Source organism: Mycobacterium venezuelense (assembly GCF_054919535.1).
In genome coordinates this window covers 229,975-286,230 of the sequence record NZ_JBONDW010000005.1, presented here as the reverse complement: position 1 = coordinate 286,230, position 56,256 = coordinate 229,975, and the positions used below count along the sequence as shown (strand labels likewise).

General features: G+C 66.2%; 56 protein-coding genes and 1 tRNA gene (2 of these 57 cut by a window edge). 22 read left to right on the top strand and 35 right to left on the bottom strand.

The features are described from left to right. The 6 genes from ACRCUN_RS10610 to ACRCUN_RS10585 all read left to right on the top strand — a co-directional run. Positions 1 to 922, top strand: partial view of an MFS transporter gene (locus ACRCUN_RS10610; protein ID WP_462141578.1) — the 3' portion only. Its footprint begins 461 nt before the window's first position; only the last 922 of its 1,383 coding nucleotides appear in the window; its start codon lies beyond the left edge, outside the window; it ends in the stop codon at positions 920 to 922. Between the two features lie 40 nt (positions 923 to 962). Further along, positions 963 to 1,373, top strand: coding sequence for a tautomerase family protein (locus tag ACRCUN_RS10605; protein ID WP_462141577.1), 411 nt, complete (start codon positions 963 to 965; stop codon positions 1,371 to 1,373). After that, entirely contained in the window at positions 1,373 to 2,107 is a 735-nt protein-coding gene (locus ACRCUN_RS10600) for a pyridoxamine 5'-phosphate oxidase family protein (protein ID WP_462141576.1), read from the top strand. The genes ACRCUN_RS10605 and ACRCUN_RS10600 overlap by 1 nt, the downstream gene beginning before the upstream one ends. Before the next feature lie 2 nt (positions 2,108 to 2,109). Further along, on the top strand, positions 2,110 to 3,039 hold the full coding sequence (locus ACRCUN_RS10595) for a LysR family transcriptional regulator (protein ID WP_462141575.1): 930 nt from the start codon (positions 2,110 to 2,112) through the stop codon (positions 3,037 to 3,039). Then, positions 3,036 to 3,893 carry an MBL fold metallo-hydrolase gene (locus ACRCUN_RS10590; RefSeq protein WP_462141574.1) on the top strand — a complete coding sequence of 286 codons (858 nt, stop codon included), beginning with the start codon at positions 3,036 to 3,038 and terminating at the stop codon, positions 3,891 to 3,893. The genes ACRCUN_RS10595 and ACRCUN_RS10590 overlap by 4 nt, the downstream gene beginning before the upstream one ends. A gap of 69 nt (positions 3,894 to 3,962) precedes the next feature. Beyond that, positions 3,963 to 4,430, top strand: coding sequence for a GtrA family protein (locus tag ACRCUN_RS10585; protein ID WP_462141573.1), 468 nt, complete (start codon positions 3,963 to 3,965; stop codon positions 4,428 to 4,430). Between the two features lie 4 nt (positions 4,431 to 4,434). On the opposite strand, the gene ACRCUN_RS10580 is transcribed toward ACRCUN_RS10585, so the two are convergent. The 9 genes from ACRCUN_RS10580 to eltD are packed head-to-tail and all read right to left on the bottom strand — an operon-like array spanning position 4,435 to position 14,395. After that, entirely contained in the window at positions 4,435 to 5,496 is a 1,062-nt protein-coding gene (locus tag ACRCUN_RS10580) for a M42 family metallopeptidase (RefSeq protein ID WP_462141572.1), read from the bottom strand. A gap of 54 nt (positions 5,497 to 5,550) precedes the next feature. Beyond that, positions 5,551 to 6,024, bottom strand: a complete 474-nt coding sequence (gene derI1 / locus ACRCUN_RS10575; RefSeq protein ID WP_462141571.1) for a D-erythrulose 4-phosphate isomerase DerI1 — start codon at positions 6,022 to 6,024, stop codon at positions 5,551 to 5,553. Further along, a complete protein-coding gene (gene derK / locus ACRCUN_RS10570) occupies positions 6,021 to 7,766 on the bottom strand; it encodes a D-erythrulose 4-kinase (protein WP_462141570.1) in 1,746 nt (581 codons plus the stop codon). The genes derI1 and derK overlap by 4 nt, the downstream gene beginning before the upstream one ends. Beyond that, positions 7,763 to 8,896: an ABC transporter ATP-binding protein gene (locus ACRCUN_RS10565; protein WP_462141569.1), complete on the bottom strand. Its 1,134-nt coding sequence runs from the start codon at positions 8,894 to 8,896 to the stop codon at positions 7,763 to 7,765. The genes derK and ACRCUN_RS10565 overlap by 4 nt, the downstream gene beginning before the upstream one ends. Next, positions 8,893 to 10,008 (bottom strand): ABC transporter ATP-binding protein, encoded by a 1,116-nt coding sequence (locus ACRCUN_RS10560; RefSeq protein WP_462141568.1) that lies wholly within the window; start codon positions 10,006 to 10,008, stop codon positions 8,893 to 8,895. The genes ACRCUN_RS10565 and ACRCUN_RS10560 overlap by 4 nt, the downstream gene beginning before the upstream one ends. After that, entirely contained in the window at positions 10,008 to 10,895 is an 888-nt protein-coding gene (locus ACRCUN_RS10555; protein WP_067845664.1) for a carbohydrate ABC transporter permease, read from the bottom strand. The genes ACRCUN_RS10560 and ACRCUN_RS10555 overlap by 1 nt, the downstream gene beginning before the upstream one ends. After that, positions 10,864 to 11,853: a carbohydrate ABC transporter permease gene (locus ACRCUN_RS10550; protein ID WP_462141567.1), complete on the bottom strand. Its 990-nt coding sequence runs from the start codon at positions 11,851 to 11,853 to the stop codon at positions 10,864 to 10,866. The genes ACRCUN_RS10555 and ACRCUN_RS10550 overlap by 32 nt, the downstream gene beginning before the upstream one ends. A gap of 11 nt (positions 11,854 to 11,864) precedes the next feature. Next, the gene (locus ACRCUN_RS10545; protein WP_462141566.1) at positions 11,865 to 13,277 is read right to left on the bottom strand and encodes an ABC transporter substrate-binding protein; all 1,413 of its coding nucleotides are present in this window, start codon (positions 13,275 to 13,277) and stop codon (positions 11,865 to 11,867) included. 29 nt (positions 13,278 to 13,306) lie between these two features. Then, positions 13,307 to 14,395, bottom strand: coding sequence for an erythritol/L-threitol dehyrogenase (gene eltD, locus ACRCUN_RS10540; RefSeq protein WP_462141565.1), 1,089 nt, complete (start codon positions 14,393 to 14,395; stop codon positions 13,307 to 13,309). Positions 14,396 to 14,514: 119 nt separating this feature from the next. Here eltD and ACRCUN_RS10535 point away from each other — a divergent pair, with 119 nt between their 5' ends. Further along, positions 14,515 to 15,537 carry a sugar-binding transcriptional regulator gene (locus tag ACRCUN_RS10535; protein WP_462141564.1) on the top strand — a complete coding sequence of 341 codons (1,023 nt, stop codon included), beginning with the start codon at positions 14,515 to 14,517 and terminating at the stop codon, positions 15,535 to 15,537. After that, positions 15,534 to 16,325, top strand: coding sequence for an SDR family NAD(P)-dependent oxidoreductase (locus tag ACRCUN_RS10530; protein WP_462141563.1), 792 nt, complete (start codon positions 15,534 to 15,536; stop codon positions 16,323 to 16,325). The genes ACRCUN_RS10535 and ACRCUN_RS10530 overlap by 4 nt, the downstream gene beginning before the upstream one ends. On the opposite strand, the gene ACRCUN_RS10525 is transcribed toward ACRCUN_RS10530, so the two are convergent. From ACRCUN_RS10525 to xylB, 4 genes are all read right to left on the bottom strand, one after another. After that, complete coding sequence (locus tag ACRCUN_RS10525) at positions 16,310 to 17,791, bottom strand: FGGY-family carbohydrate kinase (RefSeq protein ID WP_462141562.1); 1,482 nt, start codon at positions 17,789 to 17,791, stop codon at positions 16,310 to 16,312. The genes ACRCUN_RS10530 and ACRCUN_RS10525 overlap by 16 nt on opposite strands. A gap of 36 nt (positions 17,792 to 17,827) precedes the next feature. Beyond that, positions 17,828 to 18,646 (bottom strand): acyl-CoA thioesterase domain-containing protein, encoded by an 819-nt coding sequence (locus ACRCUN_RS10520; RefSeq protein ID WP_462141561.1) that lies wholly within the window; start codon positions 18,644 to 18,646, stop codon positions 17,828 to 17,830. Between the two features lie 16 nt (positions 18,647 to 18,662). Beyond that, on the bottom strand, positions 18,663 to 19,586 hold the full coding sequence (locus tag ACRCUN_RS10515) for a LysR family transcriptional regulator (RefSeq protein ID WP_462141560.1): 924 nt from the start codon (positions 19,584 to 19,586) through the stop codon (positions 18,663 to 18,665). A 338-nt stretch (positions 19,587 to 19,924) separates the two neighbouring features. Continuing rightward, complete coding sequence (gene xylB / locus ACRCUN_RS10510) at positions 19,925 to 21,322, bottom strand: xylulokinase (RefSeq protein ID WP_462141559.1); 1,398 nt, start codon at positions 21,320 to 21,322, stop codon at positions 19,925 to 19,927. Positions 21,323 to 21,379: 57 nt separating this feature from the next. On the opposite strand from xylB, the gene ACRCUN_RS10505 reads away from it, so the two are divergent. From ACRCUN_RS10505 to ACRCUN_RS10495, 3 genes are read left to right on the top strand one after another with little or no spacing between them, the layout of a single operon-like run. After that, positions 21,380 to 22,159, top strand: a complete 780-nt coding sequence (locus ACRCUN_RS10505; protein ID WP_462141702.1) for a serine hydrolase — start codon at positions 21,380 to 21,382, stop codon at positions 22,157 to 22,159. Between the two features lie 57 nt (positions 22,160 to 22,216). Next, positions 22,217 to 23,092, top strand: a complete 876-nt coding sequence (locus ACRCUN_RS10500; RefSeq protein ID WP_462141558.1) for a DoxX family protein — start codon at positions 22,217 to 22,219, stop codon at positions 23,090 to 23,092. Between the two features lie 16 nt (positions 23,093 to 23,108). Continuing rightward, entirely contained in the window at positions 23,109 to 23,621 is a 513-nt protein-coding gene (locus tag ACRCUN_RS10495; protein ID WP_462141557.1) for an RDD family protein, read from the top strand. 58 nt (positions 23,622 to 23,679) lie between these two features. Here the strand turns inward: ACRCUN_RS10495 and ACRCUN_RS10490 are convergent, their stop codons facing one another. After that, complete coding sequence (locus tag ACRCUN_RS10490; protein ID WP_462141556.1) at positions 23,680 to 25,149, bottom strand: GntT/GntP/DsdX family permease; 1,470 nt, start codon at positions 25,147 to 25,149, stop codon at positions 23,680 to 23,682. After that, the gene (locus ACRCUN_RS10485; RefSeq protein WP_462141555.1) at positions 25,146 to 25,661 is read right to left on the bottom strand and encodes a gluconokinase; all 516 of its coding nucleotides are present in this window, start codon (positions 25,659 to 25,661) and stop codon (positions 25,146 to 25,148) included. The genes ACRCUN_RS10490 and ACRCUN_RS10485 overlap by 4 nt, the downstream gene beginning before the upstream one ends. Positions 25,662 to 25,783: 122 nt before the next feature. On the opposite strand from ACRCUN_RS10485, the gene ACRCUN_RS10480 reads away from it, so the two are divergent. After that, positions 25,784 to 26,500 carry a FadR/GntR family transcriptional regulator gene (locus tag ACRCUN_RS10480; protein WP_462141554.1) on the top strand — a complete coding sequence of 239 codons (717 nt, stop codon included), beginning with the start codon at positions 25,784 to 25,786 and terminating at the stop codon, positions 26,498 to 26,500. A gap of 8 nt (positions 26,501 to 26,508) precedes the next feature. Further along, complete coding sequence (locus tag ACRCUN_RS10475; RefSeq protein ID WP_462141553.1) at positions 26,509 to 27,396, top strand: SCO6745 family protein; 888 nt, start codon at positions 26,509 to 26,511, stop codon at positions 27,394 to 27,396. A gap of 6 nt (positions 27,397 to 27,402) precedes the next feature. Here ACRCUN_RS10475 and ACRCUN_RS10470 read toward each other — a convergent pair whose 3' ends face one another. The 7 genes from ACRCUN_RS10470 to ACRCUN_RS10440 form a co-directional block, all read right to left on the bottom strand. Continuing rightward, positions 27,403 to 27,729 (bottom strand): YnfA family protein, encoded by a 327-nt coding sequence (locus tag ACRCUN_RS10470; RefSeq protein WP_462141552.1) that lies wholly within the window; start codon positions 27,727 to 27,729, stop codon positions 27,403 to 27,405. 10 nt (positions 27,730 to 27,739) lie between these two features. Next, on the bottom strand, positions 27,740 to 28,495 hold the full coding sequence (locus ACRCUN_RS10465) for an ABC transporter ATP-binding protein (protein WP_462141551.1): 756 nt from the start codon (positions 28,493 to 28,495) through the stop codon (positions 27,740 to 27,742). Then, on the bottom strand, positions 28,482 to 29,333 hold the full coding sequence (locus ACRCUN_RS10460) for an ABC transporter ATP-binding protein (RefSeq protein ID WP_462141550.1): 852 nt from the start codon (positions 29,331 to 29,333) through the stop codon (positions 28,482 to 28,484). Before ACRCUN_RS10460 ends, ACRCUN_RS10465 begins: the two co-directional genes overlap by 14 nt. Further along, positions 29,330 to 30,532 carry a branched-chain amino acid ABC transporter permease gene (locus tag ACRCUN_RS10455; protein ID WP_462141549.1) on the bottom strand — a complete coding sequence of 401 codons (1,203 nt, stop codon included), beginning with the start codon at positions 30,530 to 30,532 and terminating at the stop codon, positions 29,330 to 29,332. The genes ACRCUN_RS10460 and ACRCUN_RS10455 overlap by 4 nt, the downstream gene beginning before the upstream one ends. Further along, positions 30,529 to 31,566, bottom strand: coding sequence for a branched-chain amino acid ABC transporter permease (locus tag ACRCUN_RS10450; RefSeq protein WP_462141548.1), 1,038 nt, complete (start codon positions 31,564 to 31,566; stop codon positions 30,529 to 30,531). The genes ACRCUN_RS10455 and ACRCUN_RS10450 overlap by 4 nt, the downstream gene beginning before the upstream one ends. 84 nt (positions 31,567 to 31,650) lie before the next feature. Then, positions 31,651 to 32,862, bottom strand: a complete 1,212-nt coding sequence (locus ACRCUN_RS10445) for a branched-chain amino acid ABC transporter substrate-binding protein (protein ID WP_462141547.1) — start codon at positions 32,860 to 32,862, stop codon at positions 31,651 to 31,653. A gap of 199 nt (positions 32,863 to 33,061) precedes the next feature. After that, a complete protein-coding gene (locus ACRCUN_RS10440) occupies positions 33,062 to 33,685 on the bottom strand; it encodes a two-component system response regulator PdtaR (protein WP_462141546.1) in 624 nt (207 codons plus the stop codon). 87 nt (positions 33,686 to 33,772) lie between these two features. On the opposite strand from ACRCUN_RS10440, the gene ACRCUN_RS10435 reads away from it, so the two are divergent. Next, positions 33,773 to 33,846, top strand: a tRNA-Leu gene (locus ACRCUN_RS10435). 4 nt (positions 33,847 to 33,850) lie between these two features. Here ACRCUN_RS10435 and ACRCUN_RS10430 read toward each other — a convergent pair. After that, positions 33,851 to 34,720 carry an SDR family NAD(P)-dependent oxidoreductase gene (locus tag ACRCUN_RS10430; protein ID WP_462141545.1) on the bottom strand — a complete coding sequence of 290 codons (870 nt, stop codon included), beginning with the start codon at positions 34,718 to 34,720 and terminating at the stop codon, positions 33,851 to 33,853. A gap of 96 nt (positions 34,721 to 34,816) precedes the next feature. Between ACRCUN_RS10430 and ACRCUN_RS10425 the strand changes: the two genes are divergently transcribed. Further along, on the top strand, positions 34,817 to 35,380 hold the full coding sequence (locus ACRCUN_RS10425; RefSeq protein ID WP_462141544.1) for a TetR/AcrR family transcriptional regulator: 564 nt from the start codon (positions 34,817 to 34,819) through the stop codon (positions 35,378 to 35,380). A 7-nt stretch (positions 35,381 to 35,387) separates the two neighbouring features. On the opposite strand, the gene ACRCUN_RS10420 is transcribed toward ACRCUN_RS10425, so the two are convergent. Next, entirely contained in the window at positions 35,388 to 36,275 is an 888-nt protein-coding gene (locus ACRCUN_RS10420; RefSeq protein ID WP_462141543.1) for a hypothetical protein, read from the bottom strand. Positions 36,276 to 36,489: 214 nt separating this feature from the next. Here ACRCUN_RS10420 and ACRCUN_RS10415 point away from each other — a divergent pair, with 214 nt between their 5' ends. Further along, the gene (locus tag ACRCUN_RS10415) at positions 36,490 to 37,785 is read left to right on the top strand and encodes an adenylate/guanylate cyclase domain-containing protein (protein ID WP_462141701.1); all 1,296 of its coding nucleotides are present in this window, start codon (positions 36,490 to 36,492) and stop codon (positions 37,783 to 37,785) included. On the opposite strand, the gene ACRCUN_RS10410 is transcribed toward ACRCUN_RS10415, so the two are convergent. From ACRCUN_RS10410 to ACRCUN_RS10375, 8 genes are read right to left on the bottom strand one after another with little or no spacing between them, the layout of a single operon-like run. Further along, complete coding sequence (locus ACRCUN_RS10410; protein ID WP_462141542.1) at positions 37,782 to 38,267, bottom strand: Dps family protein; 486 nt, start codon at positions 38,265 to 38,267, stop codon at positions 37,782 to 37,784. The two genes, ACRCUN_RS10415 and ACRCUN_RS10410, sit on opposite strands and share 4 nt — an antisense overlap. Positions 38,268 to 38,326: 59 nt before the next feature. After that, a complete protein-coding gene (locus tag ACRCUN_RS10405) occupies positions 38,327 to 40,114 on the bottom strand; it encodes a DUF2339 domain-containing protein (protein ID WP_462141541.1) in 1,788 nt (595 codons plus the stop codon). 44 nt (positions 40,115 to 40,158) lie between these two features. Then, positions 40,159 to 40,851 (bottom strand): response regulator, encoded by a 693-nt coding sequence (locus ACRCUN_RS10400; RefSeq protein ID WP_462141540.1) that lies wholly within the window; start codon positions 40,849 to 40,851, stop codon positions 40,159 to 40,161. After that, positions 40,812 to 41,954 carry a MacS family sensor histidine kinase gene (macS, locus tag ACRCUN_RS10395; RefSeq protein ID WP_462141539.1) on the bottom strand — a complete coding sequence of 381 codons (1,143 nt, stop codon included), beginning with the start codon at positions 41,952 to 41,954 and terminating at the stop codon, positions 40,812 to 40,814. Before macS ends, ACRCUN_RS10400 begins: the two co-directional genes overlap by 40 nt. A gap of 55 nt (positions 41,955 to 42,009) precedes the next feature. Then, on the bottom strand, positions 42,010 to 42,867 hold the full coding sequence (locus ACRCUN_RS10390) for a sulfurtransferase (protein ID WP_462141538.1): 858 nt from the start codon (positions 42,865 to 42,867) through the stop codon (positions 42,010 to 42,012). A gap of 10 nt (positions 42,868 to 42,877) precedes the next feature. Then, complete coding sequence (locus ACRCUN_RS10385; protein ID WP_462141700.1) at positions 42,878 to 43,630, bottom strand: amino acid ABC transporter ATP-binding protein; 753 nt, start codon at positions 43,628 to 43,630, stop codon at positions 42,878 to 42,880. Between the two features lie 5 nt (positions 43,631 to 43,635). Continuing rightward, a complete protein-coding gene (locus ACRCUN_RS10380) occupies positions 43,636 to 44,541 on the bottom strand; it encodes an amino acid ABC transporter permease (RefSeq protein WP_462141537.1) in 906 nt (301 codons plus the stop codon). A gap of 7 nt (positions 44,542 to 44,548) precedes the next feature. After that, positions 44,549 to 45,433: an ABC transporter substrate-binding protein gene (locus tag ACRCUN_RS10375; protein ID WP_462141536.1), complete on the bottom strand. Its 885-nt coding sequence runs from the start codon at positions 45,431 to 45,433 to the stop codon at positions 44,549 to 44,551. A 218-nt stretch (positions 45,434 to 45,651) separates the two neighbouring features. On the opposite strand from ACRCUN_RS10375, the gene ACRCUN_RS10370 reads away from it, so the two are divergent. The 6 genes from ACRCUN_RS10370 (at position 45,652) to ACRCUN_RS10345 (ending at position 52,574) form a co-directional block, all read left to right on the top strand. Further along, on the top strand, positions 45,652 to 46,254 hold the full coding sequence (locus tag ACRCUN_RS10370; protein WP_462141535.1) for an HdeD family acid-resistance protein: 603 nt from the start codon (positions 45,652 to 45,654) through the stop codon (positions 46,252 to 46,254). Positions 46,255 to 46,349: 95 nt separating this feature from the next. Next, entirely contained in the window at positions 46,350 to 47,813 is a 1,464-nt protein-coding gene (locus ACRCUN_RS10365; RefSeq protein WP_462141534.1) for a cytochrome ubiquinol oxidase subunit I, read from the top strand. 11 nt (positions 47,814 to 47,824) lie between these two features. Further along, positions 47,825 to 48,874: a cytochrome d ubiquinol oxidase subunit II gene (gene cydB / locus ACRCUN_RS10360; RefSeq protein ID WP_462141533.1), complete on the top strand. Its 1,050-nt coding sequence runs from the start codon at positions 47,825 to 47,827 to the stop codon at positions 48,872 to 48,874. Between the two features lie 50 nt (positions 48,875 to 48,924). Further along, on the top strand, positions 48,925 to 50,478 hold the full coding sequence (cydD, locus tag ACRCUN_RS10355) for a thiol reductant ABC exporter subunit CydD (protein ID WP_462141699.1): 1,554 nt from the start codon (positions 48,925 to 48,927) through the stop codon (positions 50,476 to 50,478). Continuing rightward, positions 50,465 to 51,997 carry an ATP-binding cassette domain-containing protein gene (locus ACRCUN_RS10350; protein WP_462141532.1) on the top strand — a complete coding sequence of 511 codons (1,533 nt, stop codon included), beginning with the start codon at positions 50,465 to 50,467 and terminating at the stop codon, positions 51,995 to 51,997. Before cydD ends, ACRCUN_RS10350 begins: the two co-directional genes overlap by 14 nt. A gap of 10 nt (positions 51,998 to 52,007) precedes the next feature. After that, positions 52,008 to 52,574 carry a DUF4190 domain-containing protein gene (locus ACRCUN_RS10345; protein ID WP_462141531.1) on the top strand — a complete coding sequence of 189 codons (567 nt, stop codon included), beginning with the start codon at positions 52,008 to 52,010 and terminating at the stop codon, positions 52,572 to 52,574. Positions 52,575 to 52,579: 5 nt separating this feature from the next. Here ACRCUN_RS10345 and ACRCUN_RS10340 read toward each other — a convergent pair whose 3' ends face one another. The 3 genes in view from ACRCUN_RS10340 to ACRCUN_RS10330 are tightly spaced (at most 33 nt apart) and all read right to left on the bottom strand, a layout consistent with a single transcriptional unit that may run on beyond the window. Continuing rightward, positions 52,580 to 53,446 (bottom strand): acyl-CoA thioesterase II, encoded by an 867-nt coding sequence (locus tag ACRCUN_RS10340; protein WP_462141530.1) that lies wholly within the window; start codon positions 53,444 to 53,446, stop codon positions 52,580 to 52,582. A gap of 33 nt (positions 53,447 to 53,479) precedes the next feature. Continuing rightward, positions 53,480 to 54,898, bottom strand: a complete 1,419-nt coding sequence (gene pyk / locus ACRCUN_RS10335; RefSeq protein ID WP_462141529.1) for a pyruvate kinase — start codon at positions 54,896 to 54,898, stop codon at positions 53,480 to 53,482. A 27-nt stretch (positions 54,899 to 54,925) separates the two neighbouring features. Then, a protein-coding gene (locus ACRCUN_RS10330) for a glutamate synthase subunit beta (RefSeq protein ID WP_462141528.1) crosses the window boundary here: on the bottom strand, positions 54,926 to 56,256 show its 3' portion. The gene runs 172 nt beyond the window's last position; 1,331 of the gene's 1,503 nt are visible here — the last part of the coding sequence; the start codon falls outside the window, past its right edge; the stop codon is at positions 54,926 to 54,928.

Below are 56,256 nucleotides of genomic sequence, written 5' to 3'. Positions count from 1 at the left end.
CGGAGTGTTCACCAGCTTTCTGCAGACCACTGCCACGGGCGGTTTGGTGCTGTCGATCGGCGTCATCGTGTTGTGCCGGTTGATCGTCGGCGAGGAACAGTTCGAAGCGTGGGGCTGGCGCATACCCTTCCTGCTGTCTGCCGTGCTCGTGGTGTTCTCACTCAAGGTCCGGCTGAAGATGCACGAGTCACCGGTTTTCGAGGAGATGCGGCAAAGCGGTCGCCTCTCCCAGACGCCCGTCAAAGACGCTGTCGCACAACGGCCGACGTTGGCCCTGCTGTTGACCGTGCTCTTCGGGGTGACCGCGGGGCTGGGCGTCGCGTGGTACACCAGCCAGTTCTATTCGCTCTATTTTCTGCAGACCATCCTTCAGGTCGACTTCCTCACGGCCAATCTGTGCGTGGGAATCGCGCTCGTGGTCGCCACGCCGTTCTTCGTGTTCTTCGGCTGGCTGTCAGACCGGATAGGCCGACCACCGGTCATCCTGACCGGCCTGGTGTTGTCGGCAGCCGGCTGTTACCCGCTGTTCGCGTGGGTCCGGCAGGCGGCCATCGACGGATCTGAGGTGTCGATGGTCGTGGCGCTGACCATTCAGGTTGTGCTCGTCGCGGCGATCTACGGACCTGTGGCGGCCTTCCTCACCGAGCTCTTCCCGCCGCAGATCCGCTACACCGGCCTGTCGTTGGCCTACCACCTGGGCACGGGCGTATTCGGCGGATTCACCCCACTCATCGCACTGTCGCTCAACACCTCGCTCGACAGCGCCATGGCCGGCTTGGTGTATCCGATCGCGATCACCGCTGTCACTGCGGTGGTGTTCGTGTTGTTCCTGCGGCGGGGGCCCATGAGCCTGGTCGTCGCCCGTGCGTGGGCAGCGACCGGTGTCGTGGGAACAACTGCTCCCACTCGCGTGTCTCCTTGATGAGCGCGACCCACGCATCCCAAGAGAAAGTGAGGGTCAGATGCCACTCGTTCGCATCGACCTGCTGAACGGTCATGGACACGATCACGTCCGAGATGTAGCTGATGCCATCCATCGAAGCTTGGTGACCGTACTCAGCATCCCGGAGCGCGACCGGTTCCAGATCATCACCGCCCATGAGCCCGGCGAGATCATCGCGCTGGACGCCGGACTGGGTTTCGACCGTTCACAAGACAGCGTGATGATCCAGATATTCACGCAGCGTGGGCGTTCCATCGATACCAAGGAACGGCTGTATGCGGAGATAGCCGCGCAACTGGCGACAATCGGTATCCAGGGCGAGGACATATTCATCGGGGTGGTCGAGAACGGGCCCGAGGACTGGTCGTTCGGTTTCGGGAAAGCCCAGTACGTCACCGGCGAGCTCACCGTCCCGGACCCGAGCCGATGATGCCGGCGCACTCCCCCAGCCGCTACGGGTCGATCGCGTTCACGGCAACGGTCGTCAAACGGCAGGAAACGGCGGGTAGCAGCTTCACGTACGGGCGGTTTCGCGCCGACGGCGCCGACACCGGAACCGCTGAGGCTCTCGACGGTCGGGTTCGTGCGCTGGTCGCGGCCGCCGAGTCCTTTTTCATCGCCACCGTAACCCCGCACGGATGGCCGTACCTGCAACATCGGGGCGGCCCGGCCGGCTTCGTCCGCGTGCTGGACAGCGGGACGATCGCCTTCGCCGATTATGTGGGAAACGAACAATTCGTCACGGTAGGCAACCTCGATGCCGACGACCGGACGGCGCTGATCTTCGTCGACTATCCCACCCGCACGAGGGCCAAGGTTTTCGGACGAGCGACCGTGGTCGAACGAGCGGACGCCCCCGAACTCGTCGACGGGCTGTGCACGGTCGATGGCCGAAAGGTGCGCGGCCATAGAGCGATCGTCATCCGAGTCGAGGCAACAGATGTCAACTGCCGCAGAAACATTCCGGCACTGTGGGGCGAGGCGTCTGTTCGTGAGCGGGTGCGTCTTGCGCGAGAAGGGCTGCTCGACGAGATCCGGTTGCTCAAGCTCCGCAACCGCGAACTCGAAGACGCACTCCGGGCGCTCCGCGTAGCGGGGCCGGGTGGCGGGCCCGGGAGGATACTGAGTGATGAAACCGCGCCAGGGGCGGCTGGAAGGGACTGAGTGTGGACGTCACAGACCTGAACTTCTTTCTCGCAGTCGCCCGCACCGGCGGTGTGTCTCGTGCCTCGGCGGAGTTGCTCACCGTCCAATCGAACGTCAGCTCTCGAATACGGGCGCTTGAGGACGAGCTGGGTGTACCGCTCTTCCGTCGTCACGCCCGCGGGATGGCACTCACTTCGTCGGGCCGGCTGCTGGTGCCCTATGCCGAGCGGATCACCCAGCTGATGCGCGAGCTGACTCAGGTCGTCCGAGACGAGGGAGACCCATGTGGGCGGGTTTCCATCGGGTCGATGGAGTCCACTGCCGGACTGCGCCTCCCGGAGGTGCTGAGCAGGTTCAGCGCAGACTGTCCGAAAGTCGATCTGACGCTGTCGATCGACACCACCGATGCGCTGATCGGTCAGGTCGTCGATCAGAGGCTCGACGGCGCGTTCGTCTGCGGCCCGGTCCGGCATCCCGAACTCGTCGCCGAGCCGGTCTTTCTCGAGCAGCTCGTCGTTGTCGGCGATGCCTCGGCCGCTGATCTCGACGGCGCACTCATGCGTCGAGACCCACCGAGAATCCTCGTGCTCAAGGCCGGTTGCGCTTACCGTGCCCGCTTGGAGCAGCTGTACGAAGATCGTGACCTCCCCACGCCGAACATCCTCGAATTGTCCAGTCTGGACGGAATTCTCGGGTGCGTCGGCGCCGGGATGGGCACCACGCTGCTGCCGCTGGCAGTGGTGACCGCGTCACCGATGGCCGCGACCCTGACGGTGCATCACCCGCCACCTGAGATCGCGCGTGCCCAAACGGTGTTCGTCCGCCGGCAGGATGCGGTCGAAACACCCGCGATCGCGCAATTCTTGGCGTGTGCCCGCCAGGCCACACCGCGCGAACCGCTGCAGGCCGTCGACCGGCACACCGTGCAACCCGACCGGCTGATCTCATGACCGCGTCCGTCGGCAATCAACCCACGCAGGCGATAACTCCGCAGCGGCTCCCGCTGGCCATCGGCGCCATCGGCGGTCCCACCACGGTCATCGACTACGGCGGGCTGCGATTCGTCACCGAACCCACCTTCGATGCGCCCGGCGATTACGGCGCCTACCGCAAGGACGTCGGACCGGCGGTGACACCGGCCGAACTCGGCGCCGTCGACGCGGTGCTGTTGAGCCACGACCTGCACCCGGACAACTTCGACCACGCGGGCCGAGCGTTTGCGCAATCCACTCCGATGATCCTGACCGGCCCGCAATCCGCCGGACGGCTTGGCGGCAACGCCCACGGACTGCCCGCCTTCGCGGCAACCGAAGTGGGTGGCTCCGACAACGGTTCTGCCGTCACCGTGTACGCCGTCCCGGCTCAGCACGGACCCTCCGACGGCGATCGCGACGAGTACGGCAACATCAACACCGAAGTGACCGGGTTCGTCCTTCAATCCGGCGGCCTACCCACCGTCTACGTGAGCGGGGACAACGCGTCGATTTCTCCGGTGCGCGCCATCGCCGACCGTTTCCCGGCAATCGACATCGCGATCCTGCACACCGGCGCCGCCCGCGTACCGACCAAGTTCTCGGGCCGAGCGCTCACCCTGACCGCCGACCGCGCCGCGGCCGTGGCCGAACTCCTCGGGGCGCCGATCGTCGTACCCGTTCACTGCGAAGGTTGGTCGCTCTACAGCGAAACTCCCGAGGACATCCGCCGGTCGTTCGACGATGCGGGAATCGGCGCCCGGCTGCGTTACGCGCGACCCGGCTTCTGGGCCGTGCAGGGCACTGAGTCCGCGGGACGGCTCGGCGGCTAACGTCCGGCAGTCTTCTGCAGTTCGCGTCGTGATCATCTGTGCGACACCAAGACATGGCAGGGTGCCGGTGTGCGGGTCGAACCGAGTCCGGTGCCGCCGGTCGAGCGGTTCCACCGATTCTGTGTCCAGATCGTCGACCGCCTCCCTTTCGGTCTGAAAAATGTTGTCGCACCGACATTCCTGGGGTTCGTGCTGATCAACAGTTTCACATTCGGCGTGGACCTGATGATCCTCACGGTGCTGCACGGCGGATTCCACGTACCGCTGCCGATCGCGGTGACCGTCGGCTACGCGTGCGCGTTCGGATTGGCGTACTTCCTCAACCGGATCTTCAATTTTCGCTCGCATGCCGCGGTCGGTCCGCAGATGACGGTGTACATCGTCGTGGTGGTGATCAACTACCTGGCCTTCATCCTCGGCGTCTCGAGCGCGCTCGCCGCCTTGGGCGTGGAGTATCACCTGGCTCGCATCGTCGCAGGAGGATGCGAAGCCATCTACATGTACAGCGCGATGCGGTGGGTGGTGTTCCGCCGGTGACGCTCTAATTCAGGAACTCGACGAGCACGTCGGACATCGCAGGTATGGCGTCGCGCGAAATCACCTCGTACCCATGGGTGCTGAGGGTCGGCAGGCACAGCAGGCCGGCTCGCGGCGACAATCCGGCAGCTTTGGCATGCGATGCGTCGGACTCGAACGCGCCGAGTACCGCGGCCTGCGGAGACATGCCCAGCTTGCCGGCGATCTCCATCAACCGGTCGGCGATGTCTTTGTCGTACACGCATTGCGCGTCGCTGTACGCGACGATCGGACCGCCATCGATGGTCGTGTGGTATTCGGGCTCGGTCGGACCGACTTCGAGTGCGAGCGTGAGGTCGCCCGGCAGCGTTCGGCACGCGTGCAGCGCACCGACGCCGCCGACCTCCTCTGCGGTCGTGAACACCAGATAAACATCGCCTGCCGGGCATTGTCCCGGTTCGAAGAGCGCCCTGGCCGTCCCCAACAGCGCGGTGATGGCGGCGCGGTCGTCCATGAAGTAACAACCCAGATAGTCGCCGACATCGATCAACGTCCGCTTGCTGCGGTGGATGCACACTCGTGTGCCGGGACAGATTCCCGCCGCGGTCAACTCGTCCGGTGTCCGACCGGTGAAGATGTAGACGTCGGGCCAGTCGAGAGCCTTGTCGCCCTGGTCGGGCTTCGTCGCCCAGATCCGTTGACTCTCCTGAGTCGTGTGCTCCGAGCCCAGCGACAGCACCCCGCAGAACTGTTCGTGGGTGCCCAGCACCGCGACGGGTCCGAGACCGAAGTTGGCCGGATACATCGTGCCCAGCGGCGTGAGCCGCAATGTGCCGTCCTGCTCGACGCGCTTGACGAGCATCGAGAGCTCATCCATGTGGGCCATCACGCGCGCAGGCGGCGAACTGCCCTCGCCGCGAATCAGCCCGACGAGGTTGCCTGCGGCATCGACCCACATCTCGTCGGTGACCGGCTCCAGTTCACGTCGACACACGTCCCGGACGGCGTCCTCCTGGCCGCACGGGCCGTATGCCCACAACAGTTCCTGTAAGAGTTCACGCGAAAATGCGAGGTCCTGATCGGCCACCCCATTCGAATTACCGGAATCGACCCACTCGAAACGCGTGCTGTGCGCGCAGCCCTACTGCGGTACGGACTCGTATCCACAGATGGCGTCGACCTTGTCGGCCGACTTGCTGGCCGGATCGAACTCGTAACCCAACCACTCCCGGGCCAGGCGCCGCGCCAATTCCAGTCCGACGACGCGTTGCCCGAAGCACAGCACCTGTGCGTTGTTGGACAACACCGACCGCTCGACCGAGAAACTGTCGTGGGCTGTCACGGCGCGGATCCCGGGCACTTTGTTGGCGCTGATCGCCACGCCCAATCCGGTGCCGCACACCAACAGTGCCCGGTCGGCTTTCCCGTCGGCGACCAGTCGTGCGGCCGCCACCGCGACGTGCGGGTAGGCGGTGTCCTCGTCAGAGCCCACTCCCACGTCGATGACCTCGGTCACGCGGTCGTCGGCGTTGAGATCGCCTTTGAGCGCCTCCTTGTACTCGTACCCGGCGTCGTCGGAGCCGACGACGACACGCAGTTTCGGACGATCAGTCATGAGTTGTCTCCTGGTGAAGTGAGCGTGAAGCAGTCGCCGACGGTGCGGGCGCACAGTGCCAGCGATGTGGCGCCGGCATCGGGTGTGCCCACGCTGCGTTCGGCAAGTGGCCGGGCGCGCCCGACCTTGGGTCGCAGGTCCGCTGTCGCGCGGGCAGCCTCGGTGGCCTTGTCGGCAGCCGCCCGCCAGGCTGGTTGCCACGCTTGGCCATTCGACACCCGCTGCTCGAGGTCCTCGACGAACGGGAGCAGCGCGTCGAGCATCGTCTTGTCGCCCGGTGCGGCTCCGCCCAACCGGATCAGCGCGTCGTAGCCGTCGCGCATGCCTGCGGCGATGTCGGTGTCCGCGGGCCGACCGGTGTCACCGAGTCGGGTGCCCAACGCGGTGAGCAGAGCACCCCACAAGACGCCGGAGGTGCCACCGGCCTTGGCGGCCCAGGCCTTCCCGGCCGCGGCCAGCACCGAACCCTGCCCGCCACCCTCGCTGACCGCGGTGGCCGCGGCCTCGCGCGCCGCCGACGACCCCTTGACCATTCCTCGGCCGTGGTCGCCGTCGCCGGCAATCGCGTCGATACGGCCGAGCTCTTCTTCGGCATCGGCGAGTACCGCGGCCATCGAGTCGAGGGCGCGTGCCACGAGCCGTGCCCCTTTTCGGCCGTCTTCGTCGGACAGGTCTTTGAGAGGCGTTGTGGCCGCGACGGTTTCGGCGTCCTGATCGGAGCGCAGCTGACCGGACTCCGGTTGTGCCGTTGCGCCCTTCTTGTACGCCGGGGTGTCGGCCGGCGCCGTCCAGTACCGCTCGAGCTCCTCGTCGAGCCACATCACGGTCAGCGAGCAGCCGGCCATGTCCAGACTTGTGACCAGTTCGCCGACTTCGGGTTCGACCACGGTGTAACCGCGGTCGCGCAGCAGGCGAGACACCTCACCCCATACTACGAACAGTTCTTCGTACTTGGTGCGGCCAAGACCGTTGAGAATCACGGCGATTCGCTTCTCGGATGCGTCGGGCCGGTCGCCCAGCACACCGTCGACCAGTGCCGCAGCCAGCCCGGCGGCGGTGGGCATGGCCTCATCGGCGACGCCCGGTTCACCGTGGATCCCCAAACCCAGACCCATGTGGCCCTCGGGAACGGTGAACAACGGATGGTCGGCGCCGGGCAACGTGCACCCGTCGAACGCCACGCCGAGCGTGCGGCTCGCGGCGTTCGCGGCCTCGGCCACCCGGATCACGCCTGCCAGGTCCTGCCCTTCTTCGGCTGCCGCGCTGGCGCACTTGAAAACCGTGAAATCGCCTGCGATGCCGCGCCGCTTGGCTTCCTCGCCGCGCGGGGCGCTCGCAATGTCGTCGGTCACGGCGAAGTAGTGGGCATCGATGCCCTCGCTGCGCAGCTGGGTGACGGCCAGCCCGAAGTTCATCACGTCACCGGCGTAGTTACCGGTGGTGAGCAACACACCGGCGTCGCCGTGCGCGGCCCGTGCGACCGAGGCGGCTTCTTCCGCCGACGGCGACGTGAAGATGTTGCCGACGACCGCGCCGTCGGCGAAGCCCGGTCCTACCGTGCCGCAGAACGCCGGGTAATGGCCTGAGCCACCGCCGATCACCACCGCGACCTTGCCCGGCCGTGTACGGTGCGCCCGCACGACGCCGCCGGGCACGCCCGCGACATAGCGTGCGTTCGCGTCGAGGAAGCCGACGAGCATGTCCTCGGTGAATCGCGCGGGATCGTTGAACAATTTCGTCATCGCAACCGCTCCCCCGACTCGCTGTCGAACAGGTAGACACGCTCTGCGGGCGCCGTCACCACCACCTGTTGCTCAGGTTCGTAGTTCTCCGCCGCGGGCGTCTGCACCACGATGCCCTCTTCGATCCCGGAGACCGTGGTGGTGGCGAGCCCGAATTCCAGCAGGTGTTCGAAGTAGGCCACGGTGGTACGAACGCCTGCGCCGCCGTCACCCGTTCGCAGTGCGCAGTCCTGTGGGCGGATGCCCACGGTGACGCGGGTACCGTCGGCCACGCCGGTGACCGTGGTGTCCAAAGCGCCTGCGCCAGAGCCGACCTCGACGCGAACTTTGCCGTTCTCGACGCGTGCGACGCCGGGCAGCACGTTGATCTGAGGTTCGCCGACGAACTCCGCGACGAACAGGTTGGCGGGATCGTCGAACACCTCGTCCGGGGTGCCGAACTGCTGGACCACACCGGCGTCCATTACGGCCAGGCGGTCGGCCAGGGACAACGCCTCCACCTGGTCGTGCGTGACGACGATTGTGGTGTAGCCGAATTCGCGCTGAAGCACCTTGAGTTCGCGGCGCACGCGCTGCCGCGCCGACGCGTCGAGATGGCTCAACGGTTCGTCGAGCAGCAGGACCGGTGGGTTGCGCACCAGCGCGCGGGCCAACGCCACACGTTGCTTCTGGCCGCTGGACAGCCCGGCGGGCCGCAGATCCATCATGTCGTCCATCTCCAGCCGGCGGCTGATCGAGGCGACCATCTCCTCGGCACCCTTGACCTTGCGGGCCTTCAAGCCGTACAACAGGTTCTCCCGCACCGACATCGGGGGGTAGAGCGCATAGCTTTCGAAACCCACCCCGATGCCGCGCTTGGCGGCCGGAAGCTGGGACACCTCGCGATCGCCGATGCGGATCGATCCACTCGTCACCGTCTCGAGCCCGGCGATCATGCGCAGCGTCGTGGTCTTACCGCAACCCGACGGGCCGAGAAGCGCCACGAGTTCACCCGGCTCGATGGCCATGTCGATGCCCTTGACCGCCTGAAAACTCTCCCGGCCCCGGGACGAGTACGTCTTGACGAGGTTGGTCAGGGTGAGGCTCTGGGCCGTCTGCGTCGGCCGCGTGGCTGTAGCCGTCGTACTCACTGTGCTGCCTCCAATGGGGAATCGCTCTGTGCGCGGCCCAGTCTGGGCGTGTCGCCGGTGCCGGCGGCGAACACGTGGATGTCGGATTCGGCGACCTTGAGCCGGACATCGTCGCCTTCGCCGACGCCGTGCCGGCCAGATGTCAGGGCGATCAGCTGCGTGCCGCCGATGTCGATTGTCAACTCGATGTTGCGGCCGAGTCGTTCGGCGAGCAGCACCCGGCCGCCCAGCGAGCTAGCGCCGCTTGTGACGTGCAGGTCGCACGGGCGCAGGCCCACACGCACCCGGTCGCCACGGTCACACTCGACGCCTGCGGGTACCGCTATGTCGAGCGTTCCGTCACCGAGCCGGATCTGGCCGTCGTCGACGACACCGTCGAGCAGGTTGATCTCCGGTTGCCCCAACGCTTTTGCGACGAACGTGTCCGCCGGCCTGCGCCAGATCTCATCCGGCGTGCCGATCTGCACCAGCTTGCCTTCGCGCATCACCGCAATCCGGTCACCGAGCGCCAGTGCCTCCTGGTAGTCGTGCGTGACGTAGATCGTTGTGGTGTTGCTCATCGCCCCGAGCTGCTTGAGCTCGGCGCGCATCGCCGCGCGCAGCTTGGCATCGAGATGGCTCAACGGCTCGTCGAGCAGGTAGATGTCGGCGGGACGGACGAGCACGCGACCCAGGGCAACGCGCTGACGCTGTCCGTTCGACAGCTCCCGCGGAAAGCGCTTCTGCAAGTGGTTGATACCGAGCGTGGTCGTCACCTGATCGATCCGCTCGGCTCGCTGCGCATCCGTGTACCTGCCGGTGCGTCCGGATTTCAACGGTGACGCGAGATTCTCGGCCACGGTCTTCTGCGGGTACAGCGCATAGCTCTCGAACGCCATCGCCACGTTGCGGTGATAGGGCTCGACCCGGGTCACATCGGTGCCGCCGATGTGCACCGAGCCTGCGTCGATGTCGACCAGGCCGGCCACCGATTTCAGGGTCGTGGTCTTGCCCGCGCCGCTGGGCCCCAGGATGACGAAGAACTCGCCGTCGGCGATGTCCACCGACAGGCCGTCGACCGCCTTGGTCTTGCCGAACGACTTGTGTACTCCGGCAATCGATACGGTTGCCATCAGGCCTTCACCGCCCCAAACGACAGGCCGCGCACGAGGTACCGCTGAATGGTCAACGCCAGGATCAGCGGTGGTAGCGCGGCGATGATGGCGGCCGCGGCGGTCAGGTTGTAGTACGCCTGCCCACCGCCGCCGAGGAATTTGGTGATCGCAACGGTTACCGTGCCGGCATTGCTGTCGGCGAGGATCAGCGGGAACACGTAGTTGTTCCACGCGAAGATGAATGCCAGCAGGGCCGCCGCGGCGATACCTGGCCGCACGATCGGCAGTGCGACCATCACGAATGCCCGTCGCCGGGTGTAGCCGTCGAGCAGTGCGGCCTGCTCGAGATCCTCGGGCAGGTCCTGGAAGTAGGACCGCAGGATCCACACCACGAGCGGCATGGTGACCAGCTGCAGAACCCAGATCATGCCGACCTTGGTGTCGAACAGCCCGATCTGGTTGTAGATCACGAACAGCGGGACGATGACCATCAGTTCCGGCGCGAACCGGAACGAAAGCATCTGGAACATCAGGTCATTGGACCCTTTGTACTGCCAGCGGCCCGCCGCGTAGGCGGCGGGGATACCGATGACCAGTGACACGATCACCGCCCCACCGCAGTTGAGCAGGCTCGTCAGCAGCGACGCTTTGAAATCGACACTCGTCATCTGGGTGCCCTTGTCGGAGAGCACGGTGGCGAAATTCGACCACGTCGGGCTGAACGAGAAGTACGTCGTCGTCTGCTGTTCGGCGTTCTTCAGCGCCAGCATCAGCATCCAGAAGATCGGGAACAGCGAGAAGACGAACCAGAACACCAGGCCGACATCGGCGGCAACCGCACCGATCGACCAACGTTTCTGGCCGGGTAGCAACTCAGGCCTGCTGAACGACAACTTTGAAGCCATTTCTACGCTCCGCTCCGGCAGCACGACGCTGCGCCTTGCCCAGCACGCTCACCAGATAGCGCGCGGTGATGAACACGATGATCCAGAGCAGCAACATGTAGGTGCTGCCGCGGGAGTAGTCGAGGTTGATGATCGAGTCCTCGAACGCGCCGATCTGCAGCGTCCTCGTCGCGACGCCGGGACCGCCCGCCGTAAGCACGTAGATGTGGTCGAACACCTTGAGGTTGTCCATGAACCGGAATATGACCGCCACCAGGATGTAGGGCCACAGCATGGGCAGCATGAGTTTGCGGAACATGTAGAACCAGCTGGCGCCATCGACTTCGGACGCCTCGAACGGTTCCTTGGGCAGCGACCGGATGCCGGCGAGCACCAGGATCGCCACGAACGGGGTGAAGATCCACAGGTCGACCAGGATCACCGACCACAGCGCGTTGGTCGAGGAGAGCCAGTCGAACGTATTACCCAGTCCCAGAACATGATTGAGGATGCCGAACTGCGGGTTGAACATCAGCTTCCAGATCACGCCCGCGATGACCGGAGCGATCATCAGCGGCAGGATCAGAACCTTCTCGAAGATCTTGCCGATGATCGAGGACCGGTTGAGCAGAAGTGCCAGGCCAACGCCCAGCACGGTTTCGATCACGGTGGCCACCACGGCGAAGATCGCGGTGACTTTGACGCTCTGCCAGAAAATTTGGTCGCCAAGTACGGATTTGAAGTTCTCGAACCAGACGAAATGCGGATCGGGATTGACCGCGGCGTAGTTGAGAAAGGCGTAGTACGCGCCCACCACGAACGGATACAGGATGCCGATGACGATCACCAGGGCTGGGATCGACAGCAGGTAGGGCCGGAGCTTGCGCCGCCACGACGGGACTTCCGGCAGGGTGCGGCCCGAGCGGCCCGGCCCGGTTTCCGCGGTGGCCTCGGGCGCCTTCGATGTCTGCGTTGTCATATCGCTGGCTCCTAGAGGTTGACCTTGGAGGTATTGGTCTTCGCCAGGCTGCGCAGGCGCGAGGCTGCGTCGTCGCCGCCGTAGATGTCCTGCAACGCAACCGCCCAGTCCTTGGTGGTGTCGAAGAACTTCTTCTGCGGCGTGAACTGGATCTTCGACGAGCCGATCACGGTTTCGAAGGCCTCGAGGTAGCCGGCCTGGTTGGCCGCGACCCGCTTGAACGTGGTGTCGAACACCGACTTCCGGACCGGATCGGCGTAGATCCCGCCCTCGACGGCCTTGTTCATCGACTCCTTGCCGGTCGCCCACTGGATGAACAGCCAGGCCGGCAGCTTGTTGCGGGAGTTGGCGTTCATGGCCCAACTCCACGTCCACAGGTTGGTCTTGTAGTTGCCGTCAGGACCGGCAGGGCCCGCGTACCACCCGAGATTGCCCGCCTCGGCACTCGCGCCGGGCTTGTTCTTCGGGTATGTGGCACTGTCGGCGTCGTAGACCATCATGGCCTTGCCGTCGCCGAGATCGCCCGTGGCGTTGGGATAGTCGTAGGTCGTCCACGACGTCGGCCCGGCCTTGTGCTGCATCTCGATCCACTTGCGCGTGAAGTCGACGGCCTTGTCGCTGGCCATCTCGGCCACCAGATCCGTTCCGTCGAACGTGTAGTCGACCGCGCCTTCCCGCACGTACTGGGTCATGAAACCGGGATGGATGGTCGCCCAGGACTTCGATCCGCGCGTGGCGATGCCGTAGCGGTTGGCCGAGCGGTCGGTGAGATCGATTGCCAACTGGATGAAATCGTCGAAGTTGTCGGGCAGCCGGATACCGCGCTGGTCGAAGTACTTCTTGTTGTAGGCAACGACGTTGTTCTCGAAGCCCCACGGGATGGCCCACTGTCCTCCGGTTCCGAGCGGGTTGCCCAGGGTGAAGTCCCAGCGGGTCGACGTGCGCAGCCCTTCGAAGATGTCCTCGAAGTCGTAATCGGCTGCCGTGGCCGAACTGTTCTGCAGCCACGGGTTGAGATCCTCGATCCACCCCGGCGGGCCGTACTGCCAGATGAAGTAGGCACCCAACATGAACGCGTCGTGCTTGCCGGTGCCGCCGGCCAGCTCGGTGTTGAGCTTGGTGAAGTAGTCGGCCTCGGGCACCAGATCGACGTTCACGTCGATGCCGGTGAGCTCGGTGAACTCCTTGAGGAGCGGCTGATACGACAGCTGATACGGGTGTGGGGTCTGCAGGATGTTGAGGGTCGAGCCGGAAGCCTTCTTCCAGTCGAATCCACCGGTGACCTCGCCCGCGCCGTTGGGTGCGCTGTTCCTGCCTCCGATGCCGCAGGCCGACAGCACCGGCACGCTGACCGCGGCCGCTCCCGCCAATCCCATGGCGGCCAACATGTTTCGCCGCGACATCTGCGGCCCCTTGGGATGCATTTCTCGCCTCATTGCGCTGTTGCCTTCTGCTATGCCGGGATCAGGGAGACCTTGACCGATTCCTTCCCACTGGCCACCAGGTCCAGGCCTTTCTGGAATTCGGTGAGCGGCAGTTGATGGGTGCAGATCTGATCCATCGGCAGGATGCCGGATTCGATCATCTTGATGGCGGCGGGCCAGCAGTACGGGCCGAGATGTGCGCCGAGCACGTCGAGTTCTTTGTCGTCGCTGATGATGCTCCAGTCGACGGTGACGTCGCTGCCGAAGACGCCGTACTCGACGTAGCGGCCGAGCTTGCGCAGCAGGTTCAGGCCCTGCGGCACCGCGGAGGTGTGACCGGTGCCCTCGAGGTAGACGTCGGCGCCGTAGCCCTCGGTGAGTTCCTTGACGATGGATTCGGCGTCCTGCTCGGCGATGTTGATGGTCAGGTCCGCACCGCAGCGCTCGGCGAGCTTGAGCTTCTCGGGGGCCATGTCGAGCGCGATGACGCGCATGGGGTTCTTCGACTTCGCGCCCGCGACCATGCCGAGGCCGATCGGTCCGCAGCCGGCCACGACCACGGTGTCCTCGAACGTGATCTGGGCGCGCTCGACGGCGTGCAGCGCGCATGACAGCGGCTCGGCGAACGCGGCGTGGGCCGGTGGGATGTCGGCGGAAACCTTGTGCACGAGCGCTTCTGCCGGATACACCATGTAGCTGGCCATCGCGCCGGGCGTGCGCCGCTTGAAGCCGTACAGGTCGTGGGGCTGGCACATGTGGTACTGGCCGCGCTTGCAGAACCGGCATTCCCAACACGGCACGATCTGTTCGGATACGACGCGGTCGCCGACCGCGATGCCCCACCGCTGGGCGGCCTCGTCGTCGAGTTCGACGACCCGGCCGACGAACTCGTGGCCGGGAATCACCATGGTCTCGGCCCATGCCGGCCGGTTTTCGTCGCCCCAGAACTTCGCCGCACCGTGATAGCACTTCAGGTCGCTCGCGCAGATGCCCACCGCTTCGACGCGGATCAGCGCCTCACCCGGACCGCGCTGCGGTACCGCGACCTCTTCGAGTCGGTAGTCGTGCGGGCCGTGACACACCACTGCCTGCATCTTCTCGGGAATCTGTTGGGACATTCCTGCGCACCTTTCGAACTGTGGTTGCAGTCACATTAACCAACCTATGCACATATGTCCAGAACAAATGTTCAGAGAATCTTGACCGCGAACAGATGTTCAGTGCCATACTCGATGACGTGCCCCGGTCCGCCCAGCCAACGTCGCAGGCCAATGTCGACGGTTCGCCGCCCGACGGCGAATCCGGCCACTTCCCGGCCTCGCTTCTGTATGCCGCAGCAAAGCTCTACTACAACGAGGAAGCGACCCAGGCGGAAGTCGCAGCACAGCTCGGCACCAGCCGTGCGACCGTCAGCCGCCTTCTGGCAGAGGCGAAGCGGCGCGGCATCGTCCGAATCGAGGTCGTGCCTCCGGACGGTCTCGGCTCCGGGGACATCGCCGCCCAGTTAACCCGTGCACTGGCGTTGAACACCGTGTTCCTCAGCCATCCCCTTCCGCATCCCGGCCCCGGCCGAACGCATGTCGACGTCATGGGCGGGGCGTTGGCCCCCGCGGTCGGCCGCGCCTTGTCGGCGGCCGGCCTACTGCCTGGTGACGTGCTGTTGGTGTCGTCGGGGCGAACGGTCTACGAGGTCGCGCAATACGAACTGGTCGATCTGCCCGGCGTGCTGGTCGCCCCCACCGTAGGGGGAAACGATCAGCCCGAGGAGTGGTATCAGACCAACGAGATCACCCGGCTGGTCGCCAATCGGGTCAGCGGCAGGCCCAATTATCTGTTCGCGCCCGCACTGCCGGGCCCCGACCTGTACCCGTCGCTGATCAACGACCCGAGTATCCAGCGGGTGCTGAATCTGTGGCCGCGGGCGCGGTGTGCACTGATGGGCGTCGGTGCGCCGCCGCTGCTGCGCTCGGACATCCCCAGATTCGTGCCGACCGAGTCGAGTTCGCTGCGGTCAGCGGTCGGCGACGTGTGCTCGCGATTCTTCGACCGCGCCGGGGAACCCGTCGAATTCGACGGCAGTGACCGGCTCATCGCGGTGGAACTCGAAGCGCTGCGCCATGTTCCGGTGACGATCGCGGTGGCCATCGGCAAGGACAAGGTCGAGTCGATCATCGCCGGGGCCCGCGGTGGATATTTCAACCAGCTTGTGACCGATCCGGCGACTGCCGCCGCCATACTCGAGACCACGGAGTCGAAGTGACAACTCTCGCCGACGCACGCTATGCCGGGGTGCTGCGACTTGACGGTAAACGCGCACTCATCACCGGCGCGACCAAAGGTATCGGCGCCGACATCGCCCGTGCCTTCGCATCCGCCGGAGCCCGGCTCGTGCTCAGCGGACGCGACTCCGGCGAACTCGACGCCGCGCGTTCCGGCCTGGCCGACGAGTTCGGTGCCGAAGTTCACACCGCGGCAATCGATCTCGCGCATCCCGATGGCCCGTCCGAACTTGCCGCCCTGGCCGCCGACGCGTTCGGCGGTCTCGACGTGCTGGTCAACAATGCCGGCATCTCGCATCCGCAGCCGGTGATCGACACCGATCCGGCGCTGTTCGACGCAACCATCGCGGTCAACCTGCGCGCGCCCGCGCTGCTCGCGTCGGCGGTCGGTGCCGCCATGGTGGCCGCTCGCATCCGCGGATCGATCATCACTGTGGCTTCGGCCGCGGCATTGGCGCCGTTGCCCGACCACTACGCCTACTGCGCGTCGAAGGCCGGTCTCGTGATGGCCACGAAGGTGCTCGCCCGCGAACTCGGACCACACGGCATCCGCGCCAACTCGGTGTGTCCGACCGTCGTGCTCACCGAGATGGGCCAGCGGGTATGGGGCGACCAGGCCAAGTCCGCGCCGATGATCGCCCGGATTCCCTTGGGCCGCTTCGCCGTACCTCACGAAGTGTCCGATGCGGTGGTGTGGCTTGCCTCGGATGCGTCCAGCATGGTCAACGGCGTCGACATCCCCATCGACGGGGGCTACACGATGGGCTGAGCGGCCAATCGGTGCACCTGGTCTTTCGTCGCCGGATACAACTCGCACCAGGTTGCGTAGAGGTCGTCGTACAGACCGCGGTACCGGGCGTCGGGTTTGATCTCCGTGGCGATCTTGGCCCAATCCGTATCGGGCGACACGAGTCCCACGCCGATCGCCGCGAGCAGTGCATCGCCGTAACTCGCCCCGATCGCCTGCTCCGGCACCAACTGTGGACGTCCGGTGATGTCGCTGAGCGCCTGAGCCCAGATCGGGCTGCGGAGCCCGCCACCCACCGCGACCGTGCGGGCACCCGTGTGCGCGTCGTCGAACCGCTCCAGAATCTGGCGAATGCCGAACGAGATGCCCTCGTAGGCCGCCCGGAACAGATGGCCGCGGCCGTGCCTGAGCGTCAGCCCCGCCACCACGCCGCGTGCCTGTGGATCGAAAACCGGCGTGCGCTCCCCCGCCAGATAGGGCAGCACGAGCAGGCCTTCGCTGCCCGGCGGCACGCGGCTGGCCTCGGCCATCAACTCATCGAAGGACGCGCCGCCGGTCACCGTCTGCAGCCAGCCGATCAAACTACCCGCAGTCGATGTGCCTGCGGCCAGCGCCAACGTGCCATGCTCCACACCGGTCGTCGTCCACAGCGCCGGATCGCTGTGGTAGTCGTCGATGATCTGCACCAGAAACATCGTCGACCCGTACATGAGCATCTGGTCGCCCGGCCGGCGCACGCCCACGGAGAACGCCTCGGAATACGCGTCGACCGTGCCCGCGGCCACCGGCGTGCCGGCCGGAACTCCGGTGGCCGCGGCAGCCTGCGGAGTCACGGTTCCCACCACATCGCTCGGCCAGACCAGCCGCGGCAGCGGCAGATGACCGCAAATCCGTTGTGCCCATGGCACATTCCACGCGAAATCGCGGGTGGCGTACAGCGGATCGCACTGGCTGGCGGTGTGGTGGTCCATCACGTATTCGCCGGTCAGCTTGGCGGCGATGTACGAGTTCGACCCGTACCAGCCGGTGGCCCGCTCGAAAACCTCGGGCTCGTGATTACGCACCCACTCCAGTTTCGGGCCGACCGCCTGGCTCGACAGCAGTGTGCCTGCCCGCTGCAGGATGGCGGCTTCGCCGAGTTCGTCGGTGAGTGCCGAAATCTCGGCCGACGCCCTGGTGTCGATGCCGTAGAGAATGGCAGGCCGCAACGGCCGTAACGCGTCGTCGCACAACACCAGACAGGGACCGACGCCGCTCACGCACATCCCGGCGAGCTTGCCGCCGCTCGGCACCTGCGCCATCAGCGCGGCACTGATCTGGCAAACCTCGCGCCACCACAGCTGCTCGGCGTCGACCTCAGCCCAGCCCGGCCGGGGAAGATCCATCGAGTGCGGGACGGTTTCGGTCGCGATCACCGATCCCGACGCGTCGACCAGGACGCCTTTGGTGCTCCCCGTCCCCATATCGATTCCGAGCAGCAAGTCCACGCCGACAACCCTACGACGCCGCCCCGTGGCGGTGGGTCACCTCGGTGCGGTGCGATCCGGAAACGGGTCGTTGGCAAAGTCGATCTGGGCCGAGGGATTGCTCACCGCCGTGACCAGACCGGTCCCGAACGCACCGGCACTGTCGAACAAGGTGGACGAGCCGACCGCGATTCCGTCGGCTGCCCAGTGCGAATCGGCCTGCACGCCGACCCAGTCATCCTCCGGCAACCGTGACAGCGCCACGGTGAGATCGCCGTTGATGTAGCCGACGCCGTTGGTACCGAGATTGGTGACCAGGCTGGTGCCCTCAGCGGCCATGGCGGCGCGCACGAACGGCGAGTTCTGCCGTCCGTCCACCACCGTGATCGTGCGGTTCATGAAGCGCTTGCGCGAGGTGTTCTGGTGGTCGGCGATGGCGCGGCTCCATCCGTTCGCATCGCTGCCCATATACGTCATGCGGTCACCGTCGACCTCGGCAGGCGGCTCGAACCGGACGTCGGACACCCACTCCTCGCCGTGCGGCGCCGACGACCGGCGGTACTGCGCGAGCGTCGCGCGGGCCACCGTGACGCCGTCCTGGACCAATTCGCATTCCGAGTTGCGCACGCGCCTGCCGTCGCGGATCAACGCGACCTTCGTCGTCGTCGGCACTCCGCGCGCGGCCTTGAACAGGTCCACGGTCAACCGGGCAGGCAGAAACTCGGGCAGGCCGAACGCCGACTCGAGCGCCTGCGCCGCCAGCCCGACCAGCGCCGGGCCATTGAGGTGATCTTCGCCCCAGTGGCTCTGGGCGAACCGGGTCGGCTGGAACCGGTCCTGGTCAGACTGCGTGAAGTGCGCCGCGACGTCGGTCATTCGCGCATCGTCGCACTCACGCTTCCCCGACGGTCGGCCGGGGCCAGCTCTTGAGCGGTAGCGGTATCCCCTCGGCGGGCCGCAACCGGTCGAGCACCAGACGCAGCGGCGGCCACGTCGACCTGCCGCGCCGGGTGAACGCGAACGCCGTGAGGACGACGTGCGGGTCGGACAGCGGCAGTACCTTGACGCCGTCGCGCGCAGGCCGCGTCGTCGGCAGAAGCCCCACGCCATAGCCCGAGAAAATCAGATCTTCCACGAGGTCGAGGCTGTCGATCTGATGGGAGATGTGCGGGGTGAACCCGGCCAGCGACGCCAAGGTTCGTACGGCATCCTCGTCAGCGGTGTTGCGCGAGTTGACGATCCACGAGCGTTCGGAATAACTCAGCAGGTCGGCGACCGTGTTTGGATCAGCCTCGGGCACCCCGAGACCCCAGGGTGTCGACCACAACGCGACCGACTCGAGCACCGCGTCCGGAGATGCGGGCGCCAGGTCGTATTCGTATGTCAGCGCCAGATCGAGGTCGTCGTTGACCAGGAGCTCGAAAGCCTCGATCGGTTCGTGCTCACTGATGACGACGTCGACATTCGGGTGCGTGTCCGCGAGATCGTGCAGGATCGGCAGCAGCGAAACCCGGATCCCGGTGGCGAATCCACCCACCCGCAAGGTGCCCGCCGGCTCAGCGTCGGGATCGAGGTCCAGCCGCGCCGCGTCGACGGCCGCCAGAATCGTGACCGCGTGATCGGCCAGACGCTGCCCGGCGGGCGTGAGACGGACGCGGCGCCCGTCGGGTTCGATGAGTTGGGTGTCGGTCTCTTTGGCCAACGCCGCCAACTGCTGAGACACCGTCGAGGTCGTCAGGGAAAAGGCATCGGCGACGGCCCGCATCGAGCCGAGACGTGAGAGTGCCAGCAACAAGCGAAGGCGCCGCGTATCCACGAACCCCATTGTTCACGGCGCACGCCCGCCACCCGATCAGCTTGGGGACCGCCGGCACACCGCCGTCCAGCAGCCGTCTTCATCGCACGACAGCTGGGCGGCCGGGCCAGGGCATCGGGTGCGCAGCGGGCTGCAGTTCTCGAAGCAGGTCGCCGCGATCGCCGAGGTTGCCGACCCCGCATGACGGGCGGGCGTCAGGAGGGCCTCGCCCGCGGCCGGTGGCGTCATCGTGGCTCCTCGACTGGACCGAATCTGCGCTTTCGCTGTTCAGTGTCGAGACCACGTCCGGCACTCACACGCGTAGTCGACTACTCCAATCCGGCCTCACCGGCGGTAGCTCACTGCCCCAGTGTCAGTGGCTGCGCAGCCAGATACTGTTCGACGACCTCGGGCGTCGGCGCGGCGGTGTACGGCGTGACGAGGCCCGGTGTCCACGACGGCGGTGCGTCGTGTTGCGCCAGTGCCCAGGCGGCCTGGCGCGCGGCGCCGAGCGCGACGTACTCGCCGGGCGGTGGCACCTGCACCGGGCGGCCCAAGATCGCCGGGGCGATGCGGCGGACCGCTTCCGAACGGGCACCGCCACCGACCAGGATGATGCGTTCGATGTCGACGCCGTAGCCCACGATCTTGTCGATGCAGTAGGCCATCGACGCCAGCAGACCTTCGACGCTGGCACGAGCCACGTTGGCCGAGTTAAAGTTTCCCACCGTCACCCCGTGCAGGGCACCGCGTGCCCGCGGTAGATTCGGTGACCGCTCCCCCTCCAGATACGGCACCAACGTCAGGCCATCGGCGCCGGGCGGAGCCGACAGCGCCAGGCGGTCGAACTCGTCGAAGTCGACCCGCAGCATCGCGGCCGACGCGGCGAGCACCGGTGCACCGTTGAGCGTGCAGACCAACGGCAGCTGCCGGCCGGTCGCATCCGCGAACCCGGCGACGATGCCCTCCGGATCGTGTGGGGCTGCGCTGCCCACCGCACTGACGACCCCCGAGGTCCCCAGCGAGACGATGCAGTCGCCCGGTCCGGCGCCGAGGCCGAGCGCTGCCGCGGCATTGTCGCCTGCACCCGCGCCGATGACCGCCCCGTTGGCCAGCCGGCCTGCGCCATCGCGCGGGCCGACGACGGTGGGTACCGCCGGCCGCCTGCCGCGCATCGCGAGCTCCAGTAGATCTGGGCGGTATGTGTCGGACTCGGCCGAGAAATAGCCCGTGCCGCTGGCGTCGCTGCGGTCGGTGCGCAGATCGGCGAGGTCGGTCGAACCGGACAGCCGCCAGCTCAGCCAGTCGTGTGGCAGACACACCGCAGCCGTCGCATCGGCATTGCCGGGTTCCTTGTCGGCCAGCCAGCGCAGCTTGGTCGCGGTGATCGAGGCCACCGGCACCACACCGACGGCCTTAGCCCATTCGGCCGCTCCGCCCAGTTCCTCGACCAGATCGGCCGCGTTCGGCGCCGAGCGGGTGTCGTTCCACAACAGCGCATCTCGCACGACCTGACCGTTTCGATCGAGGCACACCATGCCGTGCTGCTGGGCGCCGACCGAGATCGAGGCCACGTCGTCGAGCCCGCCTGCCGCACTCACGGCGGTCTGTAGCGCCTCCCACCAGCGGTGCGGATCGATCTCGGTTCCGCCGGGGTGCGGCGCCGAGGCCGAGCGCACGACCGCGCCGCTCTCGGCGTCGCAGACGACGATCTTGCAGGACTGGGTCGATGAGTCGATGCCGGCAACTAGAGACACGCCTGAGAAGCTACCCCGATGGGACGGTTCGTGGCCTGCGTGGTGATTGTGGTGTCGATGTATGCCGGGGTCATACCGAGTGTCAACGCCGCCTGCGCGGTGAATGGGGACTGCGATTTGGCAGCGCGCGTGGCGGCTGCCGACGACTACCTGGCGACCAGGCCCGGCACCGTGGGCTACGTCTTGCGGGACCGGGCGTCGGGCGCCGTCTACCGCAATGCTCATGCGGGAACGCCCGTGTGGACAGCCTCGACCATCAAGCTCGCGATGGTGGTCGACCTGCTCAGCAGACATCGGGCCGGTGCGATCACGCTGGGCGAGTCCGACCGCTCGCTGATGGCCGCGATGCTGCACGTCTCGGACGACGACGCCGCCGACACACTGTGGGCGCGTTTCGGCGGCGCCGACCATCAAGCGTTCAACGACGATTTCCCGTCGTACGGCATGACCGGGTTGCGGCCGCAGCGCGGGTTCAGCGCCACATACCCGTACTGGGGTTTTCAGAAGGCCACGCCCGACGACCTGGATCGCCTCATGAACTACGCGCTTACCGAATTGGACCCTGCCGACAGCGCCGGCATCGTCGACGCGCTCAAGCATGTCGGCGCCAATCAGCAGTGGGGCGTTTGGGGTGCCGGCCCGGATATGGAACCCGGAAACAAGAATGGGTGGTCGCTGGAGCAGGGCGGCTGGGTGGTCAACACCGTCGGATTCGCCGGCCCTCAGCAGCGGTACACGCTTGCGGTGATGAATTCACTGGGTGAGCAGGGCGGCTATGACGACGGTGTGGCCACCACGACGCGCTTGAGCGAGTTGCTGCTCGCCGGACGGCACTGACCCCGCGAAGACGCAAAACCAGGTTTGCGCGTGCGCTTTCGGGGAATTCCTACCCGCATGTTGATCCGAAGAATCGCACGACCCATGTTGTCGGCCACGTTCATCGCGCGCGGAGTGGATGCCTTGCGTAGTCCGAAACCCGCCGCCGACGCCGCACGTCCGACGCTGGGCGCGCTGAGCATGCTGCCCGCTCCCGTGGGTCCGAATGTGCCGACGAACGCCGAAACAGTGGCCCGGGTCAACGGGATGGTTCAGGTCGCGGGTGGGCTGTTGCTCGCCACCGGCAGGCTCCCCCGGCTGACCGCTGCGGCGCTGGCGCTCAGCGTGGTTCCCGGCAGCCTTGGCGCACATAGTTTTTGGAAAGAGACCGATCCGCAGCGGGCGGCCGATGAGCGAAAAGCCTTCCTCACCGACGTCAGCCTGATCGGCGGATTGATCATCGCGGCGGCCGATACCGCGGGTAAGCCCGGGTTGGCCTGGCGCGGACGGCATGCCGCCCAAAAGGTGACCGCGACAGTGGCGGCGGCACTTCCGGCCGGAGCCGCGGCCAGTGATTCGCTGGCCGACAATCCGGTCGTCGAGAAGATCGGCCACGGTCTGGCCGTCGGCGCCGAACGCGGCCGCGAACTCGCCGACGTCGCCCGCGAACGTGCGGCCGAACTCGCACAGGTCGCCCGCGAGCACGCACCCGAATTGGCCGAGGCGGCACGTGAACGCAGTGCCGCCCTGGCCGATGTGGCTCGCGAGCGTGGCGGCGTCCTTGCCGAGGCCGCCCGTGAACGTGGCGGTGTCCTTGCCGACGTCGCACGCGAGCGCGGTGCGGTACTGGCCGACGTCGCCCGCGAACGTGGCCCGGAACTCGCGGAAACCGCTCGGGAGCGCAGTGCGGCGCTGGCCGACCGCGCGCGAACGCAACTCGATCAGCGGCGGTGACCGGTATTTTCGAGGCATGACAACGGGTGACCTTCCACCGCAACCGGGACCCTACGGACAACCGGGCGGCTACCCACCGCCGTACGGGGCACAGTCCCCGTACGGCGCGCAGACGCCGGGTGGGTTGGCACGGCGGTTCTTCGCACGCGTGATCGACGGCATCGTCGTCGGGATCGTGGCCTTCTTTCTGGCATTCTTCACCGATTCGCTGTCGAGCTACTGGGTCACGGGGTTGTTCACCGGGCTCTTGATGTTCGTGTACTTCGTCGGTTTCGAAGTCACGCAGGGCTGGACGCCGGGCAAGAAAATGCTCGGGATGGCAGTCCAGGGACCCGGCGGTACCCCGAAGCCGACTGCGGCACAATCGGCGATCCGCAACGCGTTCACGCTGCTGCCGATCATCCCTCTTGTTGGAGGCTTTCTCGGAGTCGTCGCCATCATCGTGATCGCGGTGACGGTCAGCGGCAGCCCCACAAAGCAGGGCAAGCACGATGAACTCGCAGGCGGCACGCAGGTCGTCAGGCGCTGAGCCGGTATCGATGAGGCCCCCAGTCCCGGTGGGATTGGGGGCCTCGCCGTAGGTGCGGTCAGATCACCAGGCCGAGCAGCAGCACGAAGATCAGACCGGCCACCGACAAAACGGTCTCCATGATCGACCAGGTCTTGATCGTCTGGCCGACCGACATGCCGAAGTACTCTTTGACGAGCCAGAAGCCGGCGTCGTTGACGTGGGAGAAGAACAGCGATCCGGCTCCGACGGCGAGCACGACCAGCGAGACCTCACCGGTGCTCATGCCCTCGACGAGTCCCAGCATGAGCGACGATGCCGTGATCGTGGCAACCGTGGCCGAGCCCGTCGCCAGGCGGATCAGCACGGCCAGAACCCACGCCAGCAGAATGACGGAAACGTTGGCGCCCTTGGCCCATTCGGCGAGCAGCGTTCCGATTCCGGTATCGACCAGCACCTGCTTGAAACCGCCACCGGCCGCGACGATCAGGATGATGCCTGCCACCGGAGGAAGTGACGTCTCGACGCTCTTGACGATCTGATCGCGCGTCATCTTGGCGCCGAGCCCGAGGGTGAACATTCCGACCACCACAGCGATCAGGAGCGCCATCAACGGACGGCCGAGAATGTCGAACGCGACACGTAACGGGTTGTCTTCGTTCTCGATGAAGATGTCGGCGAGCGCCTTGCCCATCATCAACGCAACCGGCAGCAGAACGCTGAAGATGGTGATGCCGAAACTCGGCCGCACCTTCGTCTCGGTTGCAGTCTCGGTGGCGGTGCCGGTGCCGGTGGATGTGGGTGTGCCTGCGGATGTCGTTGTGCCGCCGCTGGACGGCGAAGCCTCGGAGGTGGTGAAGCGGTCGGGGGCCTCAAGCACAACCCAGCGTCCGGCGAGCGTGCCGAACAGCGGGCCCGCCAGAATCAGGGTCGGGATGGCGACGAGAACACCCAACGCGAGCGTGATGCCGAGGTCGGCATTGAGCAGACCGATTGCCGTGAGCGGCCCGGGGTGAGGCGGCACCAGGCCGTGCATGACCGAGAGGCCGGCCAGTGCCGGGATTCCGACGGTGATGAGCGACAGCTGCGAACGTCGCGCGATCAGGTAGATCACCGGCATCAACAGGACCAGGCCGATTTCGAAGAACATCGGCAGGCCGATGATGGCGCCCACCAACGCCATGGCCCACGGCAGCGCCCGCGGTGAGGCGTGACCGACGATCGTGTCGACGATCTCGTCCGCGCCGCCGGAATCGGCGAGGAGCTTGGCGAACATCGCGCCCAGGGCGATGAGGATGCCGACACTAGCTGCGGTGCTGCCGAATCCGTCACCGAAGGACTCCAGCACAGTGCCGACGTTCTCTCCCGCGACGATCCCGACGGCCAGTGCGCCGAAGATCAGAGCCAGGAAGGGATGCAGCTTGGTGATGGGGATCAGAACGACGATCAGCGCGATGCCTGCGAGTGCGGCCAACACCAGTTGCCAGCCCGCGGCGACCGGTTGTGCCAGTTCGGGATCGGCCGCCAGAAAGCTCAGGGCGGAGTTCATCGGTTCTCCTGTTCGGTTGTGCGGGTGGCGGTTTGAGCGACGTAGCTGTCGATGATGGCGTCGATGTTCTGGTCGACGTCGATGGCGATACCTGCTTCATCGGAGTCGAGCGGCTCGAGGGTCTGAAACTGGGATGCCAGCAGGCTCGGGGGCATGAAATGCCCGGGGCGGCTGGCCTGGCGACGGCCGATGACTTCCGGCGATCCGGTGAGATGCAGGAACTGAACGTCTGGGCAGTGCCGCCGAAGTTGGTCACGGTACTTGCGCTTGAGTGCCGAGCAGCTCATCACGCCGCCGTTGTCGTGGTCGGCGAGCCATTCGCCGATCGCCTCGAGCCACGGGTAGCGGTCTTCGTCGTTCAGGGCGTGGCCGGCCGTCATCTTGGCGACGTTGGCAGGGGGGTGGAAATCGTCGGCATCACCGAACGGCACGCGTAATCGCTGAGCCAGGGCGGCTCCGACGGTTGACTTTCCCGACCCGGACACGCCCATGACGACGATTGGTGATCCCATCCGCTCCACCTTGTTGTTGTGCTTGCCGTCACACAGCATGGCTTAAACGTCAGATCATTGCAAGAGAATCTCGCTTTGATCTGTTTTTATCTCAGTCACTGACCGTATGACAGGATGTATATGTGTCCTTGCCCTCTAACGTCGGCGCGTTGCACGGCAACGTGTTGACAGCGCTCGGCACCGCGATTGTGTCCGGGGAGTTCCCCGCTGGACACGTGTTAACCCTCGAAGGCGTTGGCGCGGAGTACGGCGTGTCCCGCAGTGTCGCGCGCGAGGCGATCCGCGTACTCGAGTCGATGGGCATGATCGAATCCCGCCGCCGCGTCGGGATCACCATCCAGCCATCCACCAAATGGAATGTCTTCGACCCCAGGCTGATTCGATGGCGGCTGGAATCCAGTGACCGGGCCGCACAGCTCGTCTCGCTGTCCGAACTGCGCCGGGGCTTCGAGCCTGCGGCCGCGGCATTGGCGGCCCGCAGGGCCAACCCCGATCAATGCCGCATCATGGCTGCCGCGGTCTCCGACATGGTGGTTCATGGGCGGGCCGGCGACCTCGAGGCATATTTGCTGGCGGACAAAGTGTTTCATCGGACTTTGCTCGAGGCCAGCGGAAACGAGATGTTCCGCGCGCTCAACGACGTCGTCGCCGAGGTGCTGACCGGCCGCACCCACCACGGCATGATGCCCGAGATCCCCAACCCCGCGGCGATCGAACTGCACGACGAAGTCGCGCGTGCCATCAGACTGCGTGACGAGGACGCAGCCGAACGGGCTATGCGCGCCATCATCGACGAGGCGGTGACCGCGGTCGCCGACAGCGATCCGAACAATGGTTAACTGACGGCGTGGGTCGCACGCCATCGCTGGCGCGTCGTTTCTTCGACCGCCTGGAACCGGTACACGCTGTCACGTACTTCGCGCCGGAGTCCCGCTCCGCACTCGACTCGCTGGGATATCGCGGGTTCTGGATGAGTTACTTCGCCGCGCGCTCGGCGCCGTTCGGGGTTGTTCCACCCGAAGTCGTCGCCGCGGTGTTCTACAACTTCACCGCCGAACGGGTGGCCAAGGCGTTACCGGCGGCCTGGGACATCGCCGGCCCGGCAACAGTTCTGGCGGTACGCCTCGAATCCGCGGTGGCAGCGCTGCGCAGGTGCGGCGTGACGGATGACGATTCGACCCGCACCGCGGCCGCACTCGCCGCCAAAGCAGCGCGTTCGGCTCCCCTGGACGGCCGGCCGCTCTACGCCGCCAACCTGGCGCTGGACTGGCCCGACGATCCGATCGCCAAGCTGTGGCACGCCGTCACGCTGCTGCGCGAACAACGCGGCGACGCACACGTCGCGGTGCTCGCGGCCGAGGGCATCAGTGGCCGCGAATGCAACGTGCTGCACGCCGCCGCGGGCCGGGTTCCGCGCGACATGATCATGCGCAGCCGCGACTACGACGACGAGCAGTGGCAGCATTATTCCGAGTCACTGCGGCAACGCGGCTGGCTGGACGCCGACGGTGCCCTCACCGAGGCCGGCCGCGCGGCCAAGCAGGCCGTCGAGGACCGCACCGACGCGCTGGCGCTGCGCGCATTGGAAACGTTGACCGATGACGAGGTCGAGACACTGTTCGGCGCCCTGACTCCGATCACACGTCGGGTGGTGGCCGCCGGCGACGTGCCGGTTGCCACGCCGATGGGCTTGAGCCGCCACGACCTCGACGACGACAGCGCGCATCTCGCCTGATCGCGCTCAGCGCGGGGCGTACATGATCAATCCGACGCCCACCAGGCACACCAGCGCCCCGGCGACATCCCAGCGGTCGGGCCGAAAACCGTCAGCCACCATGCCCCACGCCAACGATCCAGCGATGAACACGCCACCGTAGGCCGCCAGGACCCGCCCGAAATGGGCGTCGGGCTGAAACGCCGCGACGAAGCCGTAGGCGCCGAGCGCGATCATTCCCGCACCGATCCACAGCCAGCCGCGCTGCTCGCGTACGCCCTGCCACACGAGCCAGGCGCCGCCGATCTCCAGCACCGCCGCCAGGACGAACAGCAGGATCGATTTGAGAACCATCACGCTACGGTCAGGCGACGCCGAGATAGGCGGCACGAATACTGTCGTCCTCCAACAGTTCCCGGGCCCTGCCGGTACGGGTGACGTTGCCGGTCTCCAAGATATATGCCCGGTCGGAGCGGCTCAGCGCCTGCTGGGCATTCTGCTCGACCAGCAGAACCGTGGTGCCCTGCGCGTTGATGTCGGCGATGATCTTGAAGATCTGCGATATCACCATGGGCGCCAACCCCATCGACGGCTCATCGAGGAGCAGCACTCGCGGGCGGGCCATCAATGCCCGGCCGATCGCGAGCATCTGCTGCTCCCCGCCGGACAGCGTGCCGCCCACCTGGCTGCGCCGTTCGGCCAGCCGGGGGAACGTTTCGAGCACCCAGTCCAAACGCTCGGCATGCTCGTGCTTGGACGCGAATTTACGTCCGTAGCAACCCATTTCGAGGTTCTCGAGCACGGTCATACCGGGGAACACGCCGCGGCCTTCCGGAGCCTGGATCAGTCCGTCAGCGACCCGGCGGTGCGCCTTGACGCGTGAGATGTCTCGCCCTTCGAACCACACCGAACCCGATGTCAGTGCCCGCAGGCCCGAGATCGCCCGCATCATGGTGGTCTTGCCCGCGCCGTTGGAGCCCAGTAGCGTCACGAGTTCACCTTCGTGAACGACGAGCGATACGCCGTGCAGCGCTTGGATTCTGCCGTAGTGTACGACGACGTCGCGGACCTCAAGCAGGACCGGCCGGGTCGATTCGGATTGCGTGTCAGACGGTGTCATCGGGCACCCCCAGATAAGCGGCGATGACCTTCGGATCCTCGCGGATCTCGGAGGGCAGGCCGTCGGCGATCTTGCGGCCGAACTCCAACACCACGATGCGGTCGGTCACGCCCATCACCAGACGCATGTCGTGCTCGATCAGCAGCACGGTGTAGCCGTCATCGCGGATCTTGCGGATCAGGTCGATCAAGGCGGCCTTCTCGCTCGGGTTGAACCCGGCGGCAGGCTCGTCGAGGCACAGTAGCTTGGGCTCGGTGGCCAGCGCGCGGGCGATCTCGAGCCGGCGCTGGTCGCCGTACGGGAGGTTCTTGGCTTTCTCCTCGCCACGGTGCGCGATGCCCACGAAATGCAGTAGGGCCGCTGCCCGTTCGATGGCTGACTTCTCTTCCCGCCGGTGCCGGGGCGAGCGGACCAACGCGCCGGGTACCGACGTGCGGTGGCGCGCGTCGGTACCCACCATGACGTTCTCCAGCGCGGTCATCTCGCCGAACAGCCGGATGTTCTGGAAGGTACGCGCGATGCCGCGCCGGGTGATCTGGTGGCGTTTGATCTTGCCCAACGGCGCGCCGTCGAACGACACCGAGCCCGAACTCGGCCGGTAGACACCCGTGATGGCGTTGAAACAGGTGGTCTTGCCCGCGCCGTTGGGTCCGATCAGGCCGAGGATCTCACCGCGACGGATGTTGAACGTGACCGCGTCCAGCGCCACGAGCCCACCGAATTTGACGGTGAGATCGTGAGTCTCGAGCAGCACCTCACCTTCGGCGGCGTTGATCTCGCGGTGGACGCCCGCCAGTTCTTCGATGGTTTCCTCGGCGACTTGCGGCGGTTCGGTCACTGAGTCCCCTCCTTCACCGGCGTCGCCCGCAACAACCGGCGTGCCGAGTTGCCGTAGGTCAGCAGCTGTTGGCGTACCGGGAACAGGCCCTGCGGACGGAAGATCATCAACACCACCAGCGCGAGCCCGAAGAACAGGTACTTCAGGTCTCCCATGTTGATACCGAGGAAGTGCACGCCGAGCAGCCGGTTGGGCAGGTAGACGATGATGAACGCGCCGAAGATCACGCCGAGCTTGTTGCCCTGCCCGCCGAGCACGACCGCGCACAGGAACAGCATCGAGTTGATGATGTTGAACGTCGGCGGCGCGACGTACTGGACCTGGCCGGCGTACAGCGCGCCGGACAGCCCACCGATCGCGGCGCCGATCACGAACGCCCACAGCTTGAACCGGAAAGTGTTGACGCCCATGACCTCCGCGGCGTCCTCGTCCTCGCGGATCGCGACCCACGCCCGGCCGACCCGGCTGCGTTCCAGGTTGCCGACGAGCAGCAGGATGCCGACCATCAGGATGAGCCCCAGCCAGAACCACCAGGTGCCGTAGTTGGCCACGCCGGTCGAATTGCCGCTGGAGAAAACACCGTTGGGCAGTGTCTCGCTCTCCCCCACCCGCGGGTAGGCGACCTGATTGAGACCCCGCGACCCGTTGGTGATGTCGGACAGGTTGTCGGCGAGCAGCCGGATGATCTCCCCGAAGCCGAGGGTGACGATGGCCAGGTAGTCGCCGCGCAGCCGCAGGGTCGGCGTGCCGAGGATGAGACCGGCGAGCGCAGTCACCGCCATCGCCAGCGGCACGCACGACAGCCAGGCCCAGTCCTTGCTGAAGAAGCCGTCGGGGCCCATCTTGTTCCACGGACTGTCCGGGCTGGTCAACAGCGCGACGGTGTACGCGCCGACGGCGTAGAAACCGACGTAGCCGAGGTCGAGCAAGCCGGCTTGGCCGACGACGACATTGAGGCCGATGGCGATGATGGCGATCATCGCGAATTGCGCCATCGTGCCGCCGAAGCTGATGCCGGGGGTGTTCAGAAAACTGGGGGTGAACAGTGGCAGCAGACCAAGCAGCGTGAAGCCCACGAGGCCGACACCCCACTTGACCACCCGCGGCAATGTCGACCACGAATCGCGCAGGACGTCACCCGGTGCCAACAGTGTCCTGGTGACCGGGCTGCTGTTCTCGGATGTGTGCTTGTCGCTCATACCCGCGCCTTCCCAAGGCTCTCACCGAGTATGCCCGTCGGGCGGAACAGCAGAACCAGCACGAGCAGAACGAATGCGACGACATCGCGCCACTGGGTACCGAACACCGCCTGCCCGTAATTCTCCATGATTCCCAGCAGCAGACCGCCCAGCAGGGCGCCTCGCAAGTTGCCGATACCGCCGAGCACCGCAGCCGAGAATGCCTTGATGCCCAACAGGAATCCGCCGGAGTAGATGATGCCCTGCGGCACTTTCAAGGTGTAGAGAAGCGCCGCGGCGCCGGCCAGCAGGCCGCCGATCAGGAACGTCGTCATGATGATCCGCTCGCGCGATACGCCCATCAGCGTTGCGGTGGTCGGGTCCTGGGCCACCGCGCGAATGCCGCGGCCGAACTTGGTGCGGTTGATCGCGATGTCGGTGAGCACCGCGAACACCAAAGCAGCGCCGATGATCACGAGCGTCACGTTCGACACGGTCGCACCGAAGATCGTGAATTGCGTCTTCGGCTGAACCAGGGTGATGGGCTGTTGCGCATTACTGCCGCCGTAGCCCTTCAGCAGTTTAGGCAACACGAAGTGGACGAACTCCTGCAGGACGAACGACATACCGATCGCGGTGATGAGGAACGTCAAGGCGCGCGCGTTGCGTTTTCGCAGCGGACGGTAGGCGATGAATTCCAAACCGACGGCCGCCGATCCCGAGACCAGCATCGCGAACAGCATGGCGATTCCGAGATACAGCACGGTGAGCGCGATGCCTTTGTTGTAGGCGTTACCGCTCGGCGTGAACCCGAGGATCACGTCGAGACAGAAGTATGCGCCGAACATGCCGAGCATGAAGATCTCGGAATGGGCGAAGTTGATGAGCCGCAACACGCCGAACACCAGCGTGTATCCCACCGCGACCAGCGCGTAGATCGCGCCCCACGAGAGGCCGTCGATCGTCAACTGCCAGAAGCCGTTTCGCAAGCCCTCGAGGTTGAAGCTGATGTTGTCAGCGAGGCAGACGTACTGGTCGACGCACTGATGGATCATCCGGTGGCGACTCCCTGATAAGCGTGGTGAAACGAAACGCGTCCGAGTCCCTGGTGCGGCCTCGGACGCGTTTCGTCTGGTGGACTACTGGACGTCGTACATCCAGATGAGGGTGGTGGTCAGCTCACCCTTGTCCGTCCATTGGTACTTGCGGGCGACGCCCTGACCCTCGTAGTTGCGGACGTAGTTCAGCAGTGCATCGCGTGTGATGGCACCGGAATCGATGCCCTTGAGCAGGATGGTGCCGAGGTCATAGCCCTCGGTGCTGTACGTGCCGGGCTCCTGGCCGAATTTCTGGGTGTACTCGTCGGCGAACGCACCGGTCGCCGGGCCGCACGGGCAGGACAGCAGCGCGCCCTTCGACGACTCGCCGGCCTGCTTGACGAACTCGGGATCCTTGGTGCCGTCCGCGCTGACGAATGTCGCTTCGACGCCGCCGTCCTTGAGCTGCTGGACGAACGGCGCGGCCTCGGAGTAGTACCCGCTGTAGAACACCGACTCCGGCGCCGCACCCTTGATCTGGGTGACCGCCGCCGAGAAATCCTTGTCACCCTTCTTGACCGAGATGTTGCACGCCGAATCGGCAACCGGCCCAAGGGTCTGACGCACGGCCTCGGCGAGACCGAGGCCGTAGTCGGTGCTGTCGTCGACCACGCACACCTTCTTGTGGCCGAGCGTGTTCTTGAGGTAGTTCGCCACCGAAGGACCCTGCACACCGTCGTTGGCCAGGCCGCGGAAGAAGGTCCGCCAGCCGTTCTCGCTCAGCGTGACGTTGGTGGCCGACGCCGTGGTGGCCACGAGCCCGGCTTGGTTGAACACGTCGCCGGTGGCCTTGGTCTCGCCGGAGAACGCCGGGCCCACCAGACCGATGATGAACGGTTCGTCGACGATCTGCGGGGCCACACCGGTGGCCTTCTGCGGATCTCCTTCGGTGTCAAAGGTCTTCAGCTGCACCTGGCAGCCGGCGTTGGCGGCGTTGTGCTTGTCGATCGCGAGTTGCACACCGTTCTTGATGTTGATGCCGAGTGCGGCATCAGGCCCGTTGAGCGCGCCCATCATCGCGATCATCACCGGCGGGCAAGTGGCCTTGCCGTCCCCGGCGGGATCGGCGGGGGCAACACCCTCGGCAGCTTTGACCTCAGCACCGTTCTCGTCGATCTGAACTTTCTCGACGATCTTCAGATTGGTCTGGGCTGCTTCTTCCTCCGGTGTGGACTGGTTGCAGCCGGCAATGGCCAGCGCAACCACACCCGCACTACCGAGAGCAAATGCTTTCCGTGCCACGCGACCGCGCACGCTTCACCTCCGGGTCAGTGTTGTCAGCGGCGCCGACGCCAGCACCTCGGTGGGGCTGGCGTCGATGCTTCGGGTAGAACATAGCCGCCGCCCGGCCATAGTGCGGGATGTTGAGGAATTGAAGCGTGCCTGTCGCCCAGATGACCAGCAGGAACCAATTGACGGAAACGTACTTGTTACAGCTGGGCCCGGCAGTCGGCTAGCTCGACGGCGCTCCGTCGGCTGGGTCCTCGAGTGTTTCCAGGACCACCTCCGCGACGCGTTTCATCGTGGTCCGGCGGTCCATCGCGGCGCGTTGAATCCACTTGAACGCTTCGGGTTCCGACATCTTGTGCTTGCTCTGCAGCAGGCCCTTCGCGCGCTCGACGAGTTTGCGCGTTTCCAGCCGGTCCGACAGCGTCGCGACTTCGGTTTCCAGCGCGGCGATCTCGGCGAACCGGCTGACGGCGACCTCGATGGCGGGAACCAGGTCGGTGATGTTGAACGGCTTCACCAGGTAAGCCATCGCCCCGGCATCACGCGCCCGTTCCACGAGCTCACGCTGACTGAACGCGGTGAGGATCACGATCGGGGCGATGCGCTTGCTGGCGATCTCCGACGCGGCGTCGATCCCGTCGCGTCGGGGCATCTTGACGTCCATGATCACGAGATCCGGCCGCAGGCTCTCGGCGAGTTCGACGGCCTCTTGCCCGTCGCCGGCCTCGCCGACAACCTCATAGCCTTCTTCTCGCAGCATCTCGGCGAGGTCGAGGCGGATGAGCGCCTCGTCCTCGGCAACGAGTACCCGGCGCGGTTTCTCAGAGTCTGTCGATGACCCGGTCATGGGAGACATTGTGTCGTGGTGGGCACCGATGAGCGACCGCGGGGGCATCCTCTATGGTGGTAGGCCGCAGCACCGAACGGTGCGCACGCCCTCGTATCCCAACTGGCAGAGGAAACGGATTCAAAACCCGTACAGTGTGAGTTCGAATCTCACCGAGGGCACCCATCACTGCTGTCCGAGCGGATCCAATTGCGCGGCCGAGGCATCGTCGGCCGTCGTCGACTCACTGAGCGCCTGCCACTTCTCATCGGAGGCCAGCAGATCGCGTCCGGCGGCGGTGGCGTACTTGTAGGCGTCGGCACCGACCAGAAGCCGCAACGGCGGGTCCTCAAGACCGACGACGTCGAGCACGAGCCGCGCGACCTTGACCGGATCACTGGCCGCGGTCGCGTCTCCGGAGCTGTGCCGCGCCGCCATCGCACCGACGGTTTCGGCGTACTCGGGCCGTATCGGGGCGATCTCCATCGACGACCCCGCCCAATCGGTCCGCATCCCACCCGGTTCCAGCACGGTGACCGTGATGCCCAGCGGGCCGACTTCCTGCGCGAGCACCGATGAGAAGCCGCCGACGGCCCACTTGGCGGACTGGTAAGCACCGAGGCCGGGGGTCGCCAACCGCCCGCCCACCGACGACACCTGGATGATCCGGCCCGAACGCTGTGCGCGCATCACCGGCAACGCGGCCTGCGTCAACCGCACGACACCGAACAGGTTGGTTTCGACCTGGGCGCGGAAATCGGCCAGTTCGACGTCTTCGATCGCGCTGAGGTTGGCATAGCCGGCGTTGTTGACCAGAACGTCGAGTCGCCCGAAGCGGTCCACCGCTGCCGCGACGGCCGCCTTCACGGCGGTGTCGTCGGTGACGTCGAGCGGTACCACCATGAGGCGCTCGCCGGCGAGATCGTCGAGCGCGGAGCTGCCGCGTGAGCCTGCGACAACGCGATGGCCGGCATCGAGAGCCGCGCGCACGATTTCCAGACCGAGGCCGCGGGACGCGCCACTGACCAGGAACACAAGAGATTGGGATGTACCCATGACGACCTTCTAACTAACTAGTTTGTTGATAACAATGTCAGTCAACCCCCGATGGGCTGAGCTGTCAACTAAACAGTCAGTTGATATCCTGTGAACATGGTTCGAGACGCCGAAGCCACCCGACAGCGCTTACTCGAGGCCGCCCGCGACGAGTTCGCGGCTTATGGCATCGCCGGGGCCCGCGTCGACCGGATCGCCGCCGCCGCCCAGTCCAACAAGGCACAGATCTATCACTACTTCGGCAACAAGGACGGCCTGTTCGACGCCGTGTTCGACGTCATGTGCCGTGAAACCCTCGACGAAGTGCCGATCGATGCGACGGATCTGCCGGAGTACGCGGGCCGGTTGTTCGACTCCTACCGGCGCAGACCTTGGGTGCAGCGGATCGCCACCTGGTACCGGCTGGAACGCGCGAGCACGGCCGACCTCCTCCCCGTCGTGGTGGCCAGTAACACCGCGAAGATCGAAGCCATCAGCGCCGCGCAACGGACAGGCACACTGCCCGACCGCTTCGCGCCGAGCGTGCTGCTCGGCCTCGTGTTGCACCTGTCGGGTTTCTGGAGTTCGAACACGCCCGAGTTCGACGCCGCCGTCGACATCGCATCGCCTGACGCGCAACGCCGAGTGGTTGTCGACGCCGTCGCGGCCCTGGTGTCGTAAACCGCTGTTACGGCAGGAATCGCGCGATCTGCGGCGACGGCAGCGTCTGCGCCGCACGCGCCTGACGGAAGCCGATCGCTCCGCCTGCGGCAGTGAGCAATGTCAATCCGGCGACGCCGGGCAACACCGCAAACAGCAGATCCGAGGTGCTTGCGGCGCGCAGATAATCTGCGTAGCCGATCCGGAATGACTCCGGAACCGCTTGCGGTGCAGAAGGATTCGCTGCCGGCGGCGGGGCACTCGGGGGTTCGAATTTCGGCGCATCGGGGCTGGGGGCAGCCGGCGCGGAAGGCGCGCCACCACCGGACGGTGCGGCGGGAAGGGCTGGCAGCGCGATCGGGACCGGCGGTACAACGATAGGGACAGGCACGACGGGAGCCACCGGCGCGGCAGGCACCGCCGGCGTCGCAGGAGGCGCGGCGCGGACGACGATCCCGCGACTGCTCGGTGTCGTGGGCACCGGCGCCAGATTGGGCGCCCGGCCGATGTTGCTGTTGGTCGGCACACCGCCGCCTCCACCGCCGCCGCCCGAGACCGCTGCGGGCGGTGACTGGCCCGCGCCACGGAACGTCACCGACCCCGGCGCGTTTGCCGACTCCGGCGCGCGGTCGGCTGTTGCGGCCGACTGACTTACGCCGCCCGGTTCGGGCCGCGGTGCCCTCTTGGGCCCCGCCGGTCCCAGTCCCCCGGCCTTCTTCGAGCCGCCGTTCTGCTGCGCTCCCACCTTGGGGCCGCGATCGGACTTCTTCTTGTTCTTGTCCTTGTGATCGAAGATGTCCAAGATGTCGATGTCGATGCCGAACAGATCGGCCGACGCCACCGCCGTACCGGCGACACCGGGCCCCGCCACCATCGCGCCACAAGCGATGGCACAGCCGATGGCCGTATTGCGCATCCACGAACGGTCCACGCTCAAAGTCCCCCGGGAGATCAGCGGCGCCCCCGCCGCACTCGCTGGAAGAACCCATTCTGACACATCGAGCGCCCGCGGAGTTTGCTGGACCGCGGTCGCATTCATGTGACGGTGTTCACGAATGTCGGCAGACTCCCGTCTCTGCGGCGATACGCTTGCGTCTGTGGTGGTCAGCGAGTTCCGGCGCTCGGTGTGCATGCCCGAGCTGGCGCTGGACAACCGCGTGCCTGCGCGCACCCGGCACTATGCCGAGAGCGTCGCCAGCAGGCTGCGCGTTCTCACCATCGCCACGTGGATCGCGGCAGCGGTATCGGCCGCCTTCGGTGTCTTCCAATTGATCGTCGGCGGCCAGATGTGGCAATTCGGCTTGCTCAATCTGGCCTTCGCGAGCCTCTTCGTGACGGTGCCGCTGCTCTACCGGTTCGGTGAACTGATCGCGCCGCTGACCTTCTTCGCCATCGCCTACGTTTCGGTGACCCTGTTGTGTTACGAGATCGGCACCGGGTCGGGGTTGCAGTTCTACTTCCTGGTGGCGGCGTCGCTCGTGGTGCTCGTGCTTGGCATCGAGCGCATCGTCCTGGCCGCATCGCTGGTGACCATTGGCATCGCGGCCACCATCGCGCTGGAACTCCTGGTTCCCGATGACCGCGGGCTGGGCCCGCCGTGGACCCTGACCGTCGGGTTCGTCATGTCAACGGTGTCGGCCGCGGTCATGGTGGTTGCGACGGTCTGGTATTCGCTTCGCGAGATCGGCCGCGCCGAAGAGGCGATGGAGGCCGAGTACCAACGCTCCGAAAAACTGTTGGCCAACATACTTCCCGCGACGATCGCCGACCGCCTCAAGGATCCGTCGCGGACCATCATCGCCGACAAGTACGACGATGCCTCGATTCTGTTCGCCGACATTGCCGGTTACACCAAACGTGCGAGTGACACCACGCCGACCGATCTCGTGCGGTTCCTCGACCGTCTCTACACCGATCTCGATGCCCTGGTGGACCGCCACGGCCTGGAGAAGGTCAAAACCAGCGGGGATTCGTACATGGTGGTCGCCGGGGTGCCCCAACCCCGGCCCGACCATATCGAGGCGCTGGCCTGTCTGGCACTCGACATGGCCGAGGCCGTCGCAGATCTCAAAGATCCACACGGCCGGGAGGTTCCGCTCCGGATCGGCCTGGCCGCCGGGCCCGTGGTCGCAGGCGTGGTCGGAGCCCGCAAGTTCTTCTACGACGTATGGGGCGACGCCGTCAACGTCGCATCACGCATGGAGACCACCGACGTCGAAGGCCGAATCCAGGTGCCGCAGAACGTCTATGACCGCCTGCTTCCCGCGTTCCTTCTTGAGGAACGCGGCGAAGTCGAAGTCAAAGGCAAGGGCGTCATGCGCACCTGGTACCTGGTCGGCCGGCGCGACGACGAAGCGGTGCGCGCGTCGCTGGAAAACACCGGCGAAGCGCACACCGCCTCCGCGATCCGCCCGACCGCGAGTTAGATCTTGCGGTTCTCCGACTTGATCAACCAGGCCAGCTTCTCCAGCCCATCGATCAGCTGATGCAGGACATCGGCCGTGCTCGGGTCCTCGGCGTCGACGGCGTCGTGGACCCGGCGCATCGTGTCGACCGTCGCGTAGACGCGGGTCGTGATGAGGTCGACGACGTCACCCGTGCTGCGCTCGTAGGCCGGGAACTCCGGCAAGCTCGTGGCGCCGGCGACGGTATCGGAACGGCCGTCGGGCACGGCGTCAAGCGCACGCATGCGCTCGGCCACGGTATCGGCGCCTTCGCGGGCGAAATCGACCAGTTCGTCGAGCTGCAGATGCAGATCCCGGAAGTTGGTGCCGACGACATTCCAATGCGCCTGTTTGCCTTGGAGCGCCAACTCGATCAGGTCGACGAGAACCTGCTGCAGGTTGCCGCTGAGCTCAGGAGTGGCCTGGTAGCCCTGGATTTCTGATTCGGTTCGACGTGTATTCATGCCAAGTGCAACCGCACCCAATCTGGAATCAATCCAGATTATGGTCGATGTGTCGCCTCTCACATAGAAGGTTGCGTTGGGCTCGACCCGGGCTCGCCCTGCTGGCTGAGGAGACGCGCATAGCCGGCGCCCATGCCCAGCAATATCTGACCGACGACGATGAACACCGCCACGCGGAAAATGCCTCCCAAGGTGCCCAGGTCGAACAGGAACAGCTTCGCCATCGCCGCTGCCACGAGCGCCAGGCCCGCACCGATCGGCAGTGAACGCCGACTCTTCGGCTGCCGGGCGGCGTAGGTGAACAAGCCGGCCGCCGCCGCGATCCAGCAGATGGTCGCCGCCATGTGACCGGCGAAGAACCCGCCTCCGGTGCCGCCGATCAGCACACCGAGGGTCACCGTGAACGTCGTGACGGCGTACCCGATCGCCGCCGCGGCCGCGATCCACAGCGCGCGGATCGTATCGTCGTCCGACACGTGCGCCAACGCCCGGACGATCACCAGCGTCGCGCCGATCACGAGGATGCTGGCGACCAATACCGAAACCTCAACGCCTGAGCTCATTTCGGTTGCGTGCACCAACGTGCGCGGGGGCGCGTAGCCGAGATAGAACGCGCCGCCGAACAATCCGAACCCGGCAGCGGCCCATCGGCCGATGGCGTCGCGCCCGCCGGCGGCGCCGACCACGATCGCCATCGCCAACAGCACAGGCCCGGCCAAGGAACCGTCGAACGCGACGATCACCGCGACCAAGGCCGCCGCCGCTGACAGCGCGCCCCACACGCCGCGTACGGCAGCCACCACGCCGGGCAGTCGGTCTCCGAGCGCGACGACCGCCAAGAGTCCCGCGGCGAGCGCCGAGATCATCAGGGCCGCGAGCACCCGATCGACACTGGCCGAAACACACAGCAGCGGGACCACGCCGACGGCCGCAAGCACGGCCATCGTGGCAGGCCTCGCCGTAGCCCGCAACAGTACAAGCGCACCGGTGATCGCCAGCATGGCGGCAAGTACGCAGGCCGTCGCCAACATCAGATCCTCGCGATCGCCGATCGCTGCCGACGTCAGCGCGAGCAACAGTGGGACCGTGCTCGCGGCAGTGCGTGCCGCATACATCCAGAGCCAGTCCCGCCCGTACTGCACTGGCAGCGACGCGGCGGTCAGCGCGAGCATGAACCCGATCAGCAGCAGCGTGATTCCGTCGGTGAGCAACGGCGCCAATCCGATCAACGGGACCAACACCAGTAGCCCGAGGTGCTCGGAGTTCCAGCGCCTGGCCATCATCAGGCCGCCGCCACCGATGGCCGAAGCGAGGGCGAGCCCCGCAGCGGCCGGTATCCAGGCGTAGATCGTCGTCGCCGCGATCACATCCATATACGCCGCCGCGACACCGGTCGCGGCGAGTGCGATAGCGCCGACGCGGCCGCCCGGCCGCCGGTAGAGCCAGTGCGCGGCCGCGACCAATGCAGCCGCGAGCGCCGCGCCGGCGGCCACCCTTACCTCCGGGCGCAGGATGCCCGCCTGAGCGGCCAGCACCAGCAGGAGCACCACGCCGATGAGCGTGACCGCCACACCCGCGACGGCAAGCACTTTGCCGATCCAGCCTTCGGACCGCTCGGGCGGTGCTTGCGGCCGTGGTGGCGACGCAGCCGGATACACAGGTGCCTGCGGCGGTTGCGCATACATCGGATACTGCGCCGGAATCCACTGTGGCGCCGCGGGTTCAGCCCGGTTGGCGAGTAACCGGTCGAGCTCGGTCAGGTCTGCTGACGCCCTGGCCAGATAAGCGGAGATGGCGGTGAAATCCGCCGAGAGCCGGGCGACGAGGGCACGCTGCGGATCGGTCATGTTTGTCAGCGTGACAGCGAACGACCCCGTTGAGATGAGTAGGACTACTCGTCCAGGCCGTGCTCGATCGCGTAACGCGCCAACTCAACCCGGTTGGCCACCTGCAGCTTGCGGAACGTCGCCTGCACATGGTTTTCCACGGTGCGATGACTCAGCGAGAGCCTGGCGGCGATCTGCTTGGCCGTCAAACCCTTTGCGACATAACGCAACACCTCGGTTTCGCGCTCGGTGAGCGTGGGAGTGGCCGGACCGTCATCCGGTCGTTGTGCGATGCGCCGATACTCACCGAGGACCAATCCCGCCAGGCCTGGTGTGAACACCGCACGGCCTTCCGCGGTGGCGCGCACCGCCGCGGCCAGTTCGGCCTTCGACGCGCTTTTCACCAGGTAACCGGTGGCGCCGGCCTTGACCGCCTCCAGCACATCGTCGCGTTCATCGGAGGCCGACAACACCAGAACGCGCGATGACGGCGATACCGCGAGGACCTCGGCTGTGGCCTGCACTCCGCTGCCGTCGGCCAACCGCATGTCCATCACCACGACATCGGGGCGTACCACGGCGGCGCGGCGACCTGCCGCCGCCACCCCGTCGGCCGTCGCCACGATGTCGAACCCGTCGTCGGCAAGGTCGCGCGCCACCGCATCACGCCAGATCGGATGGTCATCGACCACCATCACTCTCAGCCCGCCGTCTGACATCACTCCCCCTTTCGCGGGCGCGGCACCGTCAGTTCCCATTCGGTGCCGCAATCCGGTCCCGTCGTCAACTGGGCACTGCCACCCAGCCAGTCCATGCGGCCGACAATGGATTTCGAGATCCCGAGCCGGCCCTGCCGTTGGGCCTCGGCCAAGCGGCCGTCCGGAATACCGACCCCGTCGTCGCGGATGCTCACCGTCACCGAATCCCCCAGATCCTCGAGGAGTACGAAGGTCCGGGCGCCGGGACCGGCATGGGCGGCCACATTGTCGAGCGCATTCTCCGCGGCCGCGAACAACTCGGTGGCCGTGGCATGTTCGAGCAGGACGGGCTCGGCAGGCAGGCTGACCGAAACCCGGTCGGACGCCCTGGTACGCAACAAGGCGCCAACGTCGGTCAGCGGACCCGAGCCCGGACCCGCCTCGGCGCCGGTCGCACTGACCAATCGGCGTAACGCTCGCTCCTGCTCACCGGCGAGCTCGGCCAACTCCGCTGCCTCGCCACCGATTTCGCGACCCTTTCGGGAAACGAGGGCCAACACCTGAATCGCCCCGTCGTGCACGCGCCGGGACAGTCTTTCCCGTTCTTCGAGTGCTGCCGCCAGCCGAGCGGCCCGTTCCAGTTCGGCGTGCGCCCGTCGCGCGGTCTGTGCGGCCATCCCCACCGCAAGTCCGACGGCGAGCTCGATCACGATGGTGGCGTTGCGGCCGAGGTTGACGCTGACATGGCCCTTCAGTGCCGCGGCCGCCGCCATCACCGTGAGCCCGGTGGCCATACCGCCCATTGGGCCGAATTGCAGTGCGGCCGAGATCGTTGCGTTGGTGGCCCACAGCGTGGTGGGCCACGACTGATTGTCGGCCACCCACTGATCGGCGGCCACCACCTCCGTCGACAGCATCAGCACAACGACGACCGCGATCTCGGCGATCACCCACGCGCTGCGCCGCCCGAACCCCTTCAGGTAGGCGAGCGCGCACGCGATGCTCCACGCGATCAGACCGGCACACAACACCCAGGCCAGCGCAGGCCGCTCCAGATCCCCGTTGATCGCGATCTGAAAACCCAACGCGTAGATGCAACTCAGCAGCCGAAAAACCTGCGCAGCCCGCCACAACGGCGTAACCGGGTCGGGTCGCGGCTGCATTTGCTCAGCATAAAGTCGCCGAGCGCTTGAATCCGCACCGATCCTTGAGCCGGGACTACTCCGCTCCGCGGGCGACGGGCCGGTCGGGATCGGAGATCCACTCCGACCACGAACCGGGGTATAACGCGGCGTCCACCCCTGCCGCAGCCAGCCCGGCCACGGTGAGAGCCGCCGTGACGCCGGATCCGCAATAGGTACCGACGGAACCACCTCCGGACAGACCGTGTTCGGCCAGCAGCGCCCGGAGTTCGGTATCGGGCAGCAGTGTGCCGTCATCGGTGAGCAGACCAGTACTGGGAAGGTTGGTCGCACCGGGGATATGACCGGGGACCGCGTCCACCGGTTCGACGTCGCCGCGGAAGCGTTCAGGTGCGCGCGCGTCGAGCAATACCTCGACGTCCGACGTCGCCCGTTCGGCGGTCAAGGTCTGTCGCGCCCCGGCATACAGGTCGGCATGCACCACGCTGACATCGCCGGGTTCTGGCGTGACCGGGCCGGTCTCCAGCGGCCCGCCCGCTGCCGTCCAGGCGGCCAAGCCGCCATCCAGAATGCGTACATCGGCGATTCCGGCCGCCGTCAGCACCCACCACGCCCGCGCCGACCCGGCCCGGTTCCAGTCGTCGTAGACGACGACCGGCACGCCGGCCCGCACACCCCAACGCCGGGCCGCCGCCTCGAGGTCGCGGCCCGACGGCAACGGGTGGCGGCCGCGGCCCGGTACGCGGTGGTCGGCCAGCTCGGTTTCGAGCGAGACGTACACGGCGCCGGGAAAATGGCCCGCGAGATAAGCCTGCTCGCCGTCGGGTTCGGCGAGAGTCCAGCGCACATCGAGCACCGTGACCGGATCGCCCGCAGCGATGAGCTCACGGAGTTCGGAGGCGGAGACGAATACGTCCGAGCGCGTCGAAGCCACCCAATCGAAGCTACATCACCTTCGACAGGAAAGCCTTCGTGCGTTCGTGTTTCGGATTGCTCATGACCTCGCGGGGCTCACCGCTCTCCACGATGACACCGCCGTCCATGAACACCAGTTTGTCGGCGACCTCACGGGCGAACCCCATCTCGTGGGTGACCACGACCATCGTCATGCCTTCGGAGGCGAGCTTTTTCATCACCCCGAGGACCTCACCGACGAGTTCGGGGTCCAATGCCGAAGTCGGCTCGTCGAACAGCATGAGCTTCGGGCTCATCGCCAACGCCCGCGCGATCGCCACCCGCTGCTGCTGCCCACCCGAGAGCTGGGCCGGATAGGCATCGGCCTTGGCGGACAGGCCTACCTGATCGAGCAGATCCTTGGCCCGTGCCACCGCAGCAGCCTTCTTCACCTTCTTGACCTGGATGGGCGCCTCGATGATGTTCTCCAGCGCCGTGCGGTGCGGGAACAGGTTGAAGTGCTGGAACACCATGCCGACGTCACGGCGCTGCTTCGCAGCGTCCTTCGGACGCATCTCGTGGAGTTTGCCGCCGCGTTCCCGGTAGCCGACGAGTTCGCCATCGACATAGAGGCGACCGGCGTTGACCTGCTCGAGGTGGTTGATACAGCGGAGGAATGTCGACTTCCCCGAGCCGGACGGGCCGACGAGGCACAACACCTCGCCTTTACCGACCTCAAGCGTCACGCCCCTGAGCACCTGCAGCGCGCCGAAGTTCTTGCACACGTTCTCGGCGCGGACCATCGCGGTCATGGATGCGGCTCTCCCATCTGCGCCTTGGCCAACGCTTCGAGCTGCTTGGACGTCAGCTTCCGTGACGCACCACGCGCGTAATACCGCTCAAGGTAGTACTGCCCCACCATGAGGATGCTCGTGATCGCCAGATACCAGGTCGATGCGGCGAGCAACAGCGGTATCGGCTGGAACAGCGCAACGCCGATGTCGCGCGCCCGCCCGTACAGCTCGAAGCTGTACGGCACGGCCGTCACGAGCGACGTGGTTTTCAGCATGCTGATGAATTCGTTGCCCGTCGGCGGGATGATGACCCGCATCGCCTGGGGCAACACCGTGCGCCGCATGGTCATCGGCCATGACATGCCGAGTGCGGTCGAGGCCTCCGACTGGCCCTCGGGCACGGAGTTGATGCCGGCCCTGATGATCTCGGCCATGTAAGCCGCTTCGTTGAGGCCGAGCCCGAGAATCGCCAGCATGAAGAAGTTCGGGTCGGAGAGGCTGAACTCGAAGAACGTGGGCCCGAAGGGCACCCCGAGCTTGATGTTCTGGTAGAGCACCGGAACCAGACCCCAGAGCACCAACTGCACATAGACCGGCGTTCCGCGGAAGATCCACAGATAGGTCCACGAAACCGCTTTGAGCACCGGGTTCGGCGACAGTCGCATCACCGCCAGGATCACGCCGAGCACCACCGCAAGCACCATCGAGTAGATGGTGAGCTGCAGGGTGTTCCACGCGGCTTCTGAAAGACGTTGGTCGAACAGGTATTTCCAGTACGTATCCCACCCGTACGCCTCGTTGGTGGCGGCGCCGTAGACGAAGAGCCCGAGCAGGACGAGAAGAGCAACCGCCGCCACCCACCGCCACGGATGCCTCAGTGGGACTGCGTCGATGGCGGGTGGCGGCGATGCATCAGTCATCGGCGGCTCAGCTGACGGCGCCGTTGATGACGGGCTTGTCGATCATCCCGTTCTCAGCGCCCCAGTTCTTGGCCACCTGTTCGTATGCGCCGGTTTCGATGAGATGTTCGAGCGCTTGCCTCAGCGTCTCGGCCAATGGCGAGCCCTTCTGGACCGCCCAGCCGTAGGGTGCCGAGTCGAAGATGTCGCCCGCAGCCTCAAGCTTGCCGTCGCTCTGCTTGATGGCGTAGGCCGTCACCGGTGAATCAGCCGACATGGCATCGGCCTGGCCGAGCATGACGGCATTGGTGGCAGCGGTCTGATCGTCGAACTTGATGACCTCGATGGCGGGCTTGCCGTCCTTCACGCACTTGTCGATACGGGCAGGCATCTCATCGGTGTCCTGCACGGTCGCCGTCTGCACCGCGACCTTCTTGCCGCACGCGTCATCGGGGTTGATGCCCGCGCCGGCCTTCTGGGCCCACGCCGAGCCGGCCTCGAAATACGTGACGAAGTCGACCTGCTCCTCGCGTTCTTTCGAGTCGGTGAACGACGACATCCCGACGTTGTAGGTGCCGCCCTGGACCGACGGGATGATCTTGTCGAACGCCGACGGCCGGTACTCCGTGGTGAGTCCCAGCGTGGCCGCGATCGCGTTCATCAGGTCGACATCGAATCCGATGATCTTGCCGCTCGGATCCTTGAACTCGTTCGGCGGGTACGTCGGGTCTGTGCCGATCACAAGCTTGCCGCTCGACTTGATCGGCTCCGGCAACGTGTTGGCGATCGCGTCGACCTTCTCAGCCGTCGCCGCGGTCGTCTCGGTAGCCGGTCCGCTGCTGTCGGTGTTGCTCGCGCAACCCGACATCGCCAGCGCGCCGCCCGCAGCCATCGCGACCGCAATGCGCCACATCTTGCCCCGACGGTTCTGACATCCAGCTCTCACAGGTTGCCTCTTCTCTCTACATCTATTCGCGTTGGACCGTCATCCGTCTGTTCCAAACCGGAGACGATAACGGCCATTGCTCCGGCGCGCAGTGCCGGTAACGAGACATTAACGACCGCAGTACGATGCCACAGCCGTACCGTAAAATACGCGTTCGCCCATGCGGTTTGTGCCAAACTGCCTGCATGGAAACCACCGCTCCCCCAAGCCTGTTGCCTCACCTGTGGAAGGCCACGCTGGTGTCGGGGGTACTCGCGATCATCCTCGGAATTCTCGTCTTGGTGTGGCCGGGCATCACCATCCTGGTCGCTGCCATATTCTTCGGTGCCTACCTGTTGATCACCGGCATTGCCCAGGTCGTCTTCGCGTTCAGCCTGCACGTCTCTGCCGGCGGACGCGTGTTGCTGTTCATCAGTGGTGCGGCCGCGCTGATTCTGGCGGTGCTGTGTTTCCGCAGCCTGCAGGATTCGATTCTGCTGCTGGCAATTTGGGTCGGCGTCGGTTTTGTCTTCCGCGGCGTGGCGACCGCGGTGTCGGCGATCAGCGATCCGACGCTGCCCGGTCGCGGCTGGGAGATCTTCTTCGGTGTCATCAGCCTGCTGGCCGGTGTGGTGATGCTTGCCGCGCCGTTCGAATCGCTCGCGACGCTGGCCGTGGTGGTCGGGGTCTGGCTGATCGTGCTTGGCGTGTTCGAGGTGATCTCGGCCTTCGGTATTCGCAGCGGTGCCAAGAAGTTGGGGTCGGCACTGCAGTCGCCGCCGTCTCCTTCGACGCCTGCGGTGAGCTAACACACCCGGCGCATCGTGAACCGAGCCTGGTTGGCAACCCGGATGTCTACTACACTTTGTCGTAGGTTGACCTAGCGACCTTGGAAGTGGGTCAGATGGACGCTTTGGACGTATCGCGGTGGCAGTTCGGAATCACCACCGTCTACCACTTCATATTCGTCCCCCTCACCATCGGATTGGCGCCGCTCATCGCCGTCATGCAGACGATCTGGGTGGCGACGGGCAACGACAGCTGGTATCGGCTGACCCGCTTCTTCGGGAAGTTGTTCCTGATCAACTTCGCGATCGGGGTGGCAACCGGAATCGTGCAGGAATTCCAGTTCGGAATGAACTGGAGCGAATACTCGCGCTTCGTCGGCGATATCTTCGGCGCCCCCCTCGCGATGGAGGGCCTCGCCGCGTTCTTCTTCGAATCCACCTTCATCGGACTGTGGATCTTCGGCTGGACGCGGCTGCCCCGCCTTGTGCACCTGGCCTGCATCTGGATCGTTGCGCTGGCCGTGAACATGTCCGCCTTCTTCATCATCGCGGCCAACTCGTTCATGCAGCACCCGGTAGGTGCCCGGTTCAACCCTGAAACGGGCCGCGCCGAGCTCACGAGCATCGTCGCACTGTTCACCAACAACACGGCAATCGCGGCATTCAGCCATGCCGTGGCCGGATCATTCTTGACCGCAGGAGTTTTCGTCGCCTGCGTGTGCGCGTGGTGGATGGTGCGGTCCCATCGCATCGGCGGTGAGTCGCCGCGTGACGCGGTCACCATGTACCGACCGGCCACGATTTTGGGCTGCTGGGTGACGCTCGTGGCCGCGGTCGCGCTGTTCTTCACCGGCGACGCGCAGGGCAAACTCATGTTCCAACAGCAGCCGATGAAGATGGCTTCGGCCGAATCGCTGTGCCACAGCGAAACCGACCCGGACTTCTCGATTCTCACCGTCGGCACGCACAACAACTGCGACAGCGTCACGCATCTGATCGAAGTGCCGTACGTGCTGCCGTTCCTGGCCGAGGGCAAGTTCAGCGGCGTCCATCTGGAAGGTGTTAAGGACCTACAGGAGCAGTACGAGCAGAAGTTCGGCCCTGGCGATTATCGACCGAACCTCTTCGTCACATACTGGTCCTTCCGGGCGATGATTGGATTCCTCGCTGTTCCAGGCTTGTTCGCCCTTGCCGCGCTGTGGCTGACCCGTGGCGGCCGGATACCCGATCAGCGCTGGTTCGGCTGGTTCGCGTTGCTGACGATCCCGACGCCTTTCCTCGCCAACAGCGCGGGGTGGGTCTTCACCGAAATGGGACGACAGCCATGGGTCGTGGTGCCGAATCCGACGGGTGACCAAGATATTCGGCTCACCGTCGCGCAGGGCGTCTCCGGTCATTCGGCGGGCATGGTGGTGCTCTCACTGGTGGCCTTCACACTGTTGTACGCCGTGCTCGCGGTCATCTGGTTCTTCCTGCTACGGCGCTACGTCGTCGAAGGCCCGCTCGAACACGACTCGGAACCCGCGCCGCCAACCCCGCCGGACGCCGACGAAGTCGCGCCGTTGTCGTTCGCCTACTGAGGAGCGAATCGATGGGATTGCAAGAACTCTGGTTCATTCTTCTGGCCGTGCTGTTCCTCGGATTCTTCATCCTCGAGGGCTTCGACTTCGGTGTCGGCATGCTCATGTCGTTCTTCGGCCGCGCCGCCAACAAGCGCGGCGAGGATTCCGAGCCCTACCGACGCGCCGCACTCAACACGATCGGTCCGGTATGGGATGGCAACGAGGTCTGGCTGATCACCGCGGGCGGCGCGATGTTCGCGGCGTTCCCCGAGATGTACGCGACCGTGTTCTCGGGGCTCTACCTCCCTCTGCTGGCGATCCTGTGCGCGATGATCGTTCGGATCGTCGCCATCGAATGGCGCGGCAAGATCGACGATCCCGGCTGGCGGCGATGGGCCGACATCGGCATCGCCGTCGGGTCGTTCGTGCCCGCGATCCTGTGGGGTGTGGCGTTCGCGGGATTGGTGCGGGGCCTTCCGGTCGACGCCGACAAGCAGATCAATCTGTCGATCGGTGACGTCCTCAACGCCTACACCGTGCTGGGCGGGCTTGCCACCGGAGCCCTGTTCGCTCTGCACGGCGCGGTGTTCGTCGCGCTCAAGACCTCGGGCACGATCCGCGCCGACGCGTTCCGGTTCGCCGGGCTGCTGGCCATTCCCGCCACTGTCCTGGTCGCCGGGTTCGGGGTGTGGACACAGCTCGCGTACGGCAAGAGCTGGACCTGGTACGTGCTTGCCGTGGCGGTGATCGCGCAAATCGCCGCAGTCACACGGGTTTACAGCCGCAGTGGCGAAGGGTGGGCGTTCGCCTACACCACCATTGTCGTTGCGGCCGCGGTGGCCCTGCTGTTCGGCTCGTTGTTCCCGAATCTGGTGCCGTCGACCCTGGATCCGGACTGGAGCCTGACGATTTACAACGGGTCGTCGTCCCCGTACACGCTGAAGATCATGACGTGGGCCGCGTTGATTTTCGCGCCGCTGGTCGTGGTGTACCAGGGCTGGACGTACTGGGTGTTCAGCAAGCGGATATCCGCCGAGCGGATTCCGGATCCGATCGGACTGTCACGGCGGTCGGCCTGAACCTCTGGCGCGCACTCGGCATTCGCGGCGGCACGGCATCGACCACGGCGCTGCGGCGATATCTGGTCGCCGCCGTGGCATGCGGCGTCGTGATCGCCGGCACCACGATCGCCTCGGCTGTTGTGTTGGCGCACATCGTTTCCGGTGTGGTCACGAATCCGGACACACCGGCAGGCTGGGGCGGCGAGCTCGCCATACTCGCGGCGCTGTGGCTCGTGCGGACGCTGGCGCAGTGGATGCAGGGACGTCTGTCGCAGCGTGGAGCCACGGCCGTCATCGGTGAATTGTCCAGCCAGGTGCTCCGTTCGGTGACCATGCGGTCGCCGCGCAGCCTGGCCACCGAACGCGATGCCGCCGCTGTTGTGGTGACCCGCGGTCTGGACGGCCTGCGACCGTACTTCACCGGCTATCTGCCCGCGGTGGTGCTTGCCGCGATTCTCACGCCCGCATCGTTGATCGTGATGGCCTGCTATGACCTGCAGGCCGCGGCGATCGTGCTGATCGCGTTGCCGCTCATTCCTATCTTCATGGTGTTGATCGGACTGCTCACCGCCGAACGCTCGGCGGCCGCCCTTGCCGCGATGTCGACCTTGCAGGGCCGGCTGCTCGACCTGGTCGCCGGCATCCCGACACTGCGCGCAGTCGGTCGCGCCGCGGGCTCGGCCCAGCGCATCGACGAGCTGTCGGCCGCGCACCGGCGTTCAGCCATGGCGACACTGCGCATCGCGTTCCTGTCCTCATTCGTCCTCGAGCTACTCGCGACCCTCGGTGTGGCGCTGGTGGCGGTCAGTGTCGGCCTGCGGTTGGTGTTCGGCGACATGACACTTGCCGCGGGTCTGACCGCACTGCTGCTGGCGCCAGAAGTGTTCTGGCCACTGCGGCGGGTCGGCGCGGCGTTCCATGCCGCCCAGGACGGAAAGACGGCTGCCGAACAAGCATTCCGGTTGTGCACGCCCCACGCATCGACCCGGGTGACGCGTCAGCCCGCGGCGACCGCACCCACGATCACCGTCGACGGCCTCGGCGCAGCAATCCAGCCGGGCCAGGTCACCGTCCTGACCGGACCCAATGGCGCCGGCAAGTCCACCGCACTGCAGGCGATCCTCGGTCTCACCGAATTGCCATGGGGCGGTGTGCGTGTCGACGGAGTCGAGATGGGTGACCTCGACCTGCCAGCGTGGTGGCGTCAGGTTGCCTGGTTGCCGCACCGTCCGGTGTTGATCCCCGGCACGGTCCGCGACAACCTCGAACTGCTCGGTCCGGTCAACGATCTCGAGAACGCCTGCCGGGACGCCGGTTTCGACGAGGTGCTCGCGGATCTGCCGGACGGTCTGCACACACAGCTCGGGCGTGACGGCGTCGGACTGTCGCTGGGCCAACGGCAGCGGCTCGGCCTGGTCCGGGTCCTCGGCTCGTCGGCACCGGTTCTGTTGCTCGACGAACCCACCGCGCACCTCGACGCCGCGTTGGAGGCGCGCGTACTCACGGCGATCGTGGCGCGGGCCCGCGCCGGTGCGACGGTGTTGGTGGTTGGGCACCGTGAACCGGTACTGGCCATCGGCGACCGGCAATTGGCGGTAGGTGATCTGCTTGTTCCGCGATGATCCGCTGTTTCGACTCACCGTCGACCTGCTGCGGCCACGCCTCGGCCGGTTGCTGCTCGCGAGCCTGTTCGGCGTGCTGTCACTGGGCAGCGCGCTGGCCCTGGCCGGTATCTCGGCGTGGTTGATCACGCGTGCCTGGCAGATGCCGCCGATCCTTGATCTGACGGTCGCCGTGGTCGCAGTGCGTGCCCTCGGAATCTCCCGAGGCGTACTCGGCTACTGCCAGCGGCTGGCTTCCCACGACACCGCGCTGCGCGCCGCGGCCAACGCGCGTACCGGCTTGTACCGCAAGCTTGCCGACGCGCCTGCCGACGATGCCATGCGCCTGCCGAGCGGTGAACTGGTGGCCCGCGCCGGGGCATCTGTCGATGAATTGTCCGACGTCCTCGTGCGCGCGTTGCTGCCGATCGTGGTTGCCGTGGTTCTCAGCTGTGCCGCCGTCGGCGTCATCGCCATCATCTCCCCCATCACCGCCGTGGTGTTGGCGCTGTGCCTCCTGGTCGCCGGGGTGCTGGCCCCCGCGGTCGCGGCACGCGCGGTAGCCGCAGCGGAAAGCGTTGCGGCACAACACCGGGCCAACCGTGACACAGCGACCATGCTGGCCCTGGAGCACGCACCCGAGTTGCGCGTCAGCGGCCGACTGGACGAGGTCATCGCGACCGCCGAACGCCACCACCGGAACTGGGGAGACGCCGCCGACCGCGCCGCGGCGCCAGCCGCTGTCGCAGCGGCGATGCCGAGTGCGGCGATCGGCGTCAGCGTGCTCGGCGCCGCGATCGCCGGGATCGCGCTGGCAACTGCCGTCGCACCGACAACCGTGGCGATCCTGATGTTGTTGCCGCTCTCGGCATTCGAAGCGACGACGGCGCTGCCCGAGGCCGCGGTGCAACTCACGCGCTCGCGGATCGCGGCACGGCGGCTGCATGATCTGATCTCACCGGACAGCCATGGCCGTCCACGGCCGCAGGTTCCCGTGGTCGAGTTGCCTGCGGGCGGCCGGCTGGCGGTGATCGGGCCGAGTGGCTCGGGCAAGACAACGCTGCTGATGGCGATGGCCGAGCGGTTCGACGAAAAGCAGGGACGCGCAGCATTTTTCGCCGAGGACGCGTACCTGTTCGAAACGACCGTCCGGGACAACCTGCTGGTGGTCCGTGGTGATGCCACCGACGCCGAACTGCATGCGGCGCTGCACCGCGTCGGGCTGACCGACTGGCTCGCCGGGTTGCCCGACGGCTTGTCCACCGTGCTGGTCGGCGGTGCCGCAGCAGTGTCCGCGGGCCAACGCCGGCGTCTGCTGCTGGCCAGGGTGCTCGTCTCGGACTTTCCGATCGTTCTGCTAGACGAACCGACCGAGAATCTGGATGCCGCTGACGGCCAACAGTTCCTGACCGACCTGCTCACCCCGGGAGCTCTGTTGCCTACCGACCGCACCGTCGTCGTGGCCACCCATCATCTCCCGGCCGACACCGACTGCCCGGTGATTCGCTGTCCGCAACTCGGCGCGGCGGTCGGCGAGTAGCCTCAAACACATGAGCGACGAGCGAGCCGACGTGCCCGGGTCGGACGCACCTCCACCGGCCCAGCCCCCGCCACCGCCACCACCGCCGTCTCCGCAGTATCCGTACGGCGGATATCCCGGTGGATATCCGCCGCCACCGCCCTACGGCGCGTATCCCCCACAGCAGCCGTATGCGCCCGCAATGGGTCCCAGCAACGGGCTGGGCATCGCCGCGCTGGTCACCGCCATCATCGGCCTCGTCCTCGTGTGGTCGGTGATCGGCGGACTGGTCCTCGGTGCGGTCGCGGTCGTCCTCGGATTCATCGGGCACGGCCGTGCCAAGCGCGGCGAGGCCACCAACGGCGGGGTCGCGATCACCGGAATCGTGCTCGGCGCCATCGCCGTCGTGCTGTCACTCGTGTTCATCGGCATCTGGGTGAGCCTCGGCGGCCGCTGGTTCGAAGACATCGGCGGCCGGGACTATTTGAGCTGCATGCAGGACGCCGGTAACGACCAGGCCGCGCAGCAACGCTGCGAGGAGATCTTCCAGGATCGTCTCGAAGACGAATTCGGCGTGACCCCCACCCCGACGCGCTGAGCGGTCTACTTGGCCCCGGGGAAGTACTTCACGATGCCTTCCTGGACGACGGTCGCCAACAGCGCGCCCGAAATGTCGAAGAAGTGCCCCGTACCGAGCCCGCGAGACTCGGCGGCGACCGGCGACGCGGTGGAGTACAGCACCCATTCGTCGAATCGGATCGGGCGGTGAAACCACACCGAGTGGTTCATCGTCACCGCGAAGATCCGGTCGAAACCCCAGGACAGACCGTGTGTCGTGATGATGGAGTCCAGAACGGTCGTGTCCGACGAATACACCAGCGCCGCCGCGTGCAGCACGGGGTCGTCAGGCATCGGTCCCTCGGTCTTGAGCCACACGCGGTTGTGGTCGAGTTTGCCGCCCTTGTCGCGCATCACCCACGCCGGGTCGTTGGTGTAGCGCCATTCGATCGGACGCAGCGCCTCGACGAACAACGGCACCGTCTTCTCGTAGCCGCGCAGCAGCTCATCGATTTTGGGCAGGGTGTCGGGATGGGGTACCTCGGGTGCGGGCACGCTGTGCTCCAGGCCGCGGCCGCCGTTCATGTAGGAGAGCATCACGGTGGTCAGCAGCTGGCCATCCTGCATGACGTCCACGCGCCGGTTGGCGAAACGACGCTCGTCTCGCAACCGGACGACGTGGAACTCCAGATCCTTGTCGGGATCTCCCCCCGCGATGAAGTGCGCGGACAATCCGCTCGGAGCCAACGTGTGGTCGAGCGATCGGCCGCCTGCGACAAACGCCTGCGCCGTCATCTGACCGCCGAAGGTACGCACCGGGTTCTTGCTCGGATGCGAGCCGATGAACAGGTTGTCGTCGATTCGATTGAGATCGAGAACCGCCAGCAGCTCCTCGAAATCCGAGTGTGACACTGAGCTCCTTTTCGTGCGCCCCTTGCCGCAGCGCTAGACGTCGTCCTCCCCGATGCGGTGCACATGGATCAGATTCGTGGAGCCTACTGTGCCGGGCGGAGCACCCGCGACGATGACCACCAGCTCGCCCCGCTTGTACCGGCCGAGATCCAGCAGCGACTTGTCGACCTGCCGGATCATGTCGTCGGTGCTCTTCATCTGCGGCACGATGAACGTCTCGGTACCCCACGTCAGCGCGAGCTGGCTGCGCACCTCGGGCAGTGCGGTGAACGCCAACACCGGCAACGGCGTGTGCAGGCGCGCCAGCCGGCGAACCGTATCCCCGGACTGGGTGAACGCGACGAGCGCCTTGGCGTCGAGCCGTTCGCCGATGTCACGGGCGGCATAGGAAATCACGCCACGTTTGGTGCGCGGCACGTGCGTCAGCGGTGGCACCACCACGGAGTTGTCCTCGACCGCCTTGATGATGCGAGCCATCGTCTTGACGGCCTCCAACGGGTACTTGCCCACCGAGGTCTCGCCGGACAGCATCACGGCGTCCGCGCCGTCGAGCACGGCGTTGGCGACGTCGGAGGCCTCGGCCCGGGTGGGGCGCGAGTTCTCCAGCATCGACTCGAGCATCTGGGTAGCGACGATGACCGGCTTGGCGTTCTCCCGCGCCATCTGGATGGCCCGCTTCTGCACGAGCGGCACTTCCTCCAGTGGCAGCTCGACACCCAGGTCACCGCGGGCGACCATGACGGCGTCGAAGGCCAGCACAATCGCCTCGAGGTTTTCGACGGCCTCGGGCTTCTCAAGCTTCGCGATCACCGGCACGCGCCGGCCGACCCGGTCCATCACCTCGTGGACGAGTTCGATGTCGGCCGGCGAACGCACGAACGACAACGCGATCAGGTCGACGCCCAGCCGCAGCGCGAACTCGAGATCCTCGATGTCCTTCTCGGACAGCGCCGGGACCGACACGTTCATGCCGGGCAGCGACAAACCCTTGTTGTTGCTGACCGGACCACCCTCGGTGACGGTGCACACCACGTCGTTGCCGTCGATCTGATCGACCACGAGGCCGACCTTGCCGTCATCGACGAGCAGCCGGTCGCCCTTCGCGGCGTCGGCAGCGAGATGCTTGTACGTCGTCGACACCCGGTCATGAGTTCCCTCACAGTCGTCGACGGTGATGCGCACGGTTTCGCCGGTCGCCCAGTACGTCGGACCGTCCTTGAACCTGCCGAGTCGGATCTTGGGTCCCTGCAGGTCGGCCAGGATGCCCACCGCATGACCGGTGGCGTCCGAGGCTGCCCGTACGCGCTTGTAGGCGGCCTCGTGGTCGGTGTAGTCGCCGTGGCTGAAGTTCAGCCGCGCGACATCCATCCCGGCTTCGACCAGTGCCCTGACGGTCTCGTCAGTCCCGGTAGCGGGGCCAAGCGTACAAACGATCTTTCCGCGTCTGCTCACGTCTTCTGAGCATAGTCGTTGATCGATTCAGACGACGGACAGCGGGAGGGCTCCGGGGCGCACGGGAGCCGGCAGGTCGGACTCGCCCATGAGGTAGGCGTCGACGGCATGCGCCGCGCTGCGCCCCTCGGCGATGGCCCACACCACCAGCGATGCTCCACGGTGCGCGTCTCCGCACACGAACACTCCCGGCGCGTCGGTCTGCCAGTCCGATCCGCAGCTCAGCGCTCCGCGCCGGTTCAGGGTGAGTCCGAGGTCATCGATCAACGCCATGTGTTCGACACCTTCGAACCCGATCGCGAGCAGTGCCAGATCGCACGGGATCTGCAGCGACTCGCCCACGGGCGTGATCTGCCTGCGGCCGTCGGCGTCGCGGGTCACCCGCACCTCGGCGATCTCCACGGCCCGTACGTGGCCTTTGTCGTCGCCGATGAACCGTTGCACGGCAACCTCGAAATGCCGCGCGCCGCCTTCGGCATGAGCCGGGGATGTTCTCAACACCAGCGGCCAGGTCGGCCACGGGCTGAGTGTCTCGTCACGGGCTTCGGGCGGTTCGGGGTTGTAGTCCAACTGCGTGACCGAGACCGCGCCCTGGCGGTGAGCGGTACCGAGACAGTCCGCGCCGGTATCGCCGCCGCCGATGATCACCACGTGCTTGCCCGCGGCGGAGATGGACGAGGTGCCGTCGCCTTCGCATTCGCGGTTGGCGGGTACCAGGTGTTCCATCGCCAGGTGCACGCCGTCGAGTTCGCGTCCGGGCACCTCGTTGTCGCGGCCCCGCAACGCACCGACTGCGAGCACGACCGCCTGATGGCGGTTCCGCAACTGCTCGACGGTCACGTCGACGCCGACCTCGCACTCGGTGACGAACCGGGTGCCCTCCGCCCGCATCTGGGCCAACCGCTGGTTGAGGACCGACTTCTCGAGCTTGTACTCGGGGATGCCGTAGCGCAGCAGCCCGCCCAGCCGGTCGTCGCGCTCATAGACGGTCACATCGTGACCGGCTCGCGTGAGTTGTTGTGCCGCAGCCAGTCCCGCGGGGCCGGAACCCACCACCGCGACGCTCTTTCCGGTCGAGATGGCGGCGGGCTGCGGTTCGACAGTACCGTCCATCCAGGCTTGGTCGGCGATGGTCTGTTCGATGCGTTTTATCGTCACGCTGCCGCCGGTCTGCTCCTCGGCGATCGACAGCACGCAGGCGGCCTCACACGGTGCCGGACACAGCCGCCCGGTGAACTCCGGGAAATTGTTGGTGGCGTGCAGGCGATCGCTGGCCGCGTCCCACCGTCCTCGGCGCACCAGGTCGTTCCATTCCGGGATCAAGTTGCCCAGCGGACAACCCGCACTCCCCGAGTGGC

What these genes read in the sequence shown, in the direction of transcription:
- ACRCUN_RS10485 (WP_462141555.1), bottom strand. Translation starts at nt 25,661, where the DNA reads ATGGGATCACCAATCGTCGTCATGGGCGTGTCCGGGTCGGGAAAGTCA.
- ACRCUN_RS10560 (WP_462141568.1), bottom strand. Translation starts at nt 10,008, where the DNA reads ATGGCAACCGTATCGATTGCCGGAGTACACAAGTCGTTCGGCAAGACC.
- ACRCUN_RS10420 (WP_462141543.1), bottom strand. Translation starts at nt 36,275, where the DNA reads ATGCGCAATACGGCCATCGGCTGTGCCATCGCTTGTGGCGCGATGGTG.
- ACRCUN_RS10505 (WP_462141702.1), top strand. Translation starts at nt 21,380, where the DNA reads ATGTATGCCGGGGTCATACCGAGTGTCAACGCCGCCTGCGCGGTGAAT.
- ACRCUN_RS10415 (WP_462141701.1), top strand. Translation starts at nt 36,490, where the DNA reads ATGCCCGAGCTGGCGCTGGACAACCGCGTGCCTGCGCGCACCCGGCAC.
- ACRCUN_RS10425 (WP_462141544.1), top strand. Translation starts at nt 34,817, where the DNA reads ATGGTTCGAGACGCCGAAGCCACCCGACAGCGCTTACTCGAGGCCGCC.
- ACRCUN_RS10545 (WP_462141566.1), bottom strand. Translation starts at nt 13,277, where the DNA reads ATGCATCCCAAGGGGCCGCAGATGTCGCGGCGAAACATGTTGGCCGCC.
- cydB (WP_462141533.1), top strand. Translation starts at nt 47,825, where the DNA reads ATGGGATTGCAAGAACTCTGGTTCATTCTTCTGGCCGTGCTGTTCCTC.
- ACRCUN_RS10440 (WP_462141546.1), bottom strand. Translation starts at nt 33,685, where the DNA reads ATGACCGGGTCATCGACAGACTCTGAGAAACCGCGCCGGGTACTCGTT.
- ACRCUN_RS10600 (WP_462141576.1), top strand. Translation starts at nt 1,373, where the DNA reads ATGCCGGCGCACTCCCCCAGCCGCTACGGGTCGATCGCGTTCACGGCA.
- ACRCUN_RS10605 (WP_462141577.1), top strand. Translation starts at nt 963, where the DNA reads ATGCCACTCGTTCGCATCGACCTGCTGAACGGTCATGGACACGATCAC.
- ACRCUN_RS10365 (WP_462141534.1), top strand. Translation starts at nt 46,350, where the DNA reads ATGGACGCTTTGGACGTATCGCGGTGGCAGTTCGGAATCACCACCGTC.
- ACRCUN_RS10385 (WP_462141700.1), bottom strand. Translation starts at nt 43,630, where the DNA reads ATGGTCCGCGCCGAGAACGTGTGCAAGAACTTCGGCGCGCTGCAGGTG.
- ACRCUN_RS10370 (WP_462141535.1), top strand. Translation starts at nt 45,652, where the DNA reads ATGGAAACCACCGCTCCCCCAAGCCTGTTGCCTCACCTGTGGAAGGCC.
- ACRCUN_RS10500 (WP_462141558.1), top strand. Translation starts at nt 22,217, where the DNA reads ATGTTGATCCGAAGAATCGCACGACCCATGTTGTCGGCCACGTTCATC.
- ACRCUN_RS10520 (WP_462141561.1), bottom strand. Translation starts at nt 18,646, where the DNA reads ATGACCGACGTCGCGGCGCACTTCACGCAGTCTGACCAGGACCGGTTC.
- ACRCUN_RS10450 (WP_462141548.1), bottom strand. Translation starts at nt 31,566, where the DNA reads ATGATCCATCAGTGCGTCGACCAGTACGTCTGCCTCGCTGACAACATC.
- ACRCUN_RS10380 (WP_462141537.1), bottom strand. Translation starts at nt 44,541, where the DNA reads ATGACTGATGCATCGCCGCCACCCGCCATCGACGCAGTCCCACTGAGG.
- ACRCUN_RS10400 (WP_462141540.1), bottom strand. Translation starts at nt 40,851, where the DNA reads ATGGGAACTGACGGTGCCGCGCCCGCGAAAGGGGGAGTGATGTCAGAC.
- ACRCUN_RS10470 (WP_462141552.1), bottom strand. Translation starts at nt 27,729, where the DNA reads ATGGTTCTCAAATCGATCCTGCTGTTCGTCCTGGCGGCGGTGCTGGAG.
- macS (WP_462141539.1), bottom strand. Translation starts at nt 41,954, where the DNA reads ATGCAGCCGCGACCCGACCCGGTTACGCCGTTGTGGCGGGCTGCGCAG.
- derK (WP_462141570.1), bottom strand. Translation starts at nt 7,766, where the DNA reads ATGACGAAATTGTTCAACGATCCCGCGCGATTCACCGAGGACATGCTC.
- ACRCUN_RS10550 (WP_462141567.1), bottom strand. Translation starts at nt 11,853, where the DNA reads ATGACAACGCAGACATCGAAGGCGCCCGAGGCCACCGCGGAAACCGGG.
- ACRCUN_RS10345 (WP_462141531.1), top strand. Translation starts at nt 52,008, where the DNA reads ATGAGCGACGAGCGAGCCGACGTGCCCGGGTCGGACGCACCTCCACCG.
- ACRCUN_RS10495 (WP_462141557.1), top strand. Translation starts at nt 23,109, where the DNA reads ATGACAACGGGTGACCTTCCACCGCAACCGGGACCCTACGGACAACCG.
- ACRCUN_RS10590 (WP_462141574.1), top strand. Translation starts at nt 3,036, where the DNA reads ATGACCGCGTCCGTCGGCAATCAACCCACGCAGGCGATAACTCCGCAG.
- ACRCUN_RS10405 (WP_462141541.1), bottom strand. Translation starts at nt 40,114, where the DNA reads ATGACCGATCCGCAGCGTGCCCTCGTCGCCCGGCTCTCGGCGGATTTC.
- derI1 (WP_462141571.1), bottom strand. Translation starts at nt 6,024, where the DNA reads ATGACTGATCGTCCGAAACTGCGTGTCGTCGTCGGCTCCGACGACGCC.
- ACRCUN_RS10555 (WP_067845664.1), bottom strand. Translation starts at nt 10,895, where the DNA reads ATGGCTTCAAAGTTGTCGTTCAGCAGGCCTGAGTTGCTACCCGGCCAG.
- ACRCUN_RS10465 (WP_462141551.1), bottom strand. Translation starts at nt 28,495, where the DNA reads ATGACACCGTCTGACACGCAATCCGAATCGACCCGGCCGGTCCTGCTT.
- ACRCUN_RS10430 (WP_462141545.1), bottom strand. Translation starts at nt 34,720, where the DNA reads ATGGGTACATCCCAATCTCTTGTGTTCCTGGTCAGTGGCGCGTCCCGC.
- ACRCUN_RS10455 (WP_462141549.1), bottom strand. Translation starts at nt 30,532, where the DNA reads ATGAGCGACAAGCACACATCCGAGAACAGCAGCCCGGTCACCAGGACA.
- ACRCUN_RS10410 (WP_462141542.1), bottom strand. Translation starts at nt 38,267, where the DNA reads ATGAATACACGTCGAACCGAATCAGAAATCCAGGGCTACCAGGCCACT.
- ACRCUN_RS10490 (WP_462141556.1), bottom strand. Translation starts at nt 25,149, where the DNA reads ATGAACTCCGCCCTGAGCTTTCTGGCGGCCGATCCCGAACTGGCACAA.
- eltD (WP_462141565.1), bottom strand. Translation starts at nt 14,395, where the DNA reads ATGTCCCAACAGATTCCCGAGAAGATGCAGGCAGTGGTGTGTCACGGC.
- ACRCUN_RS10375 (WP_462141536.1), bottom strand. Translation starts at nt 45,433, where the DNA reads ATGTGGCGCATTGCGGTCGCGATGGCTGCGGGCGGCGCGCTGGCGATG.